This is a genomic window from Paraburkholderia sp. UYCP14C (genome assembly GCF_004197395.1).
Classification (GTDB): Bacteria; Pseudomonadota; Gammaproteobacteria; order Burkholderiales; family Burkholderiaceae; genus Paraburkholderia.
Genome location: NZ_SELS01000062.1, coordinates 1 through 45,059, shown reverse-complemented (window position 1 = coordinate 45,059; position 45,059 = coordinate 1). Strand labels below are relative to the sequence as shown.

The following is a 45,059-nucleotide window of genomic DNA, read 5'->3' as shown; positions in this document are numbered from 1 at the left end:
CATCCCGAACAGGACCGTGAAACGACTCCACGCCGATGATAGTGCGGATTGCCCGTGTGAAAGTAGGTAATCGTCAGGCTCCTTATCCATTCAGAAACCCCACCCTCAGCGGTGGGGTTTCTGCGTTTACGCGCCCGAAATCGGAAGTGACGACTCTTTCGTGTCATTTCTTCTTTCTTCTATTCAGCCTCCTTCGGTAATACCCTCTGCACGCAATCCGCTGGATCAAGCGGAAGTCGTTTGCTCAGGCCAGGGAAACGCGGCTAGCACTTGCCGGATCGCCATCTCGAAAGGCGTGCGCCGGCCGATTCCAAGTGCCTCCAGACGGCTCGATGCCAGATGACAGTCGTGCGGGCGCGGCGTTGCGTCGATGGGCGTACGCTGGGGCGTTAGATGCGCGTCGAGTTGTAATGCTTTCGCCAGGCGCACGGCGATCTCGTACTTGTTCATCGGTTCGTCGCCGGACCATTGCACGATGCCGGAGATCGTTTCGCCCCGCGCGTGCCGCTCGAGCATCTGTCGGATCACGAGGGCGACATCGGGCGTGAACGTGGGATACCGGATCGCCCAAGCGTCCATCTTCGCAGCCTGCGCGGCCGGCGCGGCCGACGCCGCGATTGCCGGCACAAGGCTGGTCACGGCCGACTCTGACCAACTGACGATCGGCCCGTACAGCAGCGGCAGACGCAGCACGCATCCGCGCCCGGCCGTTTCGCTCAGCGCTCGCTCGCCTTCGAACTTGCTCTGTCCGTACGCGTTCAGTGGCGCCGGTGGGCTGTCATGGCGATAGGGCGGGTGTGTGCCGTCGAACACGTAGTCGGTCGAGATCGACAGCGTCCACGCGCCGTGTCGGTTCGCCGCTCCCGCAATCGTCCGCACGGCATCGACGTTCAGCGCGCGAGCAAGCGCCGGATCGCGCTCGCAAACGTCGGGACGGCGCTCCGCCGCGGCAATCACGACGGCATCGGGCGTCACGTCGTCGATGAAGCGCTCGACCGCAAGGCGATCTCGAACATCCAACGCGACCATGTGCGGAGACGGCCGGCTAAACGCGGTGGAGACAATCTGCCAGTCGGTCTGGCGCGCGAATTCGTCGTTGAGCGCGCGGCCGAGCAGCCCGGAACCACCGATTACGGCAACCTTGAACATGATCGGTGCCCTCAGCGCACCGACGTGACTGTGTATCCGGCATCGTCAACCGCGGCCTTCAGCGCCTCGATCGGTTGCGTCGACTCCACGAGCACGCGGCCGGTCGCGAGATCCACCTGGACCTGCGCGGCGGCGTCGTGCTCACGAATCGCGTTCGTGACGGCAGCAACACAATGCTGGCAGCTCATGCCTTCTACGTGGAGTTCGATTGTCATTGCAAAGACCTCGGCGGAATCGGATTTCGGATAGTCGAATTATGCCTGCCGTTCCGTGTTTGGGTAGCTGACCTTCCCAGCATGGGAAGGTGTAGGATCGATTCGATTTCAGCCGAACCTTGGGGAAACAGTCATGAACATAGGCGAAGCGGCCCGCGCGTCGGGCGTAACGGCGAAAATGATTCGCTACTACGAAAGTGTCGGTCTATTGACTGCGAAGGCGCGCACGAGCGCTGGTTATCGCGTGTATGGCCCGCAGGAAGTGCATTCCCTGCGCTTTATTCGCCAGGCGCGCCGGCTCGGATTTCTGGTCGAGGATATTCGGCGACTGCTTGCTCTATGGCACGACCGCTCACGTGCAAGCGCAGAAGTAAAGCGAATCGCCCTCGAACATGTCGCCGAACTCGATCGTCGCATCGCCGAGTTGACCGACATGCGCGACACCCTCGCACATCTGGCCGACCATTGTCACGGCGATGACCGGCCAGATTGTCCGATTATCGAGCGCCTCGCGGACACCGATCTTGTTTCGGGGCAAGGTTGCCATCCGCTTTAGCGGCTGCTCGCGGAGTTAAAGGAAGCCCGGACTCCCAATTCATTCGGGCTTACGATTTATGCACCGCTAATGTGCGAACGAAACTTAGGGCAATGATGTCCGCTGGAGAGTCGACATCAATTTCAATAAAATCAGGCATCTGAATGCATCGATATGGTGCATCATTCCAAATCGGAATGCACGTCATGCGGGCATTTCACTGTTCAGGTTGCAGCGGATGGCTATAATGCGGGTTAACCCTTTTACGGGAAATCCCTGATGCCCAATCACCGGGGATTCAATCTGATCCTTGGAGAACATCATGTTTGCATTCATTCTTGAGAAGCTGAGCACCTGGTTCGAAACCGCAGAACGTAGCCGTCGTGAGGCATATCTGGCATCGTCGTCGGATGTCGTCCAGCTCGAGCAACGGATCCGCTCGCTCGAAACCAACGGCTATTCGCTGTAAGTTTCCCCTTCGAGTTTGACCCGGCGGCGCCTGCTATTGCGCGGCCATTGCAGTACCAATGTCGAGCCCCGTCAAAGCGGGGCTTTGTCGCGTCTGGAGACCGAAAAGCCCGCGCCGGCGGCGTTTTTCGAGCGAACGGCGCAACCAGGCTATTCATGGCGAATATCGACTAGCTTCGCAACGCGGGCCGCGGTAAGGTAGGGCGTTTTTCGCGCAAGACGGCATTTATAACCAATCGGGCTGCCCATGTCCTCCGTCCATTCGCTCCAAACTTTCCGATCCTTGATGGCCGCGGCCACGATGGCGACGCTCGCGACCCTCTGTATTGCGTCGGACGCATTCGCGGTTTCCGATAACGACCGCCCTCCGGTGATTCTCGATACGCTCGGCGGTGTCAATAATGGCCAGAGCGGCACGTTGCTGCTGAGCTCGCCGCCCGCGCCAGAGCCGATCGTCGCCGCGCCGCCGATCGCAGCACCGGTCGAGCTGCCGACGGAATCGTCGCCGCCGTTCGTGGTTGCGCCGTATATCCAGTTGCCGACGGGTGGTGGCGTGCCGCCGCGGCCGATGCCCCGACCGGTGCCGCTTCCGCAATAGCGAGCGACAGCGCGGAAGCGCGTTGATGACGCTCCTGTCCGATTCCGTTTCTCCCCCTCCGCCAGCTTGCCTTGCGCCCGACATCCCATTCGGGTTTGGGCGCATGGCGCCCGTGAAACCGTCCGACGACAATCGTTGCGCGCCTCGTCGCCGTGAGCTTCGACCGCAACAGGTGCGCCTGCGTCACCGCTTCGAACAGAAAACACAACAAGGAGACCTCACCATGCCGAATCACTGGATGCAGCGTGCGACGCGCGCCTGCGTGATGCTGCTCGCACTGGCCACTTTGCCCGGGGCCGGGTTCGCGAAGGACACGCCGGAAATGCCGACACTAACGATGGCCGTCGGCGGTCTACCCGGCCTCTACTATCTGCCGGTCCTCGCCGCCCAGCAGCTCGGCTACTTCAAGGACGAAGGCCTGAACGTCACGCTCGAAGATTTCGCAGGTGGCTCGAAGGCGCTCGAAGCGGTGGTGGGCGGCAGCGCCGACGTCGGCGCGGGCGCGTTCGAGCACACGCTGTTCATGCAGGCGAAAGGGCAGCACTATCGCGCGTTCGCGTTGATGGGGCGCGCACCGCAGATCGTGATCGGCGTGGTGAAGTCGAAGGCCGATCAGATCAAGTCGCTTGCGGACTTCAAGGGCGCGAAGGTCGGCGTGAGCGCGCCGGGTTCGTCGACGGATCTCGTGCTCACCGTTGCGTTGCGCAAGGCCGGCGTGCAGCGCAGCGACATTTCGGCGATCGGCGTCGGCAGCGGCGCGACGGTGCTGGCCGCGGTGGGCAGCGGGCAGATCGACGCGCTGTCCAATGTCGATCCAATGATGACCAAGCTCACGCGTAGCGGCGCGATCAAGGTGCTGGTGGATACACGCACGGTGAAAGGCACGCAGGAGGTGTTCGGCGGCATGATGCCCGCGGCGACGCTTTACGCGCCCGAGAGCTTCATCCAGAAGAATCCGAAGACGACGCAGGCGCTGACCAATGCAATCGTGCGCGCCAATCATTGGCTGCAGACCGCGAGCGACGCGGATCTGTTGAAGATGGTGCCGCAAGCCTATCTGCTGGGCGACCCGACGCTTTATCTCGACGCCTTTCACCATGTGCGCGACGCGTATTCGCCGGATGGACTGATGCCGGCGGATGGTCCGGCGACGTCGCTGCGCGCTTTGTCGTCGTTCGATAGCCGCCTCGATCCGAAGAAGATCGATTTGAGTGCGACCTATACGAACCAGTTCGCGACCAAGGCGGCCGCGCAATTCAAGTGAGCGTATGAGTGGATCGATCTGCGCAAGACAGGTGAAGGGGAGCCAGGTGCGGTCCGCTGACGGGCCGCGCGTCACGTTCAATTGCCGCGATATTCGACCTTGAACGTCGCAGCCTTGTCCTCGCCGAGCGTCTTGACGAGCCACGGCATCTGATCCTTCAGCGTCTTGGCGAGCGTGTACGGAGGATTCAGGATGAACATGCCGCTCCCGAACAGCCCATAGCCGTCTTCCGGAGGATTGCTGACGGTCAGGCTGACGTGCAGCCAGTTGTCCTTCTGCAATTGCTTCAACTGATCGGGGAAACGCTGTGACTCGGGGCGCTTGACCTGCGGATACCAGACCGCATACGTGCCGGTCGGAAACCGCTTGAGACTTTCCTCGACACAGCGCAGCGTGCGCCCGTAGTCGCGCTTGTCTTCGTATGACGGGTCGAGCAGGATCAGCGCACGGCGCGGCGCCGGCGGCAACAGCGCGAGAATCCCGTCGAAGCCGTCGCCCGCGTACAGCATCGCGCGACGGCCCGCGTCGCGAAAATTGTGGCGCAGCACGTCGATTTCGGTGCTGTGCAATTCGAATAGCCGCATGCGATCCTGCGCGCGCAACTGTCGCCACGCGAGATACGGCGAGCCCGGATAGAAACGCAACTGGCCATCGGCATTGAGCGCGCTGACTTCGTCGACGTAGTCGGCGAACAGCGGCGGCAGATCGTTGCGGCCCCACAGTTTCGCGATGCCCGTTTCGAACTCGCCGGTCTTCGTCGCGTAGCCTTCCTTCAGCGAGTAGACGCCGGCGCCTGCGTGGGTGTCGATATACCAGTAGGCCTTGTCTTTCTGGCCAAGGTAGCGCAGGAGCTGCAACACGACGGCGTGTTTCAGAACGTCGGCGTGATTGCCGGCATGAAAGGCGTGGCGGTAGCTGAGCATGATGAGAGGACGCTGAGAGAGCGCAGGCTGGCCCGAAGGAGCCGGCGACGCGCGGTCGCGTATTGTACGCGACCGCGCGTGCCCGGTTATCCGCTCAGTGCCGGGCGCGGCGCGCGATTATTCGTGCGCGTCGCCGATGATCTCTTCAATCCGCTGCTTGATCTCGGGCGTGATGCGCTCGGCCACCTCGGCGGACTTCATGTTTTCGCCGATCTGTTCGACTCGCGAGGCGCCCGTGATCACCGTACTGACATTCGGATTCTTCAGAATCCACGCGATCGCGAGCTGACCGATCGTGCAGTCGAGTTCGTCGGCAACCGCGCCGAGCTGACCGACCACGTTGTTCCTCGTCGGGTCGGTGAGTTGCTGACGCAGCCAGTCATAACCCTGCAACTGCGCGCGACTGTCGGCGGGTACGCCGTCACGGTATTTGCCGGTGAGTAGACCCGATGCAAGCGGACTCCACGTGGTCAGGCCAAGGCCGAGGTCCTCGTAAAGCCGCTTGTATTCCTGCTCGACGCGTTTGCGGTGGAACAGGTTGTATTGCGGCTGCTCCATGACCGGCTTGTGCAGATGATGCCGCTCGGCGATCTCATAGGCGGCGCGAATCTCGTCGGCGCTCCATTCTGAGGTGCCCCAGTACAGCGCCTTGCCCCGCGTGATCATGTCGCTCATCGCCCAGACCGTTTCCTCGACCGGCGTGTTCGGGTCGGGACGATGACAGAACACGAGATCGACATAATCGAGTTGCAGTCGCTTCAGCGACCCGTCGATCGCGTTCATCAGGTATTTGCGGTTCAGCGTGTGGTACTGGTTCGGCGCTTCGTTGAGTCCCCAGAAAAATTTCGTCGACACGACGTAGCTCACGCGCGGCCAGGCCAGTTCCTTTAATGCATGGCCCATGATTTCCTCTGACTTGCCGCCTGCGTACACCTCGGCGTTGTCGAAGAAATTGACGCCCGCGTCGCGCGCCGCGGCAAGCGATTCGCGTGCGGCGCGGTGATCCACCTGGTTGCCGTACGTGACCCATGAGCCGATGGACAACTCGCTCACTTGCAGGCCGGAGCGGCCCAGACGTCGATAATTCATGCATGTCTCCTGGTTGGTGATGCCACGGGAATGGAGCCCGGATTCAGCCCGAAAGCATCCAGTGTAAAGAGATACGGCTCGATGTGCGTTTTACCTATGCCGTTCACAGGGTTCATGCACAATAGCAAAGTCGGCCGTCGCGCTGCATCCGCCGAACGGTCTATACCGTTTGGCCGACTTCCCGCCGCGCGCGGTCTCGTGGTCTCATTGCTCATCAACTGCATGGAGGTTCTGGATGTCGTCTCTGAACTCGAATCTGAACGGCAAGGTCGCCGTCGTCACTGGCGCCGCAAGCGGCATCGGCAAACAGATCGCGTTGACTCTTTCGGCGGCGGGCGCGGCGGTCGCGATCGCCGACCTGAACCAGGACGGCGCGAACGCCGTGGCTGAAGAAATCAGAAAGGGCGGCGGTAAGGCAATCGGCGTGGCAATGGACGTGACGAGCGAAGACGCCGTCAATCAGGGTATCGACAAGGTCGCGGAGGAATTCGGCTCGATCGACATTCTCATTTCCAACGCCGGCATCCAGATCGTCAATCCGATCGAAAACTATTCGTTCTCGGACTGGAAGAAGATGCAGGCCATTCACGTGGACGGCGCATTCCTGACCACCAAGGCCGCGCTCAAGCACATGTACAAGGACAATCGCGGCGGCGTCGTGATCTACATGGGCTCGGTCCACTCGCATCTCGCGTCGCCGCTGAAGTCGGCCTACGTGACCGCGAAGCACGCTTTGCTGGGCCTGTCGCGCGTGCTCGCCAAGGAAGGCGCCGCGCATAACGTGCGCTCGCACGTCGTATGTCCGGGCTTCGTGCGCACGCCGCTCGTCGACAAGCAGATTCCCGAGCAGGCGAAGGAACTCGGCATCAGCGAAGAGGAAGTGATCAAGCGCGTGATGCTGGGCGGTACCGTCGACGGTATCTTCACGACGGTCGAAGACGTCGCGCAGACTGTGCTGTTCCTGTCGACCTTCCCGAGCGCGGCGCTGACCGGCCAGTCGTTCGTCGTGAGCCACGGCTGGTACATGCATTAAGGGGCGGCCCGTGGCGCAACGCAATCTGAAGCGGGCGCGCGTGGGCGTGTCCGGCGACGCGGAGGGCGCGGGCCCGGCGGCCACCGCCCGCGCGCGCCGGCATCTCCCGTTGCCCAACTACGAAACCGTCGCGCTGATGCTGCAAGGCGGTGGCGCGCTCGGCGCCTATCAGGCCGGCGTCTTTCAGGGGCTTTACGAAGCCGGCATCGAACCGAACTGGATCGCGGGAATTTCGATCGGCGCGCTGAACACGGCGATCATTGCGGGCAATCCGCCGGAACGACGCGTCGAGCGTCTGCTGCAATTCTGGGAGACGATCTGCCAGCCGGCGTTCGGACCGCCGTTGCCGGCGCCGATCGAACACGTGCTGTTCAATTCGAGCGAAGCGGTGCGCAAGGCATTTACCGCAGCGCAGGCGATGAGCGCGATCGTCGAAGGGCAAAAGGGCTTTTTCGTGCCGCGTTTCCCGCCGCCGTTGCCCACGGTGTCCGGTCCGCCGCAATTGGCGAGCTACTACGACACCACGCCGCTGAAGGCCACCCTCGAGTCGCTGTGTGATTTCGACCGGATCAATTCCGGCGAAATACGCGTGTCGGTGGGCGCGGTGAATTGCGGCACGGGCAATTTCGCGTACTTCGACAATACGCACACCACGCTCAGGCCCGAGCATTTCATCGCATCGGGCGCGTTGCCGCCGCCGGGCTTCGCGGCGGTCGAGATCGACGGTCAGTTCTACTGGGACGGCGGCCTGATGTCGAATACGCCGCTCTACGAGGTGCTCCAGTCCACGCCGCGTCGCGACACGATCGCGTTTCAGGTCGATCTATGGAGCGCGATCGGACCGGTGCCGGACAACATCACCGACGTGCAGGGGCGCATGAAAGACATTCAGTATTCGAGCCGCACGCGTCTCGTGACCGACATGCTGCAGCGCTCGCAGCGTTTCCGTCACGTGTTGCGCGAGGTGCTGGATCGCGTGCCGGAAGGACAACGCGACGATCCGTGGTGCAAGCTGGCCGAAGATCTGTCGTGTTCGAAGCGCTACAACGTGATTCACCTGATCTACCGGCACAAGGAATACGAAGGACACTACAAGGACTTTCAATTCGGTCTGTCGACGATGCGCGAGCATTGGAGGAGCGGTCTCGAGGATATTCTCCGTTCGCTCGAGCAGCCAGACTGGCTCGAGATGCCGGAGAACGATGCGGGTTTCGTCACGCATGATATTCATCGGGACTCGCGCTGATTCCTCGCGAAGAGAGTCGACGCAGCGCCCGGCCCGGCCAAACAGTCGGGAAATAAAAAACGGCGCCCTTTTGGCAAAAGGGCGCCGTTTTTACAGGCGGTGGCAGCGGCGAAGCAGCTGCACCGGCGCGGCAAACCTCCGCGCGTTGAATCGCCTTACTTCAGCACGTGTGCAATCGCGTTGGCGACGACGTCGAGGTTGCGCGTGTTGAGCGCAGCCACGCAGATACGGCCCGTGCTGACCGCATAGATACCGAACTCTTCACGCAGACGGTCCACTTGCGGTGCCGTCAGACCCGAGTACGAGAACATGCCACGCTGCGCGTTCACGAAGCCGAAGTCGCGATCGACGCCGCTTGCCTTCAGACGCTCGACGAGACCATTGCGCATCGCGCGGATGCGGTCGCGCATTTCTCCCAGTTCGCTTTCCCACGTCGCGCGCAGTTCCGGCGACGCGAGCACGGCCGCGACTACCGAGCCGCCGTGCGTCGGCGGGTTCGAGTAGTTGGTGCGGATCACGCGCTTCAGTTGCGACAGCACGCGTGCCGCTTCTTCCTTGTTCGCGGTGATGATCGACAGTGCGCCGACGCGCTCGCCGTACAGCGAGAACGACTTCGAGAACGACGACGACACGAACGCGTTCAGTTCCTGCGCGGCGAACAGGCGCACGGCTGCCGCGTCCGCTTCGATGTTGTCGCCGAAGCCCTGGTAGGCGATGTCGAGGAACGGCACGAGGTTGCGCGCCTTGACGACCTCGACGACCTGCTTCCACTGCTCGACGCTCAGGTCGACGCCGGTCGGATTGTGGCAGCAAGCGTGCAGCACGACGATCGTGCCCGCTGCATAGCCGTTCAGCGCGCTCAGCATGCCGTCGAAGTTCACGCCGTGCGTTTGCGCGTCATAGTACGGATACGATTCGACGACGAAGCCCGCGCCTTCGAACAGCGCACGGTGGTTTTCCCAGCTCGGATCGCTGATTGCGACCTTGCTGTTCGGATTCACGCGTTTCAGGAAGTCCGCGCCGATCTTCAGCGCGCCCGTGCCGCCCAGCGCCTGTGCCGTGACGACGCGGCCGGCCGCGATCAGCGGCGAGTCGTTGCCGAGCAGCAGCTTTTGCACGGCGGCATCGTAAGCGGCGATACCTTCGATCGGCAGATAGCCGCGCGGCAGCGCGGCTTCGACGCGGGCCTTTTCCGCATCGCGCACGGCGCGCAGCAGCGGAATCTTGCCTTCTTCATTGAAGTACACGCCAACGCCGAGGTTGACCTTGGTGGCGCGCGTATCGGCGTTGAAAGCTTCGTTCAGGCCCAGAATCGGGTCGCGGGGAGCAAGTTCGACGGCGGAGAACAGAGACATGATGGGTGGGCAGCAGTAGTGAAAAGAGGGCGGCTTCGCGCGCGGGCGGCCTCATCTGGAGCGTCGGCGGCGTTTTGGGCGTGCGGCGTGAGTTCGACCAAACGCGAAAAACAGGGACGGCCTATGGACAGCGGCGAGCGAGCGCAACTTCGCATTGTAACGAATCCGGGCACTTTTTTCGGACGACCAGACAGGCGAACGGCAATTATTTGCTTGAAAAACAGGCACTGGGGAGCCATGTGGCAGCAAGGAATTCGAGCGGGCGTGGCGATGGCGACGGCCTGAAGCGGACGAAGTGCACCGTGCATTGCCGCTCGCTGAGCCATGACGCCGCGTGGCGTGCTGGACACAGCCCGGCATGGGAGTCCCCGGCAGACGCTTCACGGCGCACAAGTCCGCAAAGGGCCATAACACACGGTCGCCCGCGCGCCCGACGACAGCCTACGTAACCCCGCTCGATCTTCGCGTTCCGCAACCCGTTAGAATGATTCTTTGCCCAAGGCCCGGTGCCGCTCCTCATGTCCGAACACCATCTGACTGAAGCCGACGATACGCTCGACGAATCGAAATTCGTCATGTTCGAAGGTTCGCCGTTCAAGCTCTACCAGCCGTATCCGCCCGCTGGCGACCAGCCCACGGCCATCGAGACGCTCGTCGAAGGCGTCGGGGACGGTCTCGCGTTCCAGACGCTGCTCGGCGTAACCGGCTCCGGCAAGACTTTCACGATGGCCAACACGATCGCGCGGCTCGGCCGCCCGGCGATCGTGTTCGCGCCGAACAAGACCCTCGCCGCGCAGCTGTATTCGGAGTTCCGCGAGTTTTTCCCGCGCAACGCGGTCGAATACTTCGTCTCGTACTACGACTACTACCAGCCGGAAGCGTATGTGCCGCAGCGCGACCTGTTCATCGAGAAAGACTCGTCGATCAACGAGCATATCGAGCAGATGCGGCTGTCGGCGACCAAGAGCCTGATGGAACGGCGCGACGTGGTGATCGTCGCGACGGTGTCGGCGATTTACGGTATCGGCAACCCGTCCGAATATCACCAGATGATTCTCACGTTGCGCACCGGCGACCGGCTCGGTCAGCGCGACGTGATCGCGCGGCTGATCGCAATGCAGTACAGCCGCAACGAAGCCGACTTCCAGCGCGGCTCGTTCCGCGTGCGCGGCGACACGATCGATATCTTTCCGGCCGAGCACGCCGAAATGGCGGTGCGGGTCGAACTGTTCGACGACGAAGTCGAATCGCTGCAGCTATTCGATCCGCTGACCGGTCGCGTGCGCCAGAAGATTCCGCGCTTTACCGTGTACCCGTCGTCGCACTATGTGACGCCGCGCGACACCGTGCTGCGCGCGGTGGAAACGATCAAAGCCGAGTTGCGCGACCGGCTCGAATTCTTCTATAGCGACGGCAAACTCGTCGAGGCGCAGCGGCTCGAACAGCGCACCCGCTTCGACCTCGAAATGCTGCAGGAGCTCGGTTTCTGCAAGGGCATCGAGAACTACTCGCGGCACTTCTCGGGCGCGGCGCCTGGCGAGCCGCCGCCGACGCTCGTCGATTACCTGCCGCCCGACGCGATCATGATGCTCGACGAATCGCACGTGCTGATCGGCCAGCTGAACGGCATGTACAACGGCGACCGCGCGCGCAAGGAAAACCTCGTCGACTACGGCTTCCGGCTGCCGTCGGCGCTCGACAACCGGCCGCTCAAGTTCAACGAGTTCGAGCGCAAGATGCGCCAGGTCGTGTTCGTATCGGCGACGCCGGCCGACTACGAGAAGAAGACTTCGGGGCAGGTCGCCGAACAGCTGGTGCGCCCGACCGGCCTCGTCGACCCCGAAATCGAGGTGCGCCCGGCGCGCAGCCAGGTCGACGACGTGCTCGGCGAGATCAACGAGCGCATCAAGGCCGGCGATCGCGTGCTGGTCACGACGCTGACCAAACGGATGGCCGAGCAGCTTACCGAGTTCCTCGCCGACCACGGCATCAAGGTGCGCTATCTGCACAGCGACATCGACACGGTCGAGCGCGTCGAGATCATCCGCGATTTGCGTCTCGGCGCGTTCGACGTGCTGGTCGGCATCAACCTGCTGCGCGAGGGGCTCGATATTCCCGAGGTGTCGCTCGTCGCGATTCTCGACGCGGACAAGGAGGGCTTCCTGCGCGCGGAACGTTCGCTGATCCAGACCATCGGCCGGGCGGCGCGTAACGTGAACGGCAAGGCGATCCTGTACGGGGACAACATCACGGACTCGATGCGTCGCGCGATCGACGAAACCGAGCGCCGCCGCGCGAAGCAGATTGCGTTCAACGCCGCCAACGGCATCACGCCGCGCGGGGTCGTGAAACGGATTCGCGACATCATCGACGGCGTGTACAACGTCGACGAAGCGCGCGCCGAACTGAAGGAACAGCAGACCCGCGCGAAGTTCGAGGACATGTCCGAGAAGCAGCTCGCCAAGGAGATCAAGCGCCTCGAAAAGCAGATGATGGAGCACGCGAAGAATCTCGAATTCGAGAAGGCCGCGCAGACTCGCGACCAGTTGGCGTTGTTGCGTCAGCGCGTGTTCGGCGCGAACGTCGGCGACCACGTGTCTGGTCTCGAATAACCACCACCTCTCTCCACCACCAAAGGCGCGGCCATCCGCCGCGCCTGTTCACATCGGCTGACGCTTAAGCTCCCGCTGAAGCCGTCGCCGCGGCCAACTTGGCCGTCGCGAATTCTGTCCCTGTTTCCCCGCCGCTTGAAAGTTTCTTAAGCGAGCCTTAAGACCCTGCTGCCATCAGGCAGAGCGTGCTGGCAGGTTTGTTCTGATCAGCGATCGATGATAAACTCATCTAATATTGAGAATGGTTCGCATTTAAATCTACATCTGGCGTGCGGACGCAGTCTTCCAATGAAATCAATTCCAGTCTGATAAAAACAAGGAGTGTCAATGCGGATTTCTTCCTTTGCGCGCGGCGGCGCGGCAGCAGTAGCGGCTGTCGCGGCGCTGTCGGCTTCGGCCGCCGAATATCCGATCGGCAAGCAGCAGATCCAGGGCGGCATGGAAATCGGCGCGGTCTATCTGCAGCCGATCACGATGGAACCCGAAGGCATGATGCGCAAGGCGTCGGATTCGGACATCCACCTCGAGTCCGACATCCACGCGGTCAAGAACAATCCGACCGGTTTCGCCGAAGGCGACTGGATGCCGTATCTGCAGGTGCACTACGAACTGACGAAGGCCGGCTCGACTCAGCCGTTGAAGGGCGATCTGATGCCGATGGTCGCGAACGATGGCCCGCACTACGGCGACAACGTCAAGCTGCAAGGCCCGGGCAAGTACCACCTGAAGCTGATCGTGGAAGCGCCGATGCAAATGGGCCACATGGCATTCGGCCGCCACGTCGACAAGGAAACCGGCGTGGGTCCGTGGTTCAAGCCGATCACGCTCGAATATGACTTCACCTTCGCTGGCATCGGCAAGAAGGGCGGTTACTGATCGGCGCAGGGTGCCAATGCGGTCGATCAACGTAACAGTGAATGCAGCAGACGGCGCGCGGACGGTCGGTGCAACACCCGGCGTCGGCGCGTCGCGTTTTCCGGAAAGGCCAATGGGAATCAACCGAAAGATCGCGATGCTTGCCGCCACGTTTTGCCTGGCGGCCACGGCTCATGCAGCCGACCTGCCGACCTTCAAGCTCGAAATGAACGACGGCAAGCTGAACCCGGCCCGCATCGAAGTACCTGCGGGGCAGCGAATCAAGATCGAAGTGCGCAACACCGGCAAGGGCGCGGCCGAATTCGAAAGCGTGCAGTTGCGTAAAGAGAAGGTGCTGGCGCCGGGCGCCGATTCGTTCGTCGTGATCGCTCCGCTGGAGCCGGGCGAATACAAGTTTTTCGACGACTTTCACCAGCAGGCGCAGGGCGTGATCGTCGCGAAGTAAGCAGTGATCCCGAGCGACCGCAAGCGCCGCGGCAAGCGGGCGCTGTCGGTCGCGCGAGGCAACGGAAGCGGGCAGTAGAAGGATCGAAGGGAGAGCTTGAATGGGTCAGATTCTGTTCATCGTGTGGCGGGAAAGTGTCGAGGCGCTGCTGGTCGTCGGCATCCTGTACGCGTGGTTGAAAAATGGCGACGACGACGCGCGCCGCGGCCTGCCGTACCTGTGGGGCGGCGTGGCGGCCGGCGTGATCGCGGCGGTGGCGCTCGGCGCCGCGCTGGTTGGGTTCACCGAGGTGCTCTCCGGTGACGCGCAGGATTACTTCCAGACCGCGATGGTGCTCGTCGCCTGCGTGCTGATCGTGCAGATGGTGCTGTGGATGAAGCAGCACGGCCGCACACTGAAGCGCGACATGGAACAGTCGCTGCAGAAGAGCCAGCGCGATTCGAACTGGTGGGGCGTCGCGCTGCTGGTCGCATTGGCGATCGCGCGCGAAGGCAGCGAAACGGTGATCTTCCTGTACGGCCTCGGCTTCGGCCAGTCGGGTCATGTCGACGGCAGCCAGACGCTCGCTGTCGTGATCGGTCTCGCGCTCGCGTTCCTGACCTTCTATGTGTTGCAACTGGGCGGCAAGATCATCTCGTGGCGGCTCTTTTTCCGCGTCACCGAAATTATGCTGCTGTTCCTCGGCGCGGGCCTGTTCCAGACCGGCGTCGACAAGCTGATCGACAAGGAAATCCTGCCGACGCTCGTCGACCAGCTGTGGAATTCGTCGGCGATCCTCGACGATTCGAGCACCTTCGGTTCGCTCGTCGCGACGCTGACCGGCTACCGTGCGCATCCGGCGCTGATGAATCTGCTTGCCTATGCCGTGTACTGGGCGGTCGTTTATCTGCTGGTGCGCCGCGCCGGTCGCAAGCCCGCGCAGCAGACGGCAGGGCGCGCCGCATGAGCGCGGTGATGGCGCCGCGGCCGGGCCGTCTCGCGGCGGCCGGCCAGTGGATGCAGCGCCACGGCGCGGTGATCCGTGGGATCCAGTGGATCGTCGTCGCGGCGTACGCGTTCCTGATCATCGTGCCCGCGCTGCTGCCGCTGCCGGACGACGCCGCGCATCTGTGGAACAACCTGACGCTCGCGGCGCAGTTCGTGTTCTGGGGCATCTGGTGGCCGTTCGTGCTGCTGTCGATGGTGATGCTCGGCCGCGTCTGGTGCGGCGTGCTGTGTCCGGAGGGCGCGCTCGCCGAATTCGCCAGCAAGTTCGGGCGCGGCCGCGCGATACCGCACTGGATGCGCTGGGGCGGCTGGCCCTTCGTCGCGTTCGGCATCACGACCATCTACGGGCAGATGGTCAGCGTCTACCAGTACCCGAAGGCGGTGCTGCTGGTGCTCGGCGGCTCGACCTTCGCGGCGATCGTGATCGGACTGCTATACGGGCGCGAGAAGCGCGTCTGGTGCAAATACCTGTGCCCCGTCAACGGGGTCTTTTCGCTTCTGTCACGGCTTGCGCCGTTTCACTACAAGGTCGACGAAGATGCATGGCGCCGCTCGTATAAGAACGGCGAGCATGGGCATCGCGTGATTCCGATCAACTGCGCGCCGCTCGTGCCGTTGCGCAACATGAAGGGCGCGGCCGATTGCCATATGTGCGGCCGCTGCAGCGGACACCGCGACGCGATCGCGCTGACGTGGCGCAAGCCGTCGACCGAAGTCGTGCAGTTGGGCGACAAGAAGGCGAATCCCTGGGACACCGCGCTGATCCTGTACGGCCTGCTCGGCATCGCGATCGGCGCATTCCATTGGACCGCGTCGCGCTGGTTCATCGACCTGAAGATGTTCTCCGCGACGTGGCTCGTCGATCACGACATCACGTGGCCGCTCGAAACCAACGCGCCGTGGTTCCTGTTCACGCATTACCCCGACCAGAACGACGTGTTCTCGTGGCTCGACGGCTCACTGCTGATCGGCTACATCCTTGCGACGGCGCTCGTCTATGGCACGGCGCTGCTGCTGTTGCTGACGGGCGCGACGCGCATGCTTGGGCGCTTCAGCGCCACCCGGCTGCATCATCTGACGCAGGGGCTGATTCCGATCGCGGGCGCGGGCGTGTTCCTCGGTTTATCGGCGACGACGCTGTCGCTGCTGCGTGCCGAGCACGTTTCTCTGTGGTGGGCGTCGGATCTACGCATCGCGATTCTGGTGATTGCGAGCGCGTGGAGCGCATGGCTTGCGTGGCTCGTCACGCGCCGCTATAGCGAACGTTTCGTGCAGCGCGCGCTGGCGATGCTGTGGTTCGTCGCGGCGCTGGCGGTCGTCAATAGCGCGTGGTGGCTGATGTTCTGGGGCTGGGCGTCGAAGTAAGGCTTTGGCCTGTGACCGATGCGAACGCAGGCGCAAGCAAAAAAGCCGTGGGATGGTGACATCCCACGGCTTTTTCATTTTCATTTCCATCTTCAGCGATGTACGCCGTTGCGTGCACCCGCTTTCGAGTGAGAACCAAAAAAAGCGGCCTGGCTTGCTGCGACGGCTGGCTTGGTGTCTGCACGAAGGGGTCTAGTTCTCGCGTGCAAGCCGTCGTGGCTGGCTAATGCCTAACACCTCTCTAGGAGGTGGTCCCCACAATACCCGGTACTTACTTCGTGTTGCGGTGCTACTTAGTCAGGATCAGCTTGCCGAGGCGCGTCGCACGCAGCTGGTACGTCTCGCCGTTGTGCACGATGCTGATGTGACTATGGCCTTGCAGCAGCGCGTCGCTGCGCACGACCCGTTCCGACGTCTCGCCCTGGCCGGTGCTGCGTTCCGCGGCGGGTTTGGCCGCCGGCACGGCCGTCGTCGACGATTTCGGGCGGCTGGTCAGCGCGGCCGCCGAGCGGCGCAGGCTGAGCGTGGAAGGGCGAGTCAGATCGGTCATTCGTTTTAGCTTGTTCGTCGATTCGATGTGATGATTCTAAATGATAACTATTCCTATTTACAAGGTCGAGAAATTGATCGGATTCGACTTCTGATAGCTGAATGAAAGTGCGGGCAGACGACCACTATGGGGGCCATCCTGGACATGGCCCCGCGAGAGCGCGGGCAGGGCGCCCGCGCGGCATCTCAGTGCAACGGTCCCGGTTCCTGCCCCGCCGCAACGTACTGGCGGATCAGCCGCACCGTGTCGATATCGTTCTCGCGATACGCGGATTTGACGATCTCCTGCGTCTGCACGGCGTCCTGATCGGTCGAGACGGGCAGTGTGGTGGCGTACTCAAAGCGCAAGAATAGCTGCAGCTCGTCGGGCTGCTCGATCGTCATCGTCAGTGAGCCGCCGACGTGCTCGGCGGTCGGCAGGATGTCGTAGCGCACGCTTTCGCTATCCTGCAGCGTGACGCGATCGCGCACGGTGGCCTGACCATAGTGCAACTCGCGCTCGAGCACATTGCCGTTGCGCGACAGGATCGTGCAGCTGTCGAGACCCATCACGAACAGTTGCGGCTGTTCGGCGCGCAGCACGAGCCCTTCCCACAACTGCTCGCGGGTCATCGATTCGACGAAGGGATTCAACGGATCGTTGATCTGAATGAGATGTTCGAAATTCAAGACGACTGCGTCCTATGAAAATGTTGCAATACCCGTGGCCCGATCGGGCGGCGTCCGACCGTCCCGAGCTCAACTGCCGCGCCAGTTAAGCGACGGCGAGCGCGGAGCGGATCGAGATCGTGTTCGTGAGGATCTTGTGCACCGGACACGCATTGGCAATTTGCAAAAGCCGTTCCCGCTGCTCATCGGATAGATCGCCATCGAGCATGATCTGACGGTCGATCGTCGAGCCTGCGTCGCCGGTTTCCATCGACAGTTTGACGCGTACGCTCGCCAGCGGCCAGCCTTTGCGCTGCGCGTACATCTTCAGCGTGATCGACGTGCACGCGCCAAGGCTCGACAGCAGCAGCGAGACCGGCGTCGGGCCGCGGTCGCCGCCGCCTAACGATTCGGGCTCGTCGGCAAGCCATGTGTGCTTGCCGTCGTCGAACACGACCTGGAAATTCGTCGAACCGATGTGGGCGGTGACGGTGGACTCTGCCATGCGCGCTCCTATGGGGGAAGGAAGTATGTCGCGCGCCCCGGCCCGTCGCAATCAACGCGTGCCGCGCGACATGAGCCGTTATTGTGAACGAATTTACCGGCGTTCGCGTCCCGAGGTGAAGGGTTTCGCGGCGCGCGGGCAGCCGGCGGCGTGTTTTGACTCAGGTCGACACGCGTGAATTGCCCGCGGGGTGCGTCCGCCCGTCAATGCGTGTCAATGCGAGTCAGTGCGTGATCGCGCCCATCCGCCCGGCCTGATAGTCGATCACCGCCTGACGGATCTCGTCCTCGGTATTCATCACGAACGGGCCATAGCGCACTACCGGCTCCTTCAGCGGCACGCCGCCGAGCAGCAGCACTTCGAGCGGTTCGTCGCCAGCCGTGATAGTCACCGCGTCGCCGTCGTTGGCGAACACGACCATGGTGCGCGCGTCGATCTCGGCACGAACGTCGCCTTCGCCATACACACCCTTGCCGGACAGCCCATACGCGAACACGCGATAGTCGGCCGGCACCGGCTGGCGAACCGTCGCGCCGGGCTGCAGCGAGAAATGCTGATACAGGATCGGTGTACGCGTTTCGATCGCGGCCTTGACGCCGAGCGCTTCGCCCGCGATGACCTTCACGCGCACCTGGCCGTCTTCGGACGTCGCGACCGGAATGCGCGTCGACGGAATCTCCTGATAGCGCGGCGCGATCATCTTGTCGCGACGCGGCAGATTGACCCATAGCTGCAGGCCGTGCACGCGACCGCCGGTGCGCGTGAATTCCGGGTCCGGCATTTCGCTGTGCACGACGCCCGCGCCCGCGGTCATCCATTGCACGTCGCCGGCGTGCAGCGTGCCCGAATGGCCCGCCGAATCCTTGTGGCCGAACTGGCCCTCGAGCACATAGGTGACCGTCTCGAAGCCGCGATGCGGATGATCCGGCGCGCCGATGGCCTCGCCGGGCGCATAGTCGACCGGTCCCATTTCGTCGAGCAGCAGGAACGGATCGAAGTCCATCAGCAGACGCGTGGGAAACGGTCGATGAACGATAAATCCGCCGCCTTCCACTGTGCGAACCGACGGGAACGTGCGTTCGATCGTGCGTGACGTAGTCATCAATATCACCTCGAAAAATGGGGAATAGCGTTATTTTTGAAACATGGAGCTATTATAGGGACCGTTTTTCGCGGTGCCAGCCGCCCCTCAGCAATGGATTGTTCTGTTAATGGAACGATGAGATGAAGATCGATTCACACAATCTGAACGACCTGATGTACTTTTCGCAGGTTGTCGAACATGGCGGATTTTCGGCCGCCGAGCGGGTGTTGGGCATCTCGAAGTCGCGGCTCTCGCGCCGGCTCACGGAGTTGGAGGCGTCGCTCGGCGTGCGCCTGTTACAGCGTTCCACTCGCAAGCTCGCGCTGACCGAAGCGGGGCAGTTGTTCTACCAGCACTGTCAGGCGATGCTCAGCGAAGCGCAGGCGGCGGTCAATGTCGTGCAACAACTGCGCTCGTCGCCGCGCGGCACGGTGCGCGTCAGCGTGCCGGTCACGATCTCGCAGACGATTCTGTCGACGATCCTGCCGGAGTTCATGCACCGCTATCCGGAGGTGCGCGTTGTGATGCGCGTGACCAATCGCGTGGTCGATCTGTTCGAGGATTCGGTCGACGTCGCGCTGCGCGTGCGTTCCGATCCGCCGGAGAACGCGAACATCGTCGTGCGGCCGCTGTGGCGCACCGAGCAGATGCTGGTCGGCGCGCCGAGCCTGCTGCAGCAGAACGCGCCGCCGCTGACGCCGGCCGACCTGAACCGCTTCGAAACACTCGACGTGCCGACGAGCGACGGCCGCCACGTGTACAACCTGATCTCCCCGGAAGGCACGCGCCATGCGCACGAACACGAGCCGCGCCTCGTGACCGCCGATCTGATGACGATCCGCGAGGCGGTGCTGGCCGGCGTCGGCATCGCGTCCTTGCCCGAGATGATGTATGGAGCCGCATTGCGAGCAGGGCAGTTGTCGCCCGTGATGCCGGGCTGGAGTTTTCCGACGCCGCAGTTGTACGCGGTGTTCGTATCGCGTCAGGGGATGGTGCCGGCCGTGCGCGCGTTCGTCGATTATCTGGTCGAGATGCTCGATCCGGATGAAGGCAAGCACATCATGGGCGAGTGTCCTGTGCGCGAGGAGCAAGCGGCGGCGCGAGGATCGGTGGCGGCGGCTTCCGTGGTTAAACCGGCGGCGGTTTCAAAAGACGCTGTGGCAACTTAAGGCGGAAACGCTGCGCCGCCCACCGCTATCGCGCGGCGCAAATCGTTTTTAGCATTTAAGCGTGGCCTGTCATGATTACTTTCAATGGCCGTTTGCTTGAATGCGCGCACGCACAGGAATATAGTGAAATCCCTTTCGCTAAGGAGTCTCCTATGCGAAAACTCATGGCCGCTATCATAGCGGGCCTGATAGGGCTGACCGCGTTGTCCGTGTCGACCACGGCCCTCGCATGCGGTGATACAAGCTATCAGTCTTCGGCCGATGGCAAATGATCCCGCCGCCCGAAGGCGCCGAGCGCGCACAAAAAAAGGCCTTCATCCGACGATGAAGGCCTTTTACTTTTGGGCCCTGCTTCAAGGGGTTTTTCGCTTGGACGAGCGTCCTGCTCCGCGTGCCACGTTACCGGTTACTTCGCTTTGGGCTGCGTAACGAAACCGATCTTCGTCAGCCCGCCTGCCTGCGCGGCGGACATCACCTGCGCGACCTTCTCGTACGGCATCTTGCGGTCCGCATCGAGATGCAGTTCCGGCTGCGGATTTGCCTGCGCGGCCGCGGCGATCTTCGCGGCCAGCGCCGCGTCGTCGACCTTGGTGCCGTCCCACAGCACGTTGCCGTCCGCGTCGACCGACACCGTTACCTGCGCGGGTTTCGTGTCTTCCTTCTGACTGCTCGCGTGCGGCAGATCGATCTTGACCGCGTGACGGATCACCGGGATCGTCACCATGAAGACGATCAGCAGAACCAGCATCACGTCGACGAGCGGCGTCATGTTGATCTCGTTCATCAGGCCGTCGTCATCGTCTCCGGCGAAAGGGCTCATTGCCATCGGAATGCCTCGTCGATCAGTTGGCGCGGGTCGCGAGACGCAGACCGTCGCCGCGCTTGATCGACGACAGGCGCGCGCCCGTCACGAAGAACGCATGCAGACCGTGCGCAAAGCGGCTCAGCTTCGCGACGATCGCCTTGTTGGCGCGCGTCAGCGCGTTGTAGCCCAGCACTGCCGGAATCGCGACGAACAGACCGAACGCGGTCATGATCAGCGCTTCGCCGACCGGGCCGGCGACCTGGTCGATCGACGACTGGCCGCTCGCGCCGATCGCGAGCAGCGCGTGATAGATGCCCCAGACGGTGCCGAACAGGCCGACGAACGGCGCGGTGCTGCCGATCGACGCGAGAATCGCGAGACCGCTCTGCATGCGCGCGACGCTTTCGTCCATCGTGTCCTTCAGGCAGCGCGTGATCCAGTCCGACACGTCCATGCGGTCATGCAGATGCGGCTGCGTCTGGTGATGATGGTCGGCCGCTTCCTGGCCCGACAGCGCGAGCGCGAGGAACGGGTTGTCATGCGGTGTCGAGGCGCCGCCGCCGAGCTTCTTCACGCCGTCGGCGAGGTCGTCCGAATGCCAGAACGCCTGTTCGGCGTTCTTCGTCAGGCGCTTCAGGCGCATCACGTTCCAGCCCTTGACGACGATCACGCTCCACGACATCACCGACATGATCAACAGCGCGAGCGCGATACTGCGGGTCACGAAATCCCCTTGCGCCCACACGTGCGCCAATCCGTAGTTTTGCATTGCAATTCCTTGTTTTTGAAATCTTGCTTCAGTCGGTCAGATTGAAGTTGTAAGGCTGGGTGTATGCGGCCCTGACGGGCTCACCGTTCTCGAGATACGGCTTGCAGGTACTTGCGCGCAGGGCGGCGAGCGCGGCGTCGTCGAGACGGCTGAAGCCGCTGCTTTTCTTCAACTCGATGCTCTCGAGCTTGCCGGTCAGACCGACCACGAAGTGCACGTACGCGGTGCCCGATTCGCCGCGACGCCGCGACAGCGCCGGGTAGTCGGGCTGGGTGATATTGCAATCGAGGTGCGCTACGTTTTTCGGCGCGCTGATCTCCATCGTCGGCTTGCCAGTCGCGGGTGTCGCCGCGGCGGGCGGCGTCGCAGCTGCGGCGGGCGCGGGTGGCGTCGGATCGGGTGCCGCGACCGGCGTCGCTGACGGCGCGGCGGCCTGCGGCAACGGAGTCGGCGTCGGCTTGGGCGTCGGCGCCGGCTTCGGCTGGACTTTCGGCTTCGCATGGACGGGCGGCGTCGGCTGGGGCGGCGGCGGTGCGATCGATTGCAGCGCGATCGGCGTGGCGAGCGCCGCGGGCGGCAGCAGTTCGGCGCTCATCACGTGCGATTCGAGGGCTACCGGCGCAGGTTCGTGGCGCAGCGTCATGATCACGGCGAGCAGCGCGACGTGAACCACGGCCACCATGGCAGTGGCCGTCAGTGCGCGGGAATTCGGTCGGGTGGACGACGCCAGCGGGGCGCCGGCGGAAACGGGATGCGGAGCCTGCATGGTCAGTGTGGCAGCGCGCGGCCACGGCGGCGCGTCGGACAGGGCATCGTCATGTTCGGAAAATCAGCAGCGAAATGAACAAAGTAGTCACGAAACCAATCAGCAATTCCATCTCGAACACCTTTCCAAGGGGTGAGTGGGGTAGCTGGCTGGTACGAATACTGGCTTGCTGACGGCAGTGGGATAACGCAGTACGGCGGACTGTACCGCGGTTGTGTTGCAGACATGCTGGACATTCAATGCCGCTTTGAGCGTGGCATTAAATGCTAGTGAAACATAGGGCGCCGGGACGCAGAGGGCCCGGCTCACACCGTACCCCGCAAACTGAACTCAGGCCGCCTTGCGCTCGTAGAACGTGACTTGCACGACCTCGGCGACGCTCTGCACCTGCTGATGCTCGACCATGCCGACACCGCAACGGCTCGCGCACACGCCGCTTTGCAACATCACGTCGCGCACGGTTTCCTCGCATTTGCCGCAGCACGAGGCGACGCCGAGTTCAAACTGCAACTCGTCGAACGAGTCGATGCCGTCCGCAATCGAGGAGCGGATGGTGCGGTCGGAAACGGATTTGCAGACACAGACGATCATGGCGGGCGTCATAGCTAACGTTAATGCGAATTATTATCATTTTGTTTGGTCGGTTTGGCAAGCGTCCCGTGCGATTTTTTGTAACAAAACCAGACTCTTAGAATGGATTTCGTCGGAGGGAAGGGTGGCGCGTGGCGCCAGCGGGCGCGTCGCGCGCGTGGATTGCCGCTTCTAGGCAGCCCGCGAATCCGGCGCGGCGGTGCGGGCAGACGGTATCAGCACCTGCTCGACCGCGGCCTCGATCTGCAGCAGCGTGGCGGCCAGTTGCTGCTGGTGGATGCCGTCGTCGGTGGAGTAGAAGCGCGGCAGCGGCGTGGCCCCGGACGGTGCGGCGGCGCGCAGGCCGTGCTGCTCGAGCACGCGTTCAAGCTGGCGCGCGATCGCCACGCTCGTGTCGATCAGCGCGAGACGCTCGCCGACGATGTCGCGAATCGCCGCATCGAGAAACGGGTAATGAGTGCAGCCGAGCACCAGCGTGTCGGCGCCCGCGTCGAGCATGGGTTCAAGGTAGCTGCGCAGGAGTGCGCGCAGTTCGGCCGAACCGACGTCGCAGCGCTCGACCGCCTGCACGAGTCCGTAGCCGGGCTGGCAAAGAAAGCGGCAATCGGCGGCGTAGCGTTCGAGCAATCCCTGAAAGCGGGCGCTGCGCAGCGTCGCCTGGGTCGCCAGCACGCCGGCGACGCGGCTTTTCGATTGCAGGGCCGCGGGCTTGACGCCCGGTTCGACGCCGACGAGTGGAATCGGCAGCTTTTCGCGCACCAGCGCGATCGATTGCGCGGTCGCCGTATTGCACGCGACCACGAGTGCCTTCGCGCCCTGTGCGGCGAGCCATTCGCCGATGGCTAGCGTGCGGTCGGCGATGAAGTCGTCGTCGCGCTCGCCGTAGGGCGCGTACAGCGAATCGGCGACATACAGCAGCGCCTCGTCAGGCAGTTGCGCGCGCACCGCGCGCAGCACCGACAGTCCGCCGAGCCCCGAGTCGAAAATACCGATGGGCGCCTGCGACGCGGCGCCAGCGGCAACACTGCGGACAGTCGGGGACGGCGAGGGCGCGGGCATAGGCGAAGAAAACGAGCGTGACGTGGCGGTCGGCGAAAAAGGGGTGAAGCCAGGGTGATGCAGGAGCAAGCGCGCAAGTATATCGCCCGCGCGCTGCGGTCCGGCGCGAATGCCTGCCGGGCAGGCGCCGTGCTGCCACCGCGCGGGATGTTTCAGCGTGCCTCGATCAGGACTCGACCGAGCCCATCGCGCTTTGCTGGTAGTTCTGGATACCGACCTTGTCGATCAGGTCGAGCTGGGTTTCGAGCCAGTCGATATGCTCTTCGGTGTCGTCGAGAATGGTGACGAAGATTTCGCGCGAGATGAAATCGCGCACCGATTCGCAGTAGGCAATCGCCTCCTTGCAGGTGCTTTGCGAAACCTGTTCGAGCTTCAGATCGCATTCGAGGATCTCTTTGGTTTCCTCACCGATCAGCAGCTTGTGCAGGTCCTGCAGATTCGGCAGGCCATCGAGCATGAAGATGCGTTCGATCAGCAGATCGGCATGCTTCATTTCGCCGATCGACTCGTCGTACTCGTGCTTGCCGAGCTTCTCGAGGCCCCAGTGGCCATACATCCGCGCATGCAGGAAGTACTGGTTGATCGCGGTCAGCTCGTTCTTCAGCTGCGCGTTCAGATATTCGATGACTTTCTTGTCGCCTTGCATGTTATTTCCTTTTTCGGGGACCTTGAATTTCCAACAACAATAAACGCCTCACCCAAAAAAGCCAAGAAATCCGACACAACTCTTGGCCGGGTTTGCTGGCTTCGCGCGCCGTCCTGTCCACGCATGACGCACGGCAATAAAAAAGCCGGGACCGCGGTCCCGGCTTTTCGACTGACCTGAGCGGCGTTAATCGCGACTCATCAAGCCGTGGCGACCGGAATCTTGCCGATCTTGGCTTGCCATTCCTTCGGGCCGGTCTGGTGCACGGAGGTGCCGGTCGAATCGACGGCGACCGTCACCGGCATATCCTGCACGTCGAACTCGTAGATTGCTTCCATGCCGAGGTCTTCGAACGCGAGCACCTTGGCGCTGCGGATCGCCTTCGACACGAGGTAGGCGGCGCCACCGACGGCCATCAGGTAAGCAGCCTTGTGCTTCTTGATCGACTCGATCGCGACCGGGCCGCGCTCGGCCTTGCCGATCATCGAAATAAGGCCGGTTTGCGCGAGCATCGTCTCGGTGAACTTGTCCATGCGCGTCGCGGTGGTCGGGCCGGCCGGGCCGACCGCTTCGTCGCGCACCGGATCGACCGGACCGACGTAGTAGATCACGCGGTTGGTGAAATCGACCGGCAGCTTCTCGCCCTTCGCGAGCATGTCGGCGATGCGCTTGTGCGCGGCATCGCGGCCGGTCAACATCTTGCCCGACAGCAGCAGCGTCTGGCCCGGCTTCCAGCCGGCCACTTCTTCCGGCGTCAGCGTGTTCAGGTCGACGCGCTTGCTGGTTTCCGTGTTCGGCTCCCAGTGCACCTTCGGCCATGCGTCGAGCGACGGCGCTTCGAGCCTGGCGACGCCCGAGCCGTCGAGCGTGAAGTGCGCGTGGCGCGTCGCCGCGCAGTTCGGGATGATCGCGATCGGCTTGGACGCGGCGTGGGTCGGCGCGGCCATGATCTTCACGTCGAGCACGGTCGACAGACCGCCGAGACCCTGCGCGCCGATCCCGAGCGCGTTGACCTTCTCGTGCAGCTCGACGCGCAGCTCTTCGATCCAGTCCTGCGGACCGCGTGCGATCACGTCCTGAATGTCGATCGGGTCCATCAGCGATTCCTTCGCCATCACCATCGCTTTCTCAGCGGTGCCGCCGATGCCGATGCCGAGCATGCCCGGCGGGCACCAGCCCGCGCCCATCGTCGGCACGGTCTTCAGGATCCAGTCGACGATCGAATCCGACGGGTTCAGCATCGCGAACTTCGACTTGTTCTCCGAGCCGCCGCCCTTGGCCGCGACCTGCACGTCGACGGTGTTGCCCGGCACGATCTCGTAGTGGATCACGGCCGGCGTGTTGTCTTTGGTGTTCTTGCGCGCGCCTTCGGGCGGGCTCACGATCGATGCGCGCAGCACGTTGTCCGGGTTCAGGTAACCGCGGCGCACGCCTTCGTTGATCATGTCGGTGACGCTCATCGTCGCGCCGTCCCAACGCACGTCCATGCCGACCTTCACGAACACCGTGACGATGCCGGTGTCCTGGCAGATCGGGCGCTTGCCTTCGGCGCACATGCGGCTGTTGGTCAGGATCTGCGCGATCGCGTCCTTCGCTGCCGGGCTCTGTTCGAGCTCGTACGCGCGGCCGAGCGCTTCGATGTAGTCGAGCGGATGGTAGTAGCTGATGTACTGCAGCGAATCAGCGATGCTCTGAATCAGGTCTTCCTGTTTGATGACGGTCATGGCTAGCTCAGTGGGGAGTGGCGCTTGTTGTCGGATCGCAGCGCGGTGCGGTCAGTCTTGCGCCTTCATGGGAGTGGAAACCTTGATGCCGCCCACGGCGTGCAGCGCCGCGGGCTCTTCGAAATGTTTGGGGTGCGTGTGCGTGGTGAGGCGGTCGACCGCCGCCATCACGAGCGCCGACACGAGGAACGCGACGTGGATGATTACCTGCCACATGATCGTGTGCGTCGTGTTCTGGTCGGGGCTGATGAAGGTCTTCAGCAGATGGATCGACGAGATGCTGATCAGCGCCATCGACAGCTTCACTTTCAGCACGCCGGCGTTCACGTGATCGAGCCATTCCGGCTCGTCCGGATGTCCGTCGAGGCCGAGGCGCGACACGAACGTTTCATACCCGCCGATGATCACCATGATCAGCAGGTTCGAGATCATCACCACGTCGATCAGGCCTAGCACGACGAGCATGATGCTGGTTTCGTCGAGCCGCATTGAGTCCGTGACCAGATGCCAGACTTCCTTCAGGAACAGCACGACGTAGACCGCCTGCGCGACGATCAGCCCGAGATACAGCGGCACCTGCAGCCAACGGCTCATGAAAATGAGATGGGGTAGCGCGCGCATCGGGCGGCGCGAAGGGGCGGAGGCGGGTCGCGGAGCGGACATAGGCAACGGTCAGATGAAGCGCGGTGACGGAACACGGGGCCAGACGCCCACGCTGGTGCGGGGTGCGGCCATCGAAGGGTCGCGAGACTCGCGTCAGGCGCGCTATTGTACAGCGTCGCCCGAATCTGCTGCTTTGCGGCAGGCAGGCCGCCGCCGCGCCGGACTTACGATGCGACCGGCGGCACGTTGCGCGCCTTCAGGCTCGCGAGGCCGATACCGGCGATTACGCAGGCGAGCGCGACGCCGTGCGCGAGCGTGGGCCGCTCGCCGAGGAACACCATGCCGTAAAGCGCCGCGGCGACCGGCAGCACCGCGCTGAACACGCCGGCGAGACTGCCCGGTACGTGACGGATGCCTTTCATCCACAGCCAGAACGAGAAGATGCTGGCCGACAGCCCGTACCACAGCACCAGCATCCAGATGCTCGACGGCACCGCGCGATAGTCGAAATGCGCGAGCGCGCCGGCGCCGAGCGGCAGCATCAGCAGCAGGCCGAACAGATGCGTGTACGCGCAGATGTCGATCGGCGCGAGCGTTTGCGTGAGACGGCGCGACAGGATCACATAGATCGATTCGCAGCATACGGCGCCGAGCACCATCAGGTTGCCCGCGAGCGAGCCGGTGCCGGCCGTCGCATCCGCGCCCGCTTCGGCGTGTGCGACATTGATGACGACGACGCCGACGATCGCCAGCACGATCGACGCGAGCGCGCGGCCATCGGGCCGCTCCTTCAGGATCAGCCACGACAGCAGCGCGACGACCGCCGGGATCGTGCTCGTGATCACGCCGGCCGCGACCGCGCTCGTGCGTGCGACGCCGTTGAGCATCAGCAATGTGAAGCCGAAGGTGCCGAATAGCGCCTGCAAAAACAGGTTGATCCATTCATCGCGTTTGACGCGGCGCAGTTTGGCAACGCGCAAGAGCGGCCATAGCACGGCCATCGCGATCACGAATCGCAGCAGCGCGAACAGCGGGACGGGGACGAAGGCGACGATCGATTTACCGATTCCGACGTTGCTGCCGACCAGCAGCATCGAGGTAATGAGAAGCAGGGCGTAGCGATTCAAGCTGGAATCCGGACGGCTAGTTCAGTTAGCATTGTAAGAGGCCGTGCGACAGAGCGTAAGGGTGTGAAAGCTGGCGCACGAGCGGTGCGTCGAGCCGGCATCGGCGGTATGCGATGTGCTGCGAGTGAACGTAGGACGTTCGATAGCACGGGCGATCTTTTCCGCGTGCGTCTCGTCTGATCAACGCGCAAGCGCGTCGATGGCTCGCGCGCTCTAAGGGTTTTCGCTTGCAGATCAACACGATGCGCGTAAGTGGCCGGTAAGTTGCGGCGCTTATGGTTAAGCCTTAGCGCGGGATGAGATCGAGCAGGGCGCCCGCATGCACGGATGTTGCGATGCCGCACGCACACGCGTTTGACGGCATCGCGAGGTGGGAGACAGCGCCGCTCGCGGCGGCTCGAACAGGATAAGGCCCGCGCGCGACGCGCGCCGGTACAGGTTTTACGTTTTTCATCTTCACCAAGGGGTTGTCGATGTCTGCGATTGAATCGGTTCTTCAGGAACACCGCGTTTTTCCGCCCTCCGCTGACACTGCGAAGGGTGCCACGATCTCCGGCATGGACGCGTACCGCGCGCTCGCCGCCGAGGCGGAGCGCGACTACGAAGGCTTCTGGGGGCGTCTCGCGAAGCAGACGCTGAGTTGGCACAAGCCGTTCACGAAGGTGCTGGACGAATCGAAGGCGCCGTTCTACACGTGGTTCGAAGACGGCCAGCTGAACGCGTCGTATAACAGCATCGACCGTCATGTCGAGGCCGGCAACGGCGAGCGCGTCGCGATCGTGTTCGAAGCCGACGATGGCACCGTCACCAACGTCACCTATCAGGACCTGCTGCAACGCGTATCGCGCTTCGCGAATGCGCTGAAAAAACGCGGCGTCAAGAAGGGCGACCCGGTCGTCATCTATATGCCGATGTCGATCGAGGGCATCGTCGCGATGCAGGCGTGCGCGCGGATCGGCGCGACGCACTCGGTCGTGTTCGGCGGCTTCTCGTCGAAGTCGCTCAACGAACGGCTGGTCGATGTCGGCGCGGTCGCGCTGATCACGTCCGACGAACAGATGCGCGGCGGCAAGGCCCTGCCGCTGAAGAACATCGCCGACGAAGCGCTCGCGCTCGGCGGCTGCGAGAAGGTCAAGAGCGTGGTCGTGTACCAGCGCACCGGCGGCAAGGTCGCGTGGGACGCGGCGCGTGACCTGTGGATGCACGAACTGACGCAGGGCGAATCTGACCAATGCGCGCCCGAATGGGTCGACGCCGAGCATCCGCTCTTCATCCTCTATACGTCGGGCTCGACCGGCAAGCCGAAGGGCGTGCAGCACAGCACCGGCGGCTATCTGCTGTGGGCCGCGCAAACGCTGAAGTGGACCTTCGACTGGCGGCCGTCCGACGTGTTCTGGTGTACCGCCGACATCGGCTGGATCACCGGTCATAGCTACATCACGTATGGACCGCTGACGCTCGGCGGCACCCAGGTCGTGTTCGAAGGCGTGCCGACCTATCCGGACGCAGGGCGCTTCTGGCAGATGATCGCGAAGCACAAGGTCACGCTGTTCTATACGGCGCCTACGGCGATCCGCTCGCTGATCAAGGCGTCCGAGGCCGACGCGAAAGTGCATCCGAAGAGCTACGACCTGTCGACGCTGCGCATCATCGGCACGGTCGGCGAGCCGATCAATCCGGAAGCGTGGGTGTGGTATTACCAGAACGTCGGCGGCGGCCGCTGCCCGATCGTCGATACATGGTGGCAAACCGAGACCGGCGGTCACATGATCGCGCCGATGCCGGGCGCGACGCCGCTGGTGCCGGGTTCGTGCACGCTGCCGCTGCCGGGCATCATGGCCGCGGTGGTCGACGAAACCGGGCAGGACGTGCCGAACGGGCAGGGCGGCATTCTGGTGGTCAAGCGTCCGTGGCCGGCGATGCTGCGCAACGTGTGGGGCGATCCGGACCGCTACAGGAAGAGCTACTTCCCCGAAGAACTCGGCGGCAAGCTGTACCTCGCCGGCGACGGCGCGGTGCGCGACAAGGAGACCGGCTACTTCACGATCATGGGCCGCATCGACGACGTGCTGAACGTATCGGGCCATCGTCTCGGCACGATGGAGATCGAGTCGGCGCTGGTCGCCAATCCGCTCGTCGCGGAAGCCGCCGTGGTGGGTCGCCCCGATGCGACGACCGGCGAGGCGGTATGCGCGTTCGTCGTGCTGAAGGGCGCGCGTCCGCAAGGCGAAGAGGCCGTCAAGCTCGCGAACGAACTACGCAACTGGGTCGGCAAGGAGATCGGACCGATCGCGAAGCCGAAGGACATCCGCTTCGGTGAGAACCTGCCGAAGACGCGTTCGGGCAAGATCATGCGTCGACTGTTGCGTTCGCTCGCGAAGGGCGAGGAGATCACGCAGGACGTGTCGACGCTGGAAAACCCGGCGATTCTCGACCAGCTCGGCGAGTCGATTTAAAGCGTTGTAAGCGGGTCTGCACGGACGGCGGCGGTGTGTCGATCGACACGCTTGCCGGCGTCTTGCGCAGACCCGTCGTTCGAGCGGACGCCTTGCATCACGACGTTGCGCGGACAATCCCAATTGCCTCGCCGATGCCTTTTTGATACATAGGCGCATGGCCGCGCCGCACCTATCCTCTCATGCCACGTTGAACCCCGCGCCCGAACCGCCACCGGTCTCGGCGGCGATGGCGCTCGCGCATCGCAGGTACTGGCGTTTCAACCTCGTGCTGATCGCGGCGCTGATGACGCTTGGCTTCTTCGTCTCCTTCGTCTTGCCGTTGCTGGCGCCCGTGCTCGCGCAGGTGCGCGTCGGCGGTTTCAGTCTGCCGTTCTACTTTGGCGCGCAAGGCGCGATCCTGATCTACCTTGCGTTGATCGTCGTCTATATCGTGCTGATGCAGCGCGCCGATCGTCAGTTGCAGCGCGCGTTCGAAGCGGATTCGCAGCGCGATGCCGCAAGCGGCCCCGCCGCGGCTTCCACCAGCGGCGCGAACGACGACGTCAAGATCGGCACAGACGCGCCGGCCACGCGAGGACGCTGAGCCGATGAAGCTCACGCATCGGCTGATCCGCTCGTACGCGCTCTATACGCTCGGCTTTCTGCTGTTCATCTACGTGATGTGGCGCATCGAGCGCAGCACCGGTCCCGGTGTGTGGATCGGTTATGTATTCCTGTTCGTGCCGATCGCGGTGTATGCGGTGATCGGTGTGCTGTCGCGCACGTCCGATCTGGTCGAATACTACGTGGCAGGGCGGCGCGTGCCGTCGGCGTTCAACGGCATGGCGACCGCGGCCGACTGGCTGTCGGCCGCGTCGTTCATCGGTCTCGCGGGCTCGATCTACGCGACCGGCTACGACGGCCTCGCATACCTGATGGGCTGGACCGGCGGCTACTGCCTCGTCGCGTTCCTGCTCGCGCCGTATGTGCGCAAGCTCGCGCGCTACACGATTCCCGACTTTCTCGGCACGCGCTATTCGAGCAATGCGGTGCGTGGGCTCGCGGCGCTCTCCGCGATCCTGTGCTCGTTCGTCTATCTGGTCGCGCAGATCCAGGGCGTCGGGCTGATCGCGACGCGTTTCATCGGCGTCGATTTCGCGGTCGGCATTTTCTGCGGGCTGGCGGGCATTCTGGTGTGCTCGTTTCTCGGTGGCATGCGTGCCGTCACGTGGACCCAAGTCGCGCAGTACATCATCCTGATCCTCGCGATGCTGATACCGGTGTCGATGATCGCGCACAAGGACGGCCTCGGCTGGGTGCCGCAGTTCAGCTACGGACGTTTGATGGAGCGCATGGAGGGGCTCGAGAAACAGGTGCGCGACGCGCCGCTCGAGGAGCGCGTGCGCGACGACTATCGACGCCGCGCCGAGCTGATGCAACTGCGGCTCGATACGCTGCCGCAATCGTTCATCGACGAGAAGCACCGGCTCACCCAGGAGGTCGGCGATCTGCGCCGCCATAACGGTCCGTTGCGCGAGATCAAGGAGCGCGAGCGCGCGCTCGAACAGTTTCCGCGCGATGCCGCCGCCGCGCAGATCGTCTGGAGCCAGCAGCGCGACGACATGCTGATGCGCGCGACTTCGCCGGTGCCGATGCACGAGCCGTTTCCTGCCGTCGGCGATGAAGACCGGAGCACGCATGCGCGTAACTTTCTGTCGCTGCTGCTGTGTCTGTCGCTAGGCACGGCGAGCCTGCCGCATATCCTGACGCGCTACAACACGACGACCTCGGTGGCGTCGGCGCGGCGCTCGGTCGGCTGGACGCTCTTTTTCGTTGCGCTGTTCTATCTGACCGTGCCGGTGCTCGCGGTGCTGATCAAGTACGAGATGCTGACGAATCTGGTCGGCCATCATTTTGCCGATCTGCCGCAGTGGCTGATGCAATGGCGCAAGGTCGAACCGAGCCTGATCAGCCTCGCCGATACGAACGGCGACGGCATCGTGCGCTGGAGCGAGATCCAGATGCAGCCTGACATGGTCGTGCTCGCGGCGCCCGAGATCGCGGGGCTGCCGTACGTGATGTCGGGCTTGATCGCGGCGGGGGCGCTGGCGGCGGCGCTATCGACCGCGGATGGTCTGCTGCTGACGATCGCCAATGCGTTGTCGCACGACGTGTACTACCACATGGTCGATCCGAACGCGTCGAGCCAGCGGCGCGTGACCATCTCGAAGATTCTGCTGCTGGGTGTCGCGCTGTTCGCGTCGTACGTGGCGTCGCTGAACACGGGAAATATTCTGTTTCTGGTCGGGGCGGCGTTTTCGCTGGCGGCGTCGAGTCTGTTTCCGGCGCTCGTGCTCGGCGTGTTCTGGAAACGCACGACGCGGCTCGGCGCGGTGGCGGGGATGATCGCGGGGCTCGTCGTGTGCATCTACTACATCGTGTCGACGTATCCGTTCTTCACGCAGATGACGGGTTTCACGGGCGCACGCTGGTTCGGCATCGAGCCGATCAGCTCGGGCGTGTTCGGCGTGCCGGCGGGGTTTCTGGTGGCGATCGGGGTGAGTTTGATCGATCGCAAGGCGGACGCGTATACGATCGCGCTGGTCGACTATATCCGGCATCCGTAGGCGGTTTGCGCGCCGCTTTGGCGGGGGTGTGGCGCACGGCGCGAAGTTTGCTATAATTCGACTCCCGCCGGAGAGATGGATGAGCGGTTTAAGTCGCACGCCTGGAAAGCGTGTATAGGTTAGTAGCCTATCGGGGGTTCGAATCCCCCTCTCTCCGCCAGAAAAGAGTGCCAAAACCCCGTAAGTTCAAAGGCTTACGGGGTTTTTGTTTTTATGTCCGATCAATTGGTCCATCTTCGTCGGTGGTCCATTGCTCGGCCTTGCTTCCTTGGTGACTGGCTTTGCCGGCTCATTTACACCGCATGAGCGGGCCGCGCTGATTTACTTCCTGGTACTTTTCCCGGCTCTCGTTCCACTTCGCATGTCGGGTCAACGCGCATAACGGGAAACGCTTTGCACCCAGCGATTTCAAGAACGAAGATAACGATGTGAAGATCCAATTGTCCGCAATTGAATTAGCGATTCTGCAGCCCAGCAATTGAGGGGCGTCTGATCGCCCGAGACATCAGAATCCCGCGAACCAACGGATAACTATCGAAGGCTTCAATGAGCCATTCCAACGCCGACTGGAGCCATATACCACCTGGCTCCAGTGCGCATTAAATCAACTACCAGCCAGTGTCGGGAATTGGGGATTAGTGACGACTTCCTTGAGGAGAGCCTGAACGGCAGGCGCGAATGCATTCGCCGTATTCTTGCAAGCCTCCATCGCGATCCAGCTAGTCTCGAAAGGGTACTTGATCGAAACGGAGTACCCCTTAGATGCCGAAGAGTGCACGCGCATAGTAATCGTCCAGCTGGCCGGAGTAACGGAGCTGAAGCTCAGTTCTTCAATACGGCCTTCGATTTTGGCACCATGCACATCATAGGCCTGGGCCGTGAACAACTCCTTCTGGAAAGCGTCCTTAACGTATTGCGACAGTGTTTTCCCGGGGGAGACAATCACGTCGCCATTCATGCGGCACATCAGATGCTCGCTGACGCCGTCGGCCAGTGTGATGTTACTCACACTGACCTTTTTGGTTTGCAACCCGGATTGGATTGCTACAACATTCTCCGTCGAAACCTCATAGGGAATCGATGCATTGGTGGTTTGGCAGCCGGAGAGCAAAGTCACAGCGGCTAATCCGATGCAACCTGCAATGGCGGTCATTCTCAAGTTTTTCAATTGGTCCTCGCACGTATTTGAGTCAAGTCGAATTGACTTATGCTCCTCTGTATTACGGCGACCATTCGAAAAGCTTTAGGGCCAGCTATGACCAGGCAGTGGTGGGGTAATTGGAGGGACCCGTTTCGGAATCAAGGGTCTATTTAGTCCGCCCTGAACAATTCGTTTCTCGTCTATGCCAAACAGATCATGCGGCTGTCGATCACGATCTATCGTTTTCCGCAAAATAATGGATTTTCACCGGCGGAAGTCGTAAGAGGTTCGTCCGCCAAAACAGTCGGAAAAGGAAGGTCGGTTTTTACAGGTCCCATTCGCATACTCATGCAACGGCCGCCCCTATATTGTGAGCAACTGCGCGAACACAGTGGCACCTGGTACCGTGACCTGCGCGTGCCATCGAATCTGGCCGATGCACTCGTTGGTTCTCATCAGCCCGACGGTGTGATCGATAGATTGATGTCTGCATCATCGATCAACGGTTCCGGTCGGACAATCGGCCGACGAACTTCCATCCCTGATCGACCACCCAAACATACGTGAAGCCCGTGGGGCCGTCGATGAGAACGGTCATGGGCCGCTCCGATCTTGCTGCCTCCTGTTGTCGCTCCGTCGACGCGGGAGTGATTCGCGCTTCGTCCGGTTTCAATGGCACACCGTGGTCTTCAAGCCGCCAACCGTCTTCATTGACGTAAGTGAGCCGCGAGGTTCCGCCTGACGGTGTTTGCAGCGTGAGCGTCAGCGGATCTTTGCCGGAGTCCGCTGGCTGGGCGCCATGGGAGCCCATATCCGCCGCCGTCACCGATGCATCCGGACCGGTCGCGGCGACAAGCTCCACAGGCGTAGCAGCCAAACCTAAACTGCATGTCGCTTCGAGCATCATGAGTGCTGCGAAGGCGAACACCGTGCGTTTAATACGAGGGCTTTTCATCTCAAGTACCTCTTTGCTGGCCGCGCTGTATGGGTCGTCCATTCGTGTCGTTGAGGGTGTCGAACGGTACATTTGGTCGAGGCACGGCCGTCTCTCGATGAGCTTCAATATCGACCGAACCGTCGTCGAGCAAAACCCGCAATCCGTGGGGACCGTCTCCCCCCAAGCGGAGCCGTTTCAATGGCAGGCAGATCACGCAGAGGTTGCTCAAACGCTTTGCGTTGTCAAACGATGCGCGTGCAAGCCATGGTTGCCGGCAACCCAGCGGACCAGAACCGGATCGGAGCGTACGTCGATCCGATTGCCGTGCTCGACAGCCGCTTTCGTGTGAGGAAAACTAAGGGATTGCAGGTGTGGGACGCTGAAAAAGCCGTCGACATGATCGTCGAACACGCACGTCACTGAGCGATCGTCGATGCGCCGATTGTTCAGGGCGTAGGCGCGTCCTAGAATGATTGGATCACCTTCATCACCGCGCTCGGCCAGCGCCGACCGCGGGCAAGACGATGAACCTGTTCAGCTTGCCGCAGGCTTCTGCCTGGAAACGCTTGCAACAGCAGCCCGCGCTCGCGAGATTCATCGCGCGGCTCGTCGACACGCTATGCTGGCCCGCGCGTTTCGCCGACCCCGAAGTCGAGCGCCAGTTCACCATCGAATATGGACGCGGATTCGCCGATTTCCGCCGCGCGGCGATCATTCTCGGCACGCTTGTGTGGATGTGCTTCGGCTGGTGGGAGATCAGTCTTGCACGCCATAGCGCGGCATTCCGGCCGTACTTTGCCGAGATCTTCTCTTTCCGCGTCGCGGGCACGGTCGCCGCGACGGCCGCAATCGTGCTGTCGTTCCGGCCGACCTTCGTGCGCGATGAGACTGCGCACCGCGTCATGCTGTCCGGGATGGCGGTCATGTTCGTCTGCCTGACCGTGCAGACTTTCCTCGCGCCACGGCCTTTCAACTACACGCATTTCTTTGTCGGCTTCTACCTGATTCTGTTCTATCAATTCGGCTTTCTGCGTTTGCGTGCAAAGGCGACGTTGCTGCTGACGCTCGGCGCAATCGGCGCGATCCTGCTGGCCCAACTCGTTACGCAGGGAATCGAGCCGGACCTCTTCTGGGCGGGCATGTTTTACGTCGCAAACGTCGTGGTGATCGGACATAGCGTGAACGTGAATGCGGAGCGGCACGTGCGAGATCGCTATCTCGCAGTGCAGGCGCTCGCACACAGCAATGGCGCGTTGCAGGGCGCCAACGCGAAACTCGCGCGCAAGCATGAGGATCTGGAACAGGCGCGCCGCGAGCAGCAGACGCGCTCGGATGCGCTGATGGCGCTGCGCGAGCAGCAGAAAGAAGCAGCCGAGCAGGCGAGTCGCGCCAAATCGCGCTTTCTCGCGGCGGCGGCGCATGATCTGCGGCAGCCTATGCACGCGTTGAACATGTTCCTCGCGGCCGCTGACGAGGCGCTCGCGAAGCGCGACATCGAAACTTCTGCCGCGCTGATCGGCGATGCACGCAAGGCTTCGGCGCTGAGCGCGCGGCTCTTCAATGCGGTGCTCGATCTGTCGAAGCTCGAGTCGGGCCACGTCAAACCGAGCTATTCGAGTGTCGATCTGGACCGCGTCGCGCAGGATGTCGTCGAGCAACTGGCACCGTTCGCGGCAAGCTTCGATGTGAAGCTGCACTACTCGCGCGCCGGACGCAAACGCGCGCTGGTCAGAACCGACGCAGACTGGATTCCGCGCGTGCTGAGCAACCTCGTTTCGAACGGCATCAAGTACGCTGATCGCGCGAAGTCCGGACGTTGCGCCGTCATCGTCGCGATCGTGCGCATGCCGAATTACGTGCGCATCGATGTCGTCGACAACGGCATCGGTATCGCATCGAAGCATTGGGACGCGATTTTCCAACCCTTCATGCAGATCAGCAATCCCGAACGCGACCGGGAAAAAGGCCTGGGCCTCGGTCTATCGATCGTGAATGCCGCGGTGTCGCTACTGGAGGGTCACCGGATGGAGTTCAAGTCGATCGAGGGCAAAGGCTCGCGCTTTTCAATTCGTTTGCCGGTTGCGCAAGCCGGCGCCGAAGTGGCTGTGCCGATTGCGGACCTCGCGCCTTCGCGGGCTTCGTTGCGCGGCCTGTATATCCTGCTGGTCGAAGACGACGGGCTGGTGCGCGCGTCGACCGAGGCGTTGTTCGGGCAGTGGGGCGTGTTGTTCGATTCCGCGAATTCATTCGCCGAGCTGGAGACCCTGGCGCATACGATCGAACGCTTGCCCGATCTCGTGATTAGCGACTATCGGCTGCCCGAGCATCACACGGCGTACGACGTGGTCCATTTGATCGCGGCGCAATTGCCGCGGCCGGTGCCGTGTCTGATCATCACCGGCGAGGCCGGTATTAATGCGGAGGGCGATTTTCCGGAGCGTTGCATTCTCAGCAAGCCGCTTTGCGCTGATACGTTGGCGGCGCGCATGGTCGAACTGGCCGGCAGTCAACGCCATGTCGTATAGCAAGCGCCTCAGGCTGCCGATGCTTGCGCGGCGGTGGGAATCTCGATGCCGCGGCGCGCCATCTCGACGATCAGGAAAGTGCGCCGCGATACGTTGAAGCGGCTCAACAGATCGCTGATGTACTCTTTCGCGGTGTTCTCCGTGATGTTCATTTTTCGTGCGATCGCCTTGTTCGATAGTCCATGCAGCACGTAGCGCAAGGTCTGCGCGAGTCGCGGCGGCAGATTGAGCGAGTCGATCGGAATGCCTTTGCTGGGCGCCGGTGCCTTCGGTGTATGTCCACCTTTGCCAAGCACGCTGTTGGGCAGGTACACACGTCCGTTCAGAATTGTTTGTAGCGCTTCGCGAAATACCGCGCCGCCTTCTTCGCTGGCTTTGGAAATGAAGCCACCCGCGCCATTCTTGATGCAGTCGAGCACCGTTTCGCGATCGTCGCGCGCGGAGAGCATCACGACGTGTAACGACAGTTCCTGCTCCTGCACCCAGTGCAACACCTCGAGCCCGGTGTGATCGCGCCCAAGCTGATAGTCGAGAAAGATCAGATCATAAGTGTTGCGCTGCAACCGTTCGACGGCTTCGTCGTAGCTCCTGGCTTCATCGATATCGAGCGTCGGCTCTGAACTGAGGATCAGGCTTTTCATCGCCGTGCGCGTTAGCCCCTCGTCCTCGACCAGCAAAACGCGCCGAAAGAACAAATTGTCCATGGCACCTCCCCATCGTAAGCATGGTAGAGGGACGAGGGGAATCTGGAATCCCTCCCTTTCGGGGGATCATCCGGGGCAAGCGTTCAGGACGCTCGGCATGACGCCATCGCGACTGGACGGAGTGGAACAGGACTATTCCCGCTAGCATCAACTCTCCCCCGTATCCCCCCGTTCCGCACAAGCCCCCGTTTCAGGCGGCCGCCCCCGCGTCGCCTCCCACAACGGCACCCCCTGCTGTATCCCAGCCTTCGCCAGCATATGCGCACTGATCGGCGCGGTAAGAAACAGGAACGCCGGAATCAGCAACTCATGCAGACTCGCGAAATCCTGCTGCGCGCTGAAATACACCACCGACGCGAGCACGATGCCACCCACACCGAGCGTAGTCGACTTGGTCGGACCATGCAGCCGCATGAAGAAGTCAGGCAGCCGCGCGAGCCCCACCGCACCGATCAGCATAAACAGGCTACCGACGAGCAGCAGCACACCAACGATCGCTTCGACAAAGGTTTGCATCGCGATACCTCCCGCTAGTTCAGTTCGATAATGTCGCCGCGCTGCAGGTACTTGGTCAGCGCGACGGTACCCACGAAACCCATCACCGCGATCAGCAACGCAACCTCAAAAAGAACCGTCGAGCGCAGACTGATGCCATACACGACGATCAGCGCGATCGCATTGATATTGAGCGTATCGAGCGCGACGATGCGATCGGGCAGCGACGGCCCGCGCACGAGGCGCCACAGCGTGAGCAGGAACGCGATGCCGAGGATCGCGAGCGAGATCGGAATCACGATGGCTAGCATGCGAAGATCTCCATCAAAGGGGCTTCATAACGGGACTTGATCAGCGCGACGAGCGCCGCTTCGTCGTCGAGGTCGAGCACGTGCACGGCGAGGCGCGTGCGGTCGTCGCTGAGTTCGGCGCATAGCGTGCCGGGGCTCAGCGAGACCACGCTGATGAGGATCGTCAGCGCGATCTCGTGGGTGCTGTCGAGCGGCACTTCGATGAACGCCGGGCGCAGCCGCTTCGTGGGGCCGAGCACGAGCAGCGCGACCTCGAGGTTGGCCACGATGATGTCGACCAACACATGCCAGGCGAGCCGCACGAGCAGCCACGGCCGACCGAAATGCATCGGCCGCAGCCACAAGCCCTCGGCTACGCGATAAGAAATCACGCAGCCGAGCACGGCGCCGAGCAGCAGATTGCCCGGCGAGATGTCGTTCATCAGCAGCACCCAGCAGATGATCAGCAAGACGGCGAGCCAGGGGTGCGGGAAGAGCCGTTTCAGCATCATCAGTTCCCCTGAGCATCGGCCGTCGGCGCAGCGGCCGCTGACTGCGAGGATCGCGCCGCGGGCAGGATCGCGTGCACGTAGGCGGCGCGATCGAACAGCTGAGTCGCCGTATCGGTCAGATAGTGCCGCACCGCCCCCGCTCCGAGCGTGATCGCCACGACGCAGCCGAGCAGCAGCGCGCAGGCGGCGAGCTTCGCGTTGCTGCCGCGCGGTGCTCGCTCCTCCTTGCCGGCGGCGGCGCGCGCGGCCGGCGCGGCCCACATCAGGCGCGTGCCGGTGCGGCTCAGCGCGACGATCGACAGCAAGCTCGACAGCAGCACCGCCGGCCACAGCACGGCTGCCGCGCCGGTCGGCGTGGCGGCCAGCACCATCGCCTTGCCGAGGAAGCCCGCCAGCGGTGGCAGACCCGCGGCGCCCACCGCGGCGATCAGATAGAGCAGCGCGGCGAGGTTCGACGGCCACGCTGCATGCGTGCGCGCGACCGCTTCGACGGAAGCTTCGGCTTCGGTGTGAGCCGGTTCCTCGGCAAGCACGGCGAGCGCGTCGGCCGACTCGACCTGCAGCGGCTGCACGCGCGCAAGCGTCGCCACCGCTTCGACGTCCGGGTCGGGCGAGATGGCCGCTCCGGACGCGTCGTCGAGTGCTTCGAGCGAGCCGGGCTCGCTCACATCGGCATCGGCGAAAACCGCGGCATCGGCGGCGCGCGGCGCCGGAGCTTGCTCGGGTTCGAGCGTGTCCGCGAGCAGGAACAACGCGCCTGTGCAAAGCGTCGTGCTGATCAGGTAGTAGAGCAGGGCGCTCCATGCAAGCGGCGTCTGTTGCGCGATCGCCGCGATCAGCAGTCCAACCGACACCAGCACCAGATAGCCCGTCGTGGTCTTCAGACTCGACACCGCGAGCGCGCCTAGCGCGCCGAACACGATCGTCGCGATCGCGAGCCACCACGCCCACTGCTGCATGAATGCATCGAGCACCCCGCCCGCCGCGCCGAACACGAGCGCGTCACAGCGCAGCATCGCGTAAATGCCGACCTTGGTCATGATCGCGAACAGCGCGGCCACCGGGCCGATGGCGCTGCGGTAGGCCTGCGGCAACCAGAACGACATCGGAAACACGGCGGCCTTGAGGCCGAACACGAGCATCAGCGTCGCGCCCGCGAACTGCGCGAGCGGCAGCGACTCGGGGCCGAGGTGCGCCAGACGTTCGCCCATGTCGGCCATGTTGAGCGTGCCCGTGATGCCGTAGAGCACGCCGATCCCGATCAGAAAGAACGATGAGCCGACGAGGTTCATCAGCAGATAGTGCAGCCCGTTGCGCACGCGTCGCGCGCCGCCGCCATGCAGCAGCAGCGCGTACGACGCAATCAGCAACAGCTCGAAGAACACGAACAGGTTGAACAGGTCGCCCGCAAGGAAGGCGCCGTTCAGGCCCATCAGTTCGAACTGGAACAGCGCGCGGAAATAGCGGCCGCGCCTCGCGTCCTCGCTCGAGGTGCCGAGCAGGCAACAGACCGCGAGCACGGCGGTGAGCACCAGCATCAGCGCGCCGAGCCGGTCGAGTTCCAGCACGATGCCGAACGGCGCGGGCCAGGCGCCGAGCGCGTAGCTGACGATCTCGCCTTGCGCCGCGCGCGCCATCAGCAGACACGCGACAGGCAGCAGCGCGACGATCGCGACCGCGTTCAGCGCACGCTGTAGGCGTTTGGCGCGCAGCGGCAGCGCGACGATGACACTCGCGGTAAAGAGCGGAATCAGGATCGGGAGCAGGAGAACGTGGTTCATTCGCCGCGCGTCTCCTCGCCATTCACGTGATCGTTGCCCGTCAGCGAAAACGAGCGCAGCGCGAGCACCACGGTGAAGGCCGTCATCGCGAAGCCGATCACGATGGCCGTCAGCACGAGCGCCTGCGGCACCGGATCGACGTATTGCGCCCCCGCCGCGATGACCGCCGGCTTGCCGATCGCAAGCCGGCCCATGCCGAGCAGGAACAGGTTGATCGCATACGAGAACAGCGTGATGCCGAGAATCACGGGCAACACGCGGGCGCACAGCAGCAGGTAGATGCCGCACGTGCAAAGCACGCCGATCGCGACGGCAAAGACGGCTTCCATCAGCTTTTCTCCACGGATTGCATGTCTTTGTCGCGCACGCCGAGGTGCGAGACGATCGTGAGCGTCGTGCCGATCACCGCGCCCATCACGCCGAGATCGAACAGCATCGCCGTGGACAGTTCGATCTCTCCGATCAGCGGCACGTGCAGGTGCCCGAACGCACTGGTCAAAAACGGCTGGCCGAACGCGAGACTGCCGAGCCCCGTGGCCGCCGCGATCAGAATGCCGAAGCCCGCGAGCGCGCGGTAGTTGAGATGGATGCGCGACTCGGTCCACAGCACGCCGCTCGCGACGTACTGCATCAACAGCGCGATCGAGATGATCAGCGACGCGATAAAACCGCCGCCGGGCAGGTTGTGGCCGCGCAGGAACACGAATACGGCGACGAGCATCGTGAGCGGCAGCATCAGTCGCGCGAGGATCGCCAGCATCAGCGGATGCGATTGCGACGACCACGGCCGGCCGTCCGGGCCCGCATCGGGCGACTTCAGGCGCAGCCCGCGCAGCAGCGCCTTGACGGCAAGCCCTGCCACCACGAGTACGCTGATTTCGACCATCGTGTCGAAGCCGCGGAAATCCACCAGGATCACGTTGACGACGTTGTGGCCGCCGCTGCCGGGCAGCGCATTGGCGAGGAAGTACGGTGCGATGCCCGGCAGCGGCGCGCTCGTCATAATCCGGTACGTCACGCCGCCGAGCAGCGCGCCGCCCGCGAGCGCGAGCACGCCGTTGCGCAGCCGCACCGGGAGCGGCTCGGCGGCGCCTTGCAGCGCGGGCAGAAAATAGACGGCCAGCACGAGCAGCAGAATCGTGACCACTTCGACCGAAATCTGCGTGAGCGCGAGATCCGGCGCGGAGAAGCGCACGAAGGCAAGCGACACGAGCAGTCCGCAGGTGCTCAGCATCACGAGTGCGTAAAGCGTGCGCGCCCGCACGAGCACCACGCCGATCGCTAGCAGCGACATCAGCGCGAGGCCGACCAGCGTGAACGGATCGAGCGGCAGGCGCGCGCGGCTGCCGCTCCAGGCGTCGAGCGCGAGCAGCGACATGCCCGGCACGATCAGCATCGCCGCGATCATCCACGCGAGGTAGGCCGGCAACGAGCGTGTCTCGAACATGCGCACGATCACGCCGGCGCTTCGTTCGAGCCGCTGTACGAAGTCGTCGAAAATTTCGCTCGCGTTCAGCTCGGTCAGCAGCGTGCGGTGATGGCGGAACGCATTGCGGCGCAGGAAAAACAACGCCGCGCCCGCCGCGAACGACACCACGCTCATCACGAGCGGCGTGTTGATGCCGTGCCACAGGCTCAGGCTGTAGTCGGGCAGCTTGCCGCCGAGCGTGATCCACGCAGCCGACTCGAGCAGCCTGCCGATGCTTTGCTGCGGAAACAGGCCGATCAGCAGGCACAGCGCCACCAGAATCTCGACCGGCAGCTTCATGAAGCGCGGCGGCTCGTGCGGCGGATAGTGCGGCAGATCGCGCGGCGTCTCGCCGTCGAAGAACACGCCCCAGACGAAACGCAGCGAGTAAGCGACGGAGAGCGCGGCCGCCACGATCGCGATGACCGGCACGGCGAGGTTCAGCGGCCCGAACATGCTTTGCGCCAGGGTTTCGCCGAAGAACATTTCCTTGGAGAGAAAGCCGTTGAGCAGCGGCACGCCGGCCATCGCCAGCGACGCCACGCTCGCGAGCGCGGCCGTATGCGGCATGTATCGGCGCAGACCGCGCAGACGGCCCAGATCGCGCGTGCCGGTTTCATGATCGATGATGCCCGCAGCCATGAAGAGCGACGCCTTGAACACTGCATGGTTCACCGTGTGAAAGAGCGCGGCGACGGTCGAGAGCTGGGTGTCGAGGCCGAACAGCAGCACGATCAGGCCGAGATGGCTGATGGTCGAATAGGCGAGCAGGCCCTTCAGATCGCGCTGGACCAACGCCATCCCCGCGCCGCCGACAAGCGTGACGAGCCCGGCCAGCGTCGCGGTGTATGCCCACAGATGGGTCCCTTCGAAGACCGGATAGAGGCGCGCGAGCAGGAACACGCCGGCCTTCACCATCGTCGCCGAATGCAGATAGGACGAGACGGGTGTGGGCGCTGACATCGCGTGCGGCAGCCAGAAGTGGAAAGGAAACTGCGCCGACTTCGTGAACGCCGCGAACAGCGTGAGCAGCAGGATCGCCGGGTAGAGCGGATCGTGCTGCACCTTGCCGACCTGGGCGAGCACGTCGTCGAGTTCGTAGCTGCCGCAGACGTGGCCGAGCAGCAGCACCGCCGCAAGCAGCGCGAGACCGCCCGCGCCGGTAATGGTGAGCGCCATGCGCGCGCCGCGCCTCGCGTCGGGCCGCGAAGGCCAGAAGCCGATCAGCAGGAACGAGACGAGGCTCGTCAGTTCCCAGAAGATCACGAGCAGCAACAGGTTGCTCGACAGCACGACGCCGAGCATCGCGCCCATGAACAGCAGAAGCAGCAGGTACAGACGCGGCAACGCATCGCTGCCGGCGAGGTAGTAGCGTGCGTAGATGAAGACGAGCAGACCGATCGCGAGCACGAGCAGCGCGAACATGAACGACAGCCCGTCGAGGCGCAGCGATAGTGCGAGGCCGATATCGGGCACCCACTGATGGCGCCACTGCAGCACGTCGTGGTCGGCCATGCCTACGCGCTCGCTCAGCAGCAGCCCGCAGCCGAACAGCGCCGCCGCGAACGCGATCCAGGTAGAGAGCGCGCCAGCGTGCCGCCTCGTGAGCGCAATCAGTGCCGCTGCCACGAAAGGAATTACGACGAGCCACCCCAGTGCCATTCAATCCCCTCCGGGAGTTCCGCTATGTGTCAGACGGTTTGGCTGGCCGGCGGGCAGGCGGGAGTCTCGCCTTCCGGACGGCTGCCCAAGGCACACAATCATAGCTGCAACCAACTCTCGCGTGGCCTGATCTACGGCAGTGGCAGATGACGCTTCGGTGTCGATGGGCAGCTTGATTTCGAGATATCTGCTTGGAGTGTATCGGCTCCGGTTGTCTGGACAAGCTTTTGCAGCTCAGGCGGCCAGCTTCATCAGCCTTTCCTGACGGGCTTCG

Annotated in this window: 44 protein-coding genes and 1 tRNA gene; 18 read left to right on the top strand and 27 right to left on the bottom strand. The window is 63.2% G+C overall.

Annotated features, from left to right (window positions below; all coding sequences use genetic code 11):
* Positions 1-225: 225 nt before the first annotated feature.
* Both EVC45_RS36120 and EVC45_RS36115 read right to left on the bottom strand, forming a co-directional pair.
* The gene (locus EVC45_RS36120; RefSeq protein WP_129962918.1) at positions 226-1,149 is read right to left on the bottom strand and encodes an SDR family oxidoreductase; all 924 of its coding nucleotides are present in this window, start codon (positions 1,147-1,149) and stop codon (positions 226-228) included.
* Between the two features lie 11 nt (positions 1,150-1,160).
* Positions 1,161-1,364, bottom strand: coding sequence for a heavy-metal-associated domain-containing protein (locus EVC45_RS36115; RefSeq protein WP_129962917.1), 204 nt, complete (start codon positions 1,362-1,364; stop codon positions 1,161-1,163).
* 133 nt (positions 1,365-1,497) lie between these two features.
* Here EVC45_RS36115 and cueR point away from each other — a divergent pair, with 133 nt between their 5' ends.
* The 4 genes from cueR (at position 1,498) to EVC45_RS36095 (ending at position 4,229) form a co-directional block, all read left to right on the top strand.
* Complete coding sequence (gene cueR, locus EVC45_RS36110; RefSeq protein WP_008922667.1) at positions 1,498-1,920, top strand: Cu(I)-responsive transcriptional regulator; 423 nt, start codon at positions 1,498-1,500, stop codon at positions 1,918-1,920.
* A gap of 301 nt (positions 1,921-2,221) precedes the next feature.
* Positions 2,222-2,368, top strand: a complete 147-nt coding sequence (locus EVC45_RS36105; RefSeq protein WP_129962916.1) for a DUF3563 family protein — start codon at positions 2,222-2,224, stop codon at positions 2,366-2,368.
* Between the two features lie 285 nt (positions 2,369-2,653).
* A complete protein-coding gene (locus EVC45_RS36100; protein ID WP_129962915.1) occupies positions 2,654-2,965 on the top strand; it encodes a hypothetical protein in 312 nt (103 codons plus the stop codon).
* A gap of 223 nt (positions 2,966-3,188) precedes the next feature.
* A complete protein-coding gene (locus EVC45_RS36095) occupies positions 3,189-4,229 on the top strand; it encodes an ABC transporter substrate-binding protein (RefSeq protein ID WP_129962914.1) in 1,041 nt (346 codons plus the stop codon).
* Between the two features lie 77 nt (positions 4,230-4,306).
* Here EVC45_RS36095 and EVC45_RS36090 read toward each other — a convergent pair whose 3' ends face one another.
* Complete coding sequence (locus tag EVC45_RS36090; protein ID WP_129962913.1) at positions 4,307-5,152, bottom strand: 23S rRNA (adenine(2030)-N(6))-methyltransferase RlmJ; 846 nt, start codon at positions 5,150-5,152, stop codon at positions 4,307-4,309.
* A 117-nt stretch (positions 5,153-5,269) separates the two neighbouring features.
* On the bottom strand, positions 5,270-6,241 hold the full coding sequence (locus EVC45_RS36085) for an aldo/keto reductase (protein ID WP_129962912.1): 972 nt from the start codon (positions 6,239-6,241) through the stop codon (positions 5,270-5,272).
* A gap of 235 nt (positions 6,242-6,476) precedes the next feature.
* On the opposite strand from EVC45_RS36085, the gene EVC45_RS36080 reads away from it, so the two are divergent.
* Positions 6,477-7,274: a 3-hydroxybutyrate dehydrogenase gene (locus tag EVC45_RS36080; protein ID WP_129962911.1), complete on the top strand. Its 798-nt coding sequence runs from the start codon at positions 6,477-6,479 to the stop codon at positions 7,272-7,274.
* Between the two features lie 10 nt (positions 7,275-7,284).
* The gene (locus EVC45_RS36075) at positions 7,285-8,520 is read left to right on the top strand and encodes a patatin-like phospholipase family protein (RefSeq protein ID WP_129962910.1); all 1,236 of its coding nucleotides are present in this window, start codon (positions 7,285-7,287) and stop codon (positions 8,518-8,520) included.
* Between the two features lie 155 nt (positions 8,521-8,675).
* Here the strand turns inward: EVC45_RS36075 and EVC45_RS36070 are convergent, their stop codons facing one another.
* Positions 8,676-9,875 (bottom strand): amino acid aminotransferase, encoded by a 1,200-nt coding sequence (locus tag EVC45_RS36070; protein ID WP_129962909.1) that lies wholly within the window; start codon positions 9,873-9,875, stop codon positions 8,676-8,678.
* Between the two features lie 518 nt (positions 9,876-10,393).
* Between EVC45_RS36070 and uvrB the strand changes: the two genes are divergently transcribed.
* The 5 genes from uvrB to EVC45_RS36045 all read left to right on the top strand — a co-directional run bounded on the left by uvrB (position 10,394) and on the right by EVC45_RS36045 (position 16,160).
* Entirely contained in the window at positions 10,394-12,487 is a 2,094-nt protein-coding gene (uvrB, locus tag EVC45_RS36065; protein WP_129962908.1) for an excinuclease ABC subunit UvrB, read from the top strand.
* A 327-nt stretch (positions 12,488-12,814) separates the two neighbouring features.
* Positions 12,815-13,363, top strand: coding sequence for an iron transporter (locus EVC45_RS36060; RefSeq protein WP_129962907.1), 549 nt, complete (start codon positions 12,815-12,817; stop codon positions 13,361-13,363).
* A gap of 112 nt (positions 13,364-13,475) precedes the next feature.
* Complete coding sequence (locus EVC45_RS36055) at positions 13,476-13,808, top strand: cupredoxin domain-containing protein (RefSeq protein ID WP_008922656.1); 333 nt, start codon at positions 13,476-13,478, stop codon at positions 13,806-13,808.
* Between the two features lie 100 nt (positions 13,809-13,908).
* Positions 13,909-14,754 (top strand): FTR1 family protein, encoded by an 846-nt coding sequence (locus EVC45_RS36050; protein ID WP_129962906.1) that lies wholly within the window; start codon positions 13,909-13,911, stop codon positions 14,752-14,754.
* Positions 14,751-16,160: a 4Fe-4S binding protein gene (locus EVC45_RS36045; RefSeq protein WP_129962905.1), complete on the top strand. Its 1,410-nt coding sequence runs from the start codon at positions 14,751-14,753 to the stop codon at positions 16,158-16,160. Before EVC45_RS36050 ends, EVC45_RS36045 begins: the two co-directional genes overlap by 4 nt.
* Before the next feature lie 289 nt (positions 16,161-16,449).
* On the opposite strand, the gene hemP is transcribed toward EVC45_RS36045, so the two are convergent.
* From hemP to EVC45_RS36025, 4 genes are all read right to left on the bottom strand, one after another.
* Positions 16,450-16,710 (bottom strand): hemin uptake protein HemP, encoded by a 261-nt coding sequence (gene hemP, locus EVC45_RS36040; RefSeq protein ID WP_129962904.1) that lies wholly within the window; start codon positions 16,708-16,710, stop codon positions 16,450-16,452.
* A 185-nt stretch (positions 16,711-16,895) separates the two neighbouring features.
* Positions 16,896-17,378: an SRPBCC family protein gene (locus tag EVC45_RS36035; protein ID WP_129962903.1), complete on the bottom strand. Its 483-nt coding sequence runs from the start codon at positions 17,376-17,378 to the stop codon at positions 16,896-16,898.
* Positions 17,379-17,463: 85 nt separating this feature from the next.
* Positions 17,464-17,862, bottom strand: coding sequence for an OsmC family protein (locus tag EVC45_RS36030; RefSeq protein ID WP_129962902.1), 399 nt, complete (start codon positions 17,860-17,862; stop codon positions 17,464-17,466).
* Between the two features lie 223 nt (positions 17,863-18,085).
* Positions 18,086-18,964, bottom strand: a complete 879-nt coding sequence (locus EVC45_RS36025) for a pirin family protein (protein ID WP_129962901.1) — start codon at positions 18,962-18,964, stop codon at positions 18,086-18,088.
* 122 nt (positions 18,965-19,086) lie between these two features.
* Here EVC45_RS36025 and EVC45_RS36020 point away from each other — a divergent pair, with 122 nt between their 5' ends.
* Entirely contained in the window at positions 19,087-20,115 is a 1,029-nt protein-coding gene (locus tag EVC45_RS36020; RefSeq protein WP_129962900.1) for a LysR family transcriptional regulator, read from the top strand.
* Between the two features lie 406 nt (positions 20,116-20,521).
* On the opposite strand, the gene EVC45_RS36015 is transcribed toward EVC45_RS36020, so the two are convergent.
* From EVC45_RS36015 to EVC45_RS35975, 9 genes are all read right to left on the bottom strand, one after another.
* Complete coding sequence (locus tag EVC45_RS36015; protein WP_129962899.1) at positions 20,522-20,941, bottom strand: biopolymer transporter ExbD; 420 nt, start codon at positions 20,939-20,941, stop codon at positions 20,522-20,524.
* Positions 20,942-20,957: 16 nt separating this feature from the next.
* The gene (locus tag EVC45_RS36010) at positions 20,958-21,689 is read right to left on the bottom strand and encodes a MotA/TolQ/ExbB proton channel family protein (RefSeq protein ID WP_129962898.1); all 732 of its coding nucleotides are present in this window, start codon (positions 21,687-21,689) and stop codon (positions 20,958-20,960) included.
* Between the two features lie 28 nt (positions 21,690-21,717).
* On the bottom strand, positions 21,718-22,455 hold the full coding sequence (locus EVC45_RS36005; RefSeq protein WP_129962897.1) for an energy transducer TonB: 738 nt from the start codon (positions 22,453-22,455) through the stop codon (positions 21,718-21,720).
* 330 nt (positions 22,456-22,785) lie between these two features.
* Positions 22,786-23,046, bottom strand: coding sequence for a bacterioferritin-associated ferredoxin (locus EVC45_RS36000; RefSeq protein WP_129962896.1), 261 nt, complete (start codon positions 23,044-23,046; stop codon positions 22,786-22,788).
* 171 nt (positions 23,047-23,217) lie between these two features.
* Positions 23,218-24,105, bottom strand: a complete 888-nt coding sequence (gene murI / locus EVC45_RS35995; RefSeq protein ID WP_129962895.1) for a glutamate racemase — start codon at positions 24,103-24,105, stop codon at positions 23,218-23,220.
* A gap of 166 nt (positions 24,106-24,271) precedes the next feature.
* Positions 24,272-24,751: a bacterioferritin gene (gene bfr, locus EVC45_RS35990; RefSeq protein WP_129962894.1), complete on the bottom strand. Its 480-nt coding sequence runs from the start codon at positions 24,749-24,751 to the stop codon at positions 24,272-24,274.
* Between the two features lie 200 nt (positions 24,752-24,951).
* Positions 24,952-26,475, bottom strand: a complete 1,524-nt coding sequence (locus EVC45_RS35985) for a fumarate hydratase (RefSeq protein WP_129962893.1) — start codon at positions 26,473-26,475, stop codon at positions 24,952-24,954.
* A gap of 51 nt (positions 26,476-26,526) precedes the next feature.
* Positions 26,527-27,138 carry a TIGR00645 family protein gene (locus EVC45_RS35980; protein ID WP_129962892.1) on the bottom strand — a complete coding sequence of 204 codons (612 nt, stop codon included), beginning with the start codon at positions 27,136-27,138 and terminating at the stop codon, positions 26,527-26,529.
* 164 nt (positions 27,139-27,302) lie between these two features.
* Positions 27,303-28,205, bottom strand: a complete 903-nt coding sequence (locus EVC45_RS35975; protein WP_129962891.1) for a DMT family transporter — start codon at positions 28,203-28,205, stop codon at positions 27,303-27,305.
* A 473-nt stretch (positions 28,206-28,678) separates the two neighbouring features.
* On the opposite strand from EVC45_RS35975, the gene acs reads away from it, so the two are divergent.
* The 4 genes from acs to EVC45_RS35955 all read left to right on the top strand — a co-directional run bounded on the left by acs (position 28,679) and on the right by EVC45_RS35955 (position 33,430).
* The gene (gene acs / locus EVC45_RS35970) at positions 28,679-30,661 is read left to right on the top strand and encodes an acetate--CoA ligase (protein ID WP_129962890.1); all 1,983 of its coding nucleotides are present in this window, start codon (positions 28,679-28,681) and stop codon (positions 30,659-30,661) included.
* A gap of 157 nt (positions 30,662-30,818) precedes the next feature.
* Complete coding sequence (locus EVC45_RS35965) at positions 30,819-31,247, top strand: DUF4212 domain-containing protein (RefSeq protein WP_211193531.1); 429 nt, start codon at positions 30,819-30,821, stop codon at positions 31,245-31,247.
* A 4-nt stretch (positions 31,248-31,251) separates the two neighbouring features.
* Entirely contained in the window at positions 31,252-33,270 is a 2,019-nt protein-coding gene (locus EVC45_RS35960; protein ID WP_129962889.1) for a sodium:solute symporter family protein, read from the top strand.
* A 69-nt stretch (positions 33,271-33,339) separates the two neighbouring features.
* Positions 33,340-33,430: transfer RNA gene (locus EVC45_RS35955), tRNA-Ser, on the top strand.
* A gap of 444 nt (positions 33,431-33,874) precedes the next feature.
* Here EVC45_RS35955 and EVC45_RS35950 read toward each other — a convergent pair.
* Positions 33,875-34,423 carry a hypothetical protein gene (locus tag EVC45_RS35950; protein WP_129962888.1) on the bottom strand — a complete coding sequence of 183 codons (549 nt, stop codon included), beginning with the start codon at positions 34,421-34,423 and terminating at the stop codon, positions 33,875-33,877.
* Between the two features lie 487 nt (positions 34,424-34,910).
* Positions 34,911-35,408: a hypothetical protein gene (locus EVC45_RS35945; protein ID WP_248295393.1), complete on the bottom strand. Its 498-nt coding sequence runs from the start codon at positions 35,406-35,408 to the stop codon at positions 34,911-34,913.
* Positions 35,409-35,603: 195 nt separating this feature from the next.
* On the opposite strand from EVC45_RS35945, the gene EVC45_RS45870 reads away from it, so the two are divergent.
* Together EVC45_RS45870 and EVC45_RS35940 are read left to right on the top strand one after the other, a co-directional pair.
* Complete coding sequence (locus EVC45_RS45870; RefSeq protein WP_168991597.1) at positions 35,604-35,771, top strand: hypothetical protein; 168 nt, start codon at positions 35,604-35,606, stop codon at positions 35,769-35,771.
* Positions 35,772-35,872: 101 nt separating this feature from the next.
* Positions 35,873-37,873 carry a hybrid sensor histidine kinase/response regulator gene (locus EVC45_RS35940; protein WP_129962887.1) on the top strand — a complete coding sequence of 667 codons (2,001 nt, stop codon included), beginning with the start codon at positions 35,873-35,875 and terminating at the stop codon, positions 37,871-37,873.
* An 8-nt stretch (positions 37,874-37,881) separates the two neighbouring features.
* Here EVC45_RS35940 and EVC45_RS35935 read toward each other — a convergent pair whose 3' ends face one another.
* The 7 genes from EVC45_RS35935 to EVC45_RS35905 form a co-directional block, all read right to left on the bottom strand.
* A complete protein-coding gene (locus EVC45_RS35935; RefSeq protein WP_129962886.1) occupies positions 37,882-38,577 on the bottom strand; it encodes a response regulator transcription factor in 696 nt (231 codons plus the stop codon).
* A 147-nt stretch (positions 38,578-38,724) separates the two neighbouring features.
* The gene (locus EVC45_RS35930; protein ID WP_129962885.1) at positions 38,725-39,093 is read right to left on the bottom strand and encodes a Na+/H+ antiporter subunit G; all 369 of its coding nucleotides are present in this window, start codon (positions 39,091-39,093) and stop codon (positions 38,725-38,727) included.
* Positions 39,094-39,107: 14 nt separating this feature from the next.
* On the bottom strand, positions 39,108-39,383 hold the full coding sequence (locus tag EVC45_RS35925; RefSeq protein WP_008922284.1) for a K+/H+ antiporter subunit F: 276 nt from the start codon (positions 39,381-39,383) through the stop codon (positions 39,108-39,110).
* Positions 39,377-39,871, bottom strand: coding sequence for a Na+/H+ antiporter subunit E (locus EVC45_RS35920; RefSeq protein WP_168991598.1), 495 nt, complete (start codon positions 39,869-39,871; stop codon positions 39,377-39,379). Before EVC45_RS35920 ends, EVC45_RS35925 begins: the two co-directional genes overlap by 7 nt.
* A 2-nt stretch (positions 39,872-39,873) precedes the next feature.
* Positions 39,874-41,655: a monovalent cation/H+ antiporter subunit D gene (locus tag EVC45_RS35915; RefSeq protein WP_129962883.1), complete on the bottom strand. Its 1,782-nt coding sequence runs from the start codon at positions 41,653-41,655 to the stop codon at positions 39,874-39,876.
* Positions 41,652-41,984 carry a Na+/H+ antiporter subunit C gene (locus EVC45_RS35910; protein ID WP_129962882.1) on the bottom strand — a complete coding sequence of 111 codons (333 nt, stop codon included), beginning with the start codon at positions 41,982-41,984 and terminating at the stop codon, positions 41,652-41,654. Before EVC45_RS35910 ends, EVC45_RS35915 begins: the two co-directional genes overlap by 4 nt.
* A complete protein-coding gene (locus EVC45_RS35905) occupies positions 41,984-44,785 on the bottom strand; it encodes a monovalent cation/H+ antiporter subunit A (RefSeq protein ID WP_129962881.1) in 2,802 nt (933 codons plus the stop codon). The genes EVC45_RS35910 and EVC45_RS35905 overlap by 1 nt, the downstream gene beginning before the upstream one ends.
* Between the last annotated feature and the right edge of the window lie 274 nt (positions 44,786-45,059).

Bases quoted from the DNA above. Each gene is read 5' to 3' on its own strand.
- EVC45_RS36120 (WP_129962918.1), bottom strand. From the start codon at position 1,149: ATGTTCAAGGTTGCCGTAATCGGTGGTTCCGGGCTGCTCGGCCGCGCG.
- EVC45_RS36115 (WP_129962917.1), bottom strand. From the start codon at position 1,364: ATGACAATCGAACTCCACGTAGAAGGCATGAGCTGCCAGCATTGTGTT.
- cueR (WP_008922667.1), top strand. From the start codon at position 1,498: ATGAACATAGGCGAAGCGGCCCGCGCGTCGGGCGTAACGGCGAAAATG.
- EVC45_RS36105 (WP_129962916.1), top strand. From the start codon at position 2,222: ATGTTTGCATTCATTCTTGAGAAGCTGAGCACCTGGTTCGAAACCGCA.
- EVC45_RS36100 (WP_129962915.1), top strand. From the start codon at position 2,654: ATGGCCGCGGCCACGATGGCGACGCTCGCGACCCTCTGTATTGCGTCG.
- EVC45_RS36095 (WP_129962914.1), top strand. From the start codon at position 3,189: ATGCCGAATCACTGGATGCAGCGTGCGACGCGCGCCTGCGTGATGCTG.
- EVC45_RS36090 (WP_129962913.1), bottom strand. From the start codon at position 5,152: ATGCTCAGCTACCGCCACGCCTTTCATGCCGGCAATCACGCCGACGTT.
- EVC45_RS36085 (WP_129962912.1), bottom strand. From the start codon at position 6,241: ATGAATTATCGACGTCTGGGCCGCTCCGGCCTGCAAGTGAGCGAGTTG.
- EVC45_RS36080 (WP_129962911.1), top strand. From the start codon at position 6,477: ATGTCGTCTCTGAACTCGAATCTGAACGGCAAGGTCGCCGTCGTCACT.
- EVC45_RS36070 (WP_129962909.1), bottom strand. From the start codon at position 9,875: ATGTCTCTGTTCTCCGCCGTCGAACTTGCTCCCCGCGACCCGATTCTG.
- uvrB (WP_129962908.1), top strand. From the start codon at position 10,394: ATGTCCGAACACCATCTGACTGAAGCCGACGATACGCTCGACGAATCG.
- EVC45_RS36060 (WP_129962907.1), top strand. From the start codon at position 12,815: ATGCGGATTTCTTCCTTTGCGCGCGGCGGCGCGGCAGCAGTAGCGGCT.
- EVC45_RS36055 (WP_008922656.1), top strand. From the start codon at position 13,476: ATGGGAATCAACCGAAAGATCGCGATGCTTGCCGCCACGTTTTGCCTG.
- EVC45_RS36050 (WP_129962906.1), top strand. From the start codon at position 13,909: ATGGGTCAGATTCTGTTCATCGTGTGGCGGGAAAGTGTCGAGGCGCTG.
- EVC45_RS36045 (WP_129962905.1), top strand. From the start codon at position 14,751: ATGAGCGCGGTGATGGCGCCGCGGCCGGGCCGTCTCGCGGCGGCCGGC.
- hemP (WP_129962904.1), bottom strand. From the start codon at position 16,710: ATGACCGATCTGACTCGCCCTTCCACGCTCAGCCTGCGCCGCTCGGCG.
- EVC45_RS36030 (WP_129962902.1), bottom strand. From the start codon at position 17,862: ATGGCAGAGTCCACCGTCACCGCCCACATCGGTTCGACGAATTTCCAG.
- EVC45_RS36025 (WP_129962901.1), bottom strand. From the start codon at position 18,964: ATGACTACGTCACGCACGATCGAACGCACGTTCCCGTCGGTTCGCACA.
- EVC45_RS36020 (WP_129962900.1), top strand. From the start codon at position 19,087: ATGAAGATCGATTCACACAATCTGAACGACCTGATGTACTTTTCGCAG.
- EVC45_RS36015 (WP_129962899.1), bottom strand. From the start codon at position 20,941: ATGGCAATGAGCCCTTTCGCCGGAGACGATGACGACGGCCTGATGAAC.
- EVC45_RS36010 (WP_129962898.1), bottom strand. From the start codon at position 21,689: ATGCAAAACTACGGATTGGCGCACGTGTGGGCGCAAGGGGATTTCGTG.
- EVC45_RS36005 (WP_129962897.1), bottom strand. From the start codon at position 22,455: ATGCAGGCTCCGCATCCCGTTTCCGCCGGCGCCCCGCTGGCGTCGTCC.
- EVC45_RS36000 (WP_129962896.1), bottom strand. From the start codon at position 23,046: ATGATCGTCTGTGTCTGCAAATCCGTTTCCGACCGCACCATCCGCTCC.
- murI (WP_129962895.1), bottom strand. From the start codon at position 24,105: ATGCCCGCGCCCTCGCCGTCCCCGACTGTCCGCAGTGTTGCCGCTGGC.
- bfr (WP_129962894.1), bottom strand. From the start codon at position 24,751: ATGCAAGGCGACAAGAAAGTCATCGAATATCTGAACGCGCAGCTGAAG.
- EVC45_RS35985 (WP_129962893.1), bottom strand. From the start codon at position 26,475: ATGACCGTCATCAAACAGGAAGACCTGATTCAGAGCATCGCTGATTCG.
- EVC45_RS35980 (WP_129962892.1), bottom strand. From the start codon at position 27,138: ATGTCCGCTCCGCGACCCGCCTCCGCCCCTTCGCGCCGCCCGATGCGC.
- acs (WP_129962890.1), top strand. From the start codon at position 28,679: ATGTCTGCGATTGAATCGGTTCTTCAGGAACACCGCGTTTTTCCGCCC.
- EVC45_RS35965 (WP_211193531.1), top strand. From the start codon at position 30,819: ATGGCCGCGCCGCACCTATCCTCTCATGCCACGTTGAACCCCGCGCCC.
- EVC45_RS35960 (WP_129962889.1), top strand. From the start codon at position 31,252: ATGAAGCTCACGCATCGGCTGATCCGCTCGTACGCGCTCTATACGCTC.
- EVC45_RS35950 (WP_129962888.1), bottom strand. From the start codon at position 34,423: ATGACCGCCATTGCAGGTTGCATCGGATTAGCCGCTGTGACTTTGCTC.
- EVC45_RS35945 (WP_248295393.1), bottom strand. From the start codon at position 35,408: ATGGACGACCCATACAGCGCGGCCAGCAAAGAGGTACTTGAGATGAAA.
- EVC45_RS35940 (WP_129962887.1), top strand. From the start codon at position 35,873: ATGAACCTGTTCAGCTTGCCGCAGGCTTCTGCCTGGAAACGCTTGCAA.
- EVC45_RS35935 (WP_129962886.1), bottom strand. From the start codon at position 38,577: ATGGACAATTTGTTCTTTCGGCGCGTTTTGCTGGTCGAGGACGAGGGG.
- EVC45_RS35930 (WP_129962885.1), bottom strand. From the start codon at position 39,093: ATGCAAACCTTTGTCGAAGCGATCGTTGGTGTGCTGCTGCTCGTCGGT.
- EVC45_RS35925 (WP_008922284.1), bottom strand. From the start codon at position 39,383: ATGCTAGCCATCGTGATTCCGATCTCGCTCGCGATCCTCGGCATCGCG.
- EVC45_RS35920 (WP_168991598.1), bottom strand. From the start codon at position 39,871: ATGCTGAAACGGCTCTTCCCGCACCCCTGGCTCGCCGTCTTGCTGATC.
- EVC45_RS35915 (WP_129962883.1), bottom strand. From the start codon at position 41,655: ATGAACCACGTTCTCCTGCTCCCGATCCTGATTCCGCTCTTTACCGCG.
- EVC45_RS35910 (WP_129962882.1), bottom strand. From the start codon at position 41,984: ATGGAAGCCGTCTTTGCCGTCGCGATCGGCGTGCTTTGCACGTGCGGC.
- EVC45_RS35905 (WP_129962881.1), bottom strand. From the start codon at position 44,785: ATGGCACTGGGGTGGCTCGTCGTAATTCCTTTCGTGGCAGCGGCACTG.